Source organism: Duganella radicis (assembly GCF_009720825.1).
GTDB classification, from domain to species: Bacteria; Pseudomonadota; Gammaproteobacteria; order Burkholderiales; family Burkholderiaceae_D; genus Rugamonas; species Rugamonas radicis.
Map to the genome: position 1 here is coordinate 1 of NZ_WNKY01000037.1, position 57,671 is coordinate 57,671.

The 57,671-nt window shown below is 62.9% G+C and carries 34 protein-coding genes (1 of these 34 running past the window's edge); 25 read left to right on the forward strand and 9 right to left on the reverse strand.

What is annotated here, in order from left to right; all coding sequences use genetic code 11:
• The 6 genes from GM676_RS23780 to GM676_RS23805 all read left to right on the forward strand — a co-directional run.
• Positions 1 to 795: polysaccharide deacetylase family protein (locus tag GM676_RS23780; protein WP_371866353.1), on the forward strand; the 795-nt coding region annotated here is incomplete at its 5' end.
• Positions 792 to 1,772, forward strand: coding sequence for a sterol desaturase family protein (locus GM676_RS23785; protein ID WP_155466606.1), 981 nt, complete (start codon positions 792 to 794; stop codon positions 1,770 to 1,772). The genes GM676_RS23780 and GM676_RS23785, both read left to right, overlap by 4 nt.
• Positions 1,772 to 2,584 (forward strand): EI24 domain-containing protein, encoded by an 813-nt coding sequence (locus GM676_RS23790; RefSeq protein WP_155466607.1) that lies wholly within the window; start codon positions 1,772 to 1,774, stop codon positions 2,582 to 2,584. The genes GM676_RS23785 and GM676_RS23790 overlap by 1 nt, the downstream gene beginning before the upstream one ends.
• Before the next feature lie 2 nt (positions 2,585 to 2,586).
• Positions 2,587 to 3,372: a competence/damage-inducible protein A gene (locus GM676_RS23795; RefSeq protein ID WP_155466608.1), complete on the forward strand. Its 786-nt coding sequence runs from the start codon at positions 2,587 to 2,589 to the stop codon at positions 3,370 to 3,372.
• A gap of 354 nt (positions 3,373 to 3,726) precedes the next feature.
• Positions 3,727 to 6,858 (forward strand): transglycosylase domain-containing protein, encoded by a 3,132-nt coding sequence (locus GM676_RS23800; RefSeq protein WP_155466641.1) that lies wholly within the window; start codon positions 3,727 to 3,729, stop codon positions 6,856 to 6,858.
• Between the two features lie 52 nt (positions 6,859 to 6,910).
• Positions 6,911 to 8,275: a TAXI family TRAP transporter solute-binding subunit gene (locus tag GM676_RS23805; RefSeq protein WP_155466609.1), complete on the forward strand. Its 1,365-nt coding sequence runs from the start codon at positions 6,911 to 6,913 to the stop codon at positions 8,273 to 8,275.
• Between the two features lie 7 nt (positions 8,276 to 8,282).
• On the opposite strand, the gene GM676_RS23810 is transcribed toward GM676_RS23805, so the two are convergent.
• A complete protein-coding gene (locus GM676_RS23810; protein ID WP_155466610.1) occupies positions 8,283 to 8,741 on the reverse strand; it encodes a rhodanese-like domain-containing protein in 459 nt (152 codons plus the stop codon).
• Between the two features lie 237 nt (positions 8,742 to 8,978).
• Between GM676_RS23810 and glnA the strand changes: the two genes are divergently transcribed.
• The 5 genes from glnA to corA all read left to right on the forward strand — a co-directional run bounded on the left by glnA (position 8,979) and on the right by corA (position 14,683).
• Positions 8,979 to 10,394, forward strand: coding sequence for a type I glutamate--ammonia ligase (gene glnA / locus GM676_RS23815; protein ID WP_155466611.1), 1,416 nt, complete (start codon positions 8,979 to 8,981; stop codon positions 10,392 to 10,394).
• A gap of 109 nt (positions 10,395 to 10,503) precedes the next feature.
• A complete protein-coding gene (locus GM676_RS23820; RefSeq protein WP_155466612.1) occupies positions 10,504 to 10,998 on the forward strand; it encodes a DUF4124 domain-containing protein in 495 nt (164 codons plus the stop codon).
• Complete coding sequence (gene glnL / locus GM676_RS23825) at positions 10,995 to 12,107, forward strand: nitrogen regulation protein NR(II) (protein WP_155466613.1); 1,113 nt, start codon at positions 10,995 to 10,997, stop codon at positions 12,105 to 12,107. The genes GM676_RS23820 and glnL overlap by 4 nt, the downstream gene beginning before the upstream one ends.
• Positions 12,108 to 12,122: 15 nt before the next feature.
• The gene (gene ntrC, locus GM676_RS23830; protein WP_155466614.1) at positions 12,123 to 13,640 is read left to right on the forward strand and encodes a nitrogen regulation protein NR(I); all 1,518 of its coding nucleotides are present in this window, start codon (positions 12,123 to 12,125) and stop codon (positions 13,638 to 13,640) included.
• 74 nt (positions 13,641 to 13,714) lie between these two features.
• Positions 13,715 to 14,683, forward strand: coding sequence for a magnesium/cobalt transporter CorA (gene corA, locus GM676_RS23835; RefSeq protein ID WP_155466615.1), 969 nt, complete (start codon positions 13,715 to 13,717; stop codon positions 14,681 to 14,683).
• Positions 14,684 to 14,730: 47 nt separating this feature from the next.
• On the opposite strand, the gene GM676_RS23840 is transcribed toward corA, so the two are convergent.
• Positions 14,731 to 17,409 carry a TonB-dependent receptor gene (locus GM676_RS23840; protein WP_155466616.1) on the reverse strand — a complete coding sequence of 893 codons (2,679 nt, stop codon included), beginning with the start codon at positions 17,407 to 17,409 and terminating at the stop codon, positions 14,731 to 14,733.
• Between the two features lie 317 nt (positions 17,410 to 17,726).
• On the opposite strand from GM676_RS23840, the gene GM676_RS23845 reads away from it, so the two are divergent.
• Positions 17,727 to 19,091, forward strand: coding sequence for a sensor histidine kinase (locus GM676_RS23845; protein WP_155466617.1), 1,365 nt, complete (start codon positions 17,727 to 17,729; stop codon positions 19,089 to 19,091).
• Positions 19,092 to 19,172: 81 nt separating this feature from the next.
• On the opposite strand, the gene GM676_RS23850 is transcribed toward GM676_RS23845, so the two are convergent.
• Positions 19,173 to 20,810 carry an NAD(P)/FAD-dependent oxidoreductase gene (locus GM676_RS23850; protein WP_155466618.1) on the reverse strand — a complete coding sequence of 546 codons (1,638 nt, stop codon included), beginning with the start codon at positions 20,808 to 20,810 and terminating at the stop codon, positions 19,173 to 19,175.
• Between the two features lie 867 nt (positions 20,811 to 21,677).
• Between GM676_RS23850 and GM676_RS23855 the strand changes: the two genes are divergently transcribed.
• A complete protein-coding gene (locus GM676_RS23855; protein WP_170304352.1) occupies positions 21,678 to 24,605 on the forward strand; it encodes a TonB-dependent receptor domain-containing protein in 2,928 nt (975 codons plus the stop codon).
• A gap of 89 nt (positions 24,606 to 24,694) precedes the next feature.
• Here GM676_RS23855 and GM676_RS23860 read toward each other — a convergent pair whose 3' ends face one another.
• Positions 24,695 to 25,420 carry a 16S rRNA (uracil(1498)-N(3))-methyltransferase gene (locus GM676_RS23860; RefSeq protein WP_155466620.1) on the reverse strand — a complete coding sequence of 242 codons (726 nt, stop codon included), beginning with the start codon at positions 25,418 to 25,420 and terminating at the stop codon, positions 24,695 to 24,697.
• A gap of 121 nt (positions 25,421 to 25,541) precedes the next feature.
• Here GM676_RS23860 and tkt point away from each other — a divergent pair, with 121 nt between their 5' ends.
• From tkt to GM676_RS23875, 3 genes are all read left to right on the forward strand, one after another.
• Positions 25,542 to 27,536, forward strand: coding sequence for a transketolase (gene tkt / locus GM676_RS23865; RefSeq protein ID WP_155466621.1), 1,995 nt, complete (start codon positions 25,542 to 25,544; stop codon positions 27,534 to 27,536).
• 48 nt (positions 27,537 to 27,584) lie between these two features.
• Entirely contained in the window at positions 27,585 to 28,595 is a 1,011-nt protein-coding gene (gene gap, locus GM676_RS23870; RefSeq protein WP_155466622.1) for a type I glyceraldehyde-3-phosphate dehydrogenase, read from the forward strand.
• 114 nt (positions 28,596 to 28,709) lie between these two features.
• Positions 28,710 to 28,913 carry a type II toxin-antitoxin system VapB family antitoxin gene (locus GM676_RS23875; RefSeq protein WP_155466623.1) on the forward strand — a complete coding sequence of 68 codons (204 nt, stop codon included), beginning with the start codon at positions 28,710 to 28,712 and terminating at the stop codon, positions 28,911 to 28,913.
• 306 nt (positions 28,914 to 29,219) lie between these two features.
• Here the strand turns inward: GM676_RS23875 and GM676_RS23880 are convergent, their stop codons facing one another.
• The 3 genes from GM676_RS23880 to glnE form a co-directional block, all read right to left on the reverse strand.
• Entirely contained in the window at positions 29,220 to 32,156 is a 2,937-nt protein-coding gene (locus GM676_RS23880; RefSeq protein WP_155466624.1) for a TonB-dependent receptor domain-containing protein, read from the reverse strand.
• A gap of 522 nt (positions 32,157 to 32,678) precedes the next feature.
• Entirely contained in the window at positions 32,679 to 33,140 is a 462-nt protein-coding gene (locus GM676_RS23885; protein ID WP_155466625.1) for a cache domain-containing protein, read from the reverse strand.
• A 65-nt stretch (positions 33,141 to 33,205) separates the two neighbouring features.
• Entirely contained in the window at positions 33,206 to 35,941 is a 2,736-nt protein-coding gene (gene glnE / locus GM676_RS23890) for a bifunctional [glutamate--ammonia ligase]-adenylyl-L-tyrosine phosphorylase/[glutamate--ammonia-ligase] adenylyltransferase (protein WP_155466626.1), read from the reverse strand.
• Between the two features lie 78 nt (positions 35,942 to 36,019).
• On the opposite strand from glnE, the gene GM676_RS23895 reads away from it, so the two are divergent.
• The 3 genes from GM676_RS23895 to tldD are packed head-to-tail and all read left to right on the forward strand — an operon-like array spanning position 36,020 to position 42,495.
• On the forward strand, positions 36,020 to 40,195 hold the full coding sequence (locus GM676_RS23895) for a YhdP family protein (RefSeq protein WP_155466627.1): 4,176 nt from the start codon (positions 36,020 to 36,022) through the stop codon (positions 40,193 to 40,195).
• Positions 40,192 to 40,992, forward strand: a complete 801-nt coding sequence (locus GM676_RS23900) for a carbon-nitrogen hydrolase family protein (protein ID WP_155466628.1) — start codon at positions 40,192 to 40,194, stop codon at positions 40,990 to 40,992. Before GM676_RS23895 ends, GM676_RS23900 begins: the two co-directional genes overlap by 4 nt.
• 42 nt (positions 40,993 to 41,034) lie before the next feature.
• Positions 41,035 to 42,495, forward strand: a complete 1,461-nt coding sequence (tldD, locus tag GM676_RS23905) for a metalloprotease TldD (protein WP_155466629.1) — start codon at positions 41,035 to 41,037, stop codon at positions 42,493 to 42,495.
• Positions 42,496 to 42,530: 35 nt separating this feature from the next.
• Here the strand turns inward: tldD and GM676_RS23910 are convergent, their stop codons facing one another.
• On the reverse strand, positions 42,531 to 45,170 hold the full coding sequence (locus tag GM676_RS23910) for a TonB-dependent receptor (protein ID WP_155466630.1): 2,640 nt from the start codon (positions 45,168 to 45,170) through the stop codon (positions 42,531 to 42,533).
• Between the two features lie 489 nt (positions 45,171 to 45,659).
• On the opposite strand from GM676_RS23910, the gene aroG reads away from it, so the two are divergent.
• On the forward strand, positions 45,660 to 46,739 hold the full coding sequence (aroG, locus tag GM676_RS23915) for a 3-deoxy-7-phosphoheptulonate synthase AroG (RefSeq protein WP_155466631.1): 1,080 nt from the start codon (positions 45,660 to 45,662) through the stop codon (positions 46,737 to 46,739).
• A 259-nt stretch (positions 46,740 to 46,998) separates the two neighbouring features.
• Positions 46,999 to 49,902: a TonB-dependent receptor domain-containing protein gene (locus GM676_RS23920; RefSeq protein WP_155466632.1), complete on the forward strand. Its 2,904-nt coding sequence runs from the start codon at positions 46,999 to 47,001 to the stop codon at positions 49,900 to 49,902.
• Between the two features lie 127 nt (positions 49,903 to 50,029).
• Here the strand turns inward: GM676_RS23920 and GM676_RS23925 are convergent, their stop codons facing one another.
• Positions 50,030 to 52,870, reverse strand: a complete 2,841-nt coding sequence (locus GM676_RS23925; protein WP_155466633.1) for a TonB-dependent receptor domain-containing protein — start codon at positions 52,868 to 52,870, stop codon at positions 50,030 to 50,032.
• 599 nt (positions 52,871 to 53,469) lie between these two features.
• On the opposite strand from GM676_RS23925, the gene GM676_RS23930 reads away from it, so the two are divergent.
• The 4 genes in view from GM676_RS23930 to GM676_RS23945 are tightly spaced (at most 25 nt apart) and all read left to right on the forward strand, a layout consistent with a single transcriptional unit that may run on beyond the window.
• Positions 53,470 to 54,390, forward strand: coding sequence for an ABC transporter permease (locus GM676_RS23930; RefSeq protein WP_155466634.1), 921 nt, complete (start codon positions 53,470 to 53,472; stop codon positions 54,388 to 54,390).
• Complete coding sequence (locus GM676_RS23935) at positions 54,387 to 55,394, forward strand: ABC transporter permease (protein ID WP_155466635.1); 1,008 nt, start codon at positions 54,387 to 54,389, stop codon at positions 55,392 to 55,394. The genes GM676_RS23930 and GM676_RS23935 overlap by 4 nt, the downstream gene beginning before the upstream one ends.
• Complete coding sequence (locus tag GM676_RS23940; protein WP_155466636.1) at positions 55,391 to 56,962, forward strand: ABC transporter ATP-binding protein; 1,572 nt, start codon at positions 55,391 to 55,393, stop codon at positions 56,960 to 56,962. Before GM676_RS23935 ends, GM676_RS23940 begins: the two co-directional genes overlap by 4 nt.
• 25 nt (positions 56,963 to 56,987) lie before the next feature.
• On the forward strand, positions 56,988 to 57,671 hold the 5' portion of the coding sequence (locus tag GM676_RS23945; RefSeq protein WP_155466637.1) for a VTT domain-containing protein. 273 nt of this gene lie beyond the right edge of the window; only the first 684 of its 957 coding nucleotides appear in the window; its start codon is at positions 56,988 to 56,990; its stop codon lies off the right edge, out of view.

A 57,671-nucleotide genomic window follows, 5' to 3' on the forward strand; every position in this document is an offset into this window, starting at 1 on the left:
GCCGAAGCGCGCGCGGCCGGCATGGCCGCCGCGGTGGGCGCTCGTCCCGCCTCCGCCAGTGTGAGCGCGGCGAGCGCCCCGGCCTCCGCCGCGCCGGCCTTCTGCAAAGGCACCATCTACCTGACCTTCGACACCGGCAGCCAGTCGCAAGCCGAGCTGATCGCCGATACGCTGAAGCGCCACAAGATCAAGGCCACCTTCTTCCTGGCCAACGAGAAAACCGTGCGCGGCGACTATTCGCTCGATCCCTCCTGGTCGGCCTACTGGAAGGCGCGCGTGGCGGAAGGCCACGCCATCGGCTCGCACACCTTCGACCACGTGGTCTACGCCAAGGACGGCGCCAACGGCAAGATCGTGGTCAAGCCCGGCTTCGGCGACAGCGCCGGCAAGCCCATCAGCCTGAGCTCCGCACAATACTGCGAACAAATCCAGCGCGTCGACCAGCGCTTTGTCGAACTGACCGGCAAGCACCTCGATCCGATCTGGCGCGCGCCGGCCGGCCGCACCTCGCCGCGCCTGCTGGAGATGGGCAAGGCCTGCGGCTATGCGCACGCCGGCTGGTCGCCGGCCGGCTTCTCCGGCGACGAGCTGTCCAGCAGCGCCTATCCCAACGAGGTGCTGCTGAAAAAACTGCTGCGCGACCTGCGCGGCGGCGACATCGTGCTGATTCACATGGGCATCTGGTCGCGCCAAGACGCCTGGGCGCCGGCCAACCTCGAACCGCTGATCAGCGGGCTGGAACAAAAAGACATGTGCTTCGCCACCCTGCGCGAGCATCCGGACTATAAAAAATGATAGACACCTTCTCTGACTGGCTGGGCCTGGCCCAGGGCTGGTTGTTTGAAACCGTGGTGCAGCCGTTGGTGTTTCAGCTCGGCTTTGGCGAGTTTGTCGAAGACGCCTTCGAAGGCACCGAGTGGCTGCTGATCGGCGTGCTGGAGCTGGCGCTGCTGTTCCTGGTGCTGCGTCCGCTGGAATCCATGCTACCGGCGCAAAAGATCACCGACCCGCGCGCCCGCTGGAACGACTTCCTGTACACCGTGCTGCACCGCGTGGGCATCTTCCCGGTGCTGATCTTCTTCACCCTCGATCCGCTGCTGGACAGCGTGGCGGCAGCGCTGCGCTTCGATGGCTTCCATCCGTTCAACCTGGAAGCGCTGTGGCCAGGCATCAGCCCGCTGGCGGCGTTCTTCGTGTACTTCGTGGTGCTGGATTTCTTCGATTACTGGTATCACCGCGGCTCGCACAAATTCAACTGGTGGTGGGCGCTGCACGGCCTGCACCACAGCCAGCAAAACATGAACCTGTGGAGCGACAATCGCAACCACCTGCTGGACGACCTGCTGCGCGACATCTACATGGGCGTGATCGCGCTCGGCATCGGCGTCGAGCCGGCGCAGTACGTGCTGCTGGTGTCGGTGTCGCGCATCCTGCAAAGCCTGCAACACGCGAACGTGCGTGTCCATTTCGGCTGGCTGGGCGAGCGCCTGCTGGTGTCGCCGCGCTATCACCGCATGCACCATGCCATCGGCGCCGGCCATGAAAACGCCGACGGCAAGCCAGGCGGCTGCAATTTCGCCGTGCTGCTGCCGGTGTGGGACATCCTGTTCCGCACCGCGAACTTCACGCCGGCATTCGCCGCCACCGGCATCCGCGACCAGCTGCCGGGCCCGGACGGCACGCCGGGCCGCGAATACGGACGCGGCTTCTGGGCGCAACAATGGCTGGGTCTGAAACGCATGGTGGAATACGCACGCAAGGAGGTGGTCTGATGGTTGGTGTTCTGCGCGCGTGGAGCCGCGCTTTCCTGTCGCAATGGCACGGCAAGATGCTGTTGATGAGCATCGCGCCCTTCCTGCTGGCGCTGGGCGTGTGGGCGGCGCTGCTATATTTCTACCTGCAACCGCTGGTCGACCAGCTGCACGCGCTGTTCACCGAATATAACCTGTTCCCAACCAGCACCAGCTGGCTGCGCAGCGTCGGCCTGGGCACGCTGACGGCGGTGGTGGCGCCGCTGATCGCCATGCTGGGCCTGCTGCCGCTGATGATACTGACCGCGCTGATCTTCATCGGCGTGGTGGCGATGCCGGTGATCGGCCGCCACGTCGGCCTGCGCCATTATCCGCAACTGGAGCAGCGCAAGGGCGGCTCCATCCTGGGCAGCGTCGGCGTGGCGCTGGGCGGCATGGCGGTCTTCATGGGCCTGTGGATTCTGACGCTGCCGCTGTACCTGTTCCCGCCGCTGGCGGTGGCGGTGCAGGCGCTGTTGTGGGGCTGGCTGACCACCCGCGTGATGGTGTACGACACGCTGGCCGACTACGCCAGCGCCGAGGAGCGCCGCCAGATCCTGCGCCAGCACCGCTGGCCGCTGCTGATCATCGGCGTGATCTCGGGCGCCGCCGGCGCGCTGCCGGGCGCCATCTGGCTGGGCGGGGTGATGGCGGTGGTGCTGTTCCCCTTGCTGGCGGCGGCCTCGATCTGGCTGTACGTGCTGGTATTTATCTTCACCGGCCTGTGGTTCGCGTACTATTGCATGGATGCGCTGGCGCAGTTGCGCGCGCAAGAAGTCATTTCCAAGGAGTAGACATGGCAATCGGACTCATCATTATTGGCGACGAAATCCTGTCCGGCCGGCGCGTCGACCAGCACTTCCCCAAGGTGGTGCAGATGCTGGCGGCGCGCGGCCTGCAACTGACCTGGGCCGAGATTTTGCCCGACGATCCGCAGCGCATCACCGCCACCCTCAGACGCACCTTTGCCAGCGACGACATCGTGTTCTGCTGCGGCGGCATCGGCGCCACGCCGGACGACCACACGCGCCAGGCCGCCGCCGACGCGCTGGGCAAGCCACTGGTGCTGCACCAGCAGGGCAAGCGCAACATCCAGCAGCGCATCCTGCAAATGGCGCAGGAAGCGGGGCAGACCGCCGACCTGAATTCGGCCGAGAACCTGCACCGCCTGAAGATGGCCGAATTCGCCGAAGGCGCGGCCCTGATTCCCAACCCGTACAACAACATCGCCGGCTTCGCCCTGCACAGGCATTACTTCGTGCCGGGCTTCCCGGTGATGGCGTGGCCGATGCTGGAATGGGTGCTGGACCACCACTACGCCGACCTGTTCAACCGCGAGCCGCGCATGGAGCAATCGGTGCTGGTGTACGAGGCGGCCGAATCGGCGCTGACGCCGCTGATGGTGGCGATCGAACAGCAGTACCCGCGCGTGAAGGTGTTCAGCCTGCCGAGCGTGGGCGACGCGCAAACGCGCCGTCATATCGAGCTGGGCGTGAAGGGCGAACCGGTGCAAACGGCCGCCGCTTTCACCCAATTGTGCGACGAGCTGCGCAAGCTCAATGTAGAGTTCAGCAACATTTAGTGCGCGCTGTTATCAACAGGGTTCAACGGCGTTCCACCATACGGTAGAACGCCGTTGTTTTTTTGCGAAAAACAAACGGCGCTTTCAATTTATTGTGCGTCTGCCCCGGTCAGCAGCGCTGTGATGTGGTGCAATGGAAGCTAGCAAGTGTAGCTAGTAAGTTCTACTGAAACATCGACCGGTCTGAATCATATGTTAAGCAATCGTCGTTTCCGCCGGCCCCGTCTGGTTGTGCGTGCAGTGCGCAAATTGCGTGCAGGCGCGGCAGCATTTGGTTATCGCCGCAAGCGTCACCTGCGCGTGGTGCCGTCTCCCACCCCCGAACAAACCGAAGCCCATCTGGCGCAGGCGCAAATGGACCCGCCGCTGCCGCCGGAAGATGGCGGCACGCCGCGCAAGAGCAAGCGCTCGCGCAATGCCTTGCTGCTGGTGTTATTGATCGGCGTGTCGTTTGCCGTGTACTGGGGCTATCGCGAATCGCTGACCTCGTCCATGCAGGCCAAGCTGTTCAGCGACCTGGCCAGCAAGATGAGCTACAAGGTGGAGAAGGGACCGAGCAAATCGATCCGCTTCCCGCACGACAGCCCGTACGATGAACGGCTGGGCTACGCCGGCCTGCCGGATTACCTGAGCAAGCTCAGCGCGCGTGACTATCAGGTGGCGGCGCAGGCGCGCATCTCGCCCAAGATGGCCGAGCTGGCCGACATGGGCGTGTTTGCCACCTACCGCGAAAAGACCAAGACCGGCCTGACGATTGTCGATTGCCGCGCGCAGGAATTGTTTGCCGCCAGCTATCCGGAACGCATCTACAATCAATTCGACCAGGCGCCGCCAGTGCTGGTGAGCAGCCTGCTGTTCATCGAGAACCGCGAGCTGCTGGACAACACCTATCCGAAGCGCAATCCGGCGGTGGAGTGGGACCGCCTCGGCAAGGCGGTGCTGGAGAAGACCGCCAGCGCCGTGGCCGGCGGCCATCGCGCGGCCGGCGGCAGCACGCTGGCCACGCAGATTGAGAAATACCGCCACTCGCCGGAAGGCCGCACCAGCTCCATGAAGGACAAGTTGCAGCAGATGGTGTCGGCCAGCCTGCGCTCCTATCAGGACGGCGAGGACACCACCAAGGCGCGCCGCCGCATCGTGCTGGAATACCTGAACACGGTGCCGCTGTCGGCCAAGCCCGGCTATGGCGAAGTGAACGGCATCGGCGACGGCATGTGGGTGTGGTATGGCCGCAAGTTCGACGACGTCAACACGCGCCTGAACGGCAAGCTCGATCATCCCGACGCCGAGACCGCGCTGATCTTCAAGGAGGCGCTGAGCCTGATGATCGCGCAGCGCCGCCCCAGCTACTATCTGGGCGACGGCGCGGCCGACCTGGAAGTGCTGGCCAACAGCCACCTGCGCATCCTGGCCAACGACGGCGCCATCACGCCGGCGCTGCGCGACGTGGCCTTGCAGCAGAAGCTGCATCCGGCCACCGGCAATGGCTTGCAGTCGGCGCCGCCGCAAACCTTCGTCAGCCGCAAGGCCTCGAACGCGATCCGCAACCACCTGGCCAATCTGCTGGGCGACAACCGCATGTACAACCTGGACCGTCTCGACCTGAGCGTGGTCAGCACGCTGGACGCGCAGGCGCAGACCGCCGTCACGCAAGTGCTGCGCGACTTGCGCGATCCGGAGAAGGCCAAGGCCGCCGGCCTGACCGGCAAGGGCATGCTGGGCAACGGCGATCCGGCCAATGTGGTGTACAGCTTCACCTTGCTGGAGAAGGGCGAGCAGAACAACCTGCTGCGCCTGCAAACCGATAACTTCGACCAGCCGCTGGACATCAACGAGGGCGCCAAGCTGGACCTCGGCTCGACCGCCAAGCTGCGCACGCTGATCACCTATCTGGACATCATGGACCAGCTGCACAAGAAGTACGGCGGCATGGACGCGGCCGCGCTGAATCAGGTCAAGGTCGATCCGCAGGACAAGCTGTCGCAATGGGCGATCGAGTACTTCAAGGCGCTGCCGCCCGATCCGGAGAAGCGCGGCTTGACGGCCATGCTGAACGCGGCCATGGAGCGCAAGTATTCCGGCAATCCGGGCGAGGGCTTCTTCACCGGCGGCGGCCTGCACCACTTCGGCAACTTCTCCAAGGAAGACAACTTCAAGATCCTGACCGTGACCGAGGCGCTGCGCCATTCGACCAACCTGGTGTTCGTGCGCCTGATGCGCGACGTCGCCAAGTACTACATGTTCTCGGTGCCGGGCTCGTCGGCCTCGCTGCTGTCGGACGCGGACGATCCGCGCCGCGCCGGCTACCTGGCGCGCTTCGCCGACAAGGAAGGCAAGGAGTTCCTGGCGCGCTTCTACGCCAAGTACAAGGGCAAGCCGAAGGAGGATTACGACAAGATCCTGCTGGCGAATATCCGCGGCACGCCGGTGCGGCTGGCGGTGATCCACCGCACCGTGTATCCGCTGGCGACGCAGGAGCAGTTCGCCGCCTTCCTGAAGGACAACCTGCCGTCGCAGAACGAGGTGCCGGACGAGCGCGTGGCCAAGCTGTACGAGCAGTATGCGATCGACAAATGGTCGCTGGCCGATCGCGGCTACCTGGCCAGCGTGCACCCGCTGGAGCTGTGGATGGCGGCCTACCTGCGCCTGCATCCGGGGGCGACGCTGTCGGAGCTGACGGCGGCCAGCGAGAAGGAACGGCAGGAAGTGTATCAGTGGCTGTTCAAGACCCACCGCAAGCACGCGCAGGACAAGCGCATCGCCGGCCTGCTGGAGATGGAAGGCTTCATGGAAATCCACAAACAGTGGAAGAAGATGGGCTATCCGTTCGACTCGCTGGTGCCGTCCTACGCCACCACGCTGGGCGCTTCGGCCGACCGGCCGGCCGCGCTGGCGGAGATGATGGGGATTATCGTCAACGGCGGCGTGCGCAAGAGTTCGCAGCGCGTGAGCTCGCTGCACTTCGCCAAGGGCACGCCGTATGAAACGCTGGTGACCAAGGCGCCGCCCACCACCAACGAGCAGGTGCTGTCGCCGGAGGTGGCGCGGGTGGTGGCGGACGCCATCCGTGGCGTGGTGTCGGACGGCACGGCCAAGCGCGTCAAGTCGGCCTTCGTGTCGGCCGATGGTTCGATCATTCCGGTGGGCGGCAAGACCGGCACCGGCGACCAGCGCTTCGATGTGTACGCGGCCGGCGGGCGCCTGATCGAGTCGCGCTATGTGAACCGCTCGGCGACCTTTGTGTTCAATATCGGCGAGCGCTTCTTCGGTTCGATGACGGCCTATGTGCATGGGCCGGAATCGAAGAACTACGATTTCACCAGCGCGCTGCCGGTGCAACTGCTGGTGGTGCTGGCGCCGAGCCTGATGCCGCTGATCGAGCCGAACGCGCCGCCGAAGGCCGGACCGCCGCCGGCGGTGGTGGTGCGCACCGGTGGCGTGGCGCCGGAGGCGGCCAAGCCGGCGTTGCAGGCTTGCGGAGGCTGACGGCAGGGGACGTGTGGTAATGTATCAGCCCATGAAACCTCTGCGCCACCACATGTCCAAGATAATCAAGTTCACGCAATTCTCGATTCGTGACCTGATCGTTGCTTCCGCTCCCACCGTGCTGGCGATTGTCGGCGTCTGCCTGCTGGCCTACTGGCTGGTGGACCCGGCGCCGCCGCGCACGGTGCGGCTCGGTACCGGCCAGGAAAATTCCGCCTACGAAGACTTCGGCAAGAAATACGCGGCCGCGCTGGCCAGGCACGGCGTCAAGGTGACGCTGGTGCCCTCGGCCGGCTCCAGCGAAAACCTGCGCAACCTGAAGGAAGGCAAGGTCGATATCGCCTTCGTGCAAAGCGGCTCCACCAACGAGGAGGCGGCCGAGCGCGAAGGCCTGTCCTCGCTGGGCAGCCTGTTCGTCGAGCCGCTCTGGCTGTTCCTGCGCGAGGAAAAGGGCAAGCCGCCGATCACGCAATTAACCCAGTTGCGCGGCAAGAAGATCAACTACGGTCCCAAAGGCGCCGGCTCGCCGCGCCTGTTCCGCCAGATCCTCGAACTGAATGGCGTCGAGAAGGGCGAGGTGGAGCGCTTTTCGCTGGCGAATACGCCGGCCACGGTGGAACTGCTGGAAGGCCGCATCGACGGGCTGGTGTTCACCTCGGCGCCGGAAGCGCCGCTGATCCAGATGCTGTTGCAGACGCCGGGCATCAGGCTGTTCGACTTCAATCAGGCCGAAGCCTATTCGCGCAAGCTGCCGTTCCTGACCCACGTGGTGCTGCCGCAGGGGATCGTCGATCTCGGCCGCAATCTGCCGGCCGAGGACTACAACCTGATCGCGCCGACCGCCACGCTGGTGGCGCGCGAGGATTTGCACTCGGCGCTGGTGGATCTGTTCGTGCAGGCGGCGGCCGGCATCCATGGCGGCGCCGGCTGGTTCCAGCAGCAGGGGCAGTTCCCGTCGGCCAAGTACAGCGAGATTCCGGTTGACCCGGAAGCGGCCAAGTTTTACAAGAGCGGCCCGCCATTCCTGCAACGCTACATGACCTTCTGGCTGGCCAACTTCTTCGACCGCATGTGGGTGCTGGTGGTGGCGCTGGGCGCGCTGATCCTGCCGCTGTCGAAGGTGATTCCGCCGCTGTACGTGTGGCGCATCCGCTCGCGCGTGTACCGCTGGTATGGCCAGTTGCGGGCGGTGGAGCAGAAGGTGGAGGAGGCGCCGGAAGCGACGCGCATGCAGGTGTATGAGGAACAGCTCCAGCGCCTCAACGAGATCGAGGAGCTGGTCAACCAGGTATCGATCCCGCTGTCGTTCGCGGATGGCTTGTATGGCCTGCGCAGCCACATCCAGTTCGTGCGCAAGCGCATCCAGTTCCTGATGGGCGAGGCCACGCCCGCCGCATTGGATAGCGTGCCGGTCTGACCCCGGCTTAAGCGCCGATCCAGGGCAGGCCGGCGTGGCACCAGCCGTTGATGTGCTTGCGGTGGCCGTGCTCGTCCTTGTCGCCCTCGAAGCCTTCCAGGATGTCGTAGCAGTGCTGGTAGCCGTGTTCGCTGGCCAGGGTGGCCGCACCACGCGAGCGCACGCCGGAGCGGCACAGGAACAAAATCACCTGGTCCTTGCGCGCCACCGAGTTCAGTTGCTCGATAAATGCGTGATTGGCCACGCCGCCCGGATAGATGTTCCACTGCACCGCACTATGTTGGGCCTCCGGTATCGCCACCCGGCCCACCCAGTCGCGCTCGGCATTGGTGCGCACGTCCACCAGTTTGACCGCGTTTTCCAGGCTCAGCAGCTCGTACGCCTCGGCCGGCGTCACCGCGCCCTGATACGCCCAATCCTTGCTGCGGCTGCGGGCCAGGGCCAGAATCTCATCTATTTTGCTCATAAGGTGTTCCAGGAATAAGTTTGAGTTTATTATATGGCGTCCGCGCGAGTACGCTACGCCGATGCACCAAAACCATGCGCTTTTCAGAAAAAATCCTAAAATGCACTCACAAGGTGCAAAATGCAGGAAACGCACCAAATAAGTGCGCGATTGTTCTGTAGTAATGCGTTTCAGGCTGGCACGGATACTGCTTATCATGGCATCACGAGTTCCACATATTCCCTTTAGGAGATACGCATGGCAATTACGGCCGTAGAAGTTTTGAAAATGGTCCAGGAAAACGAAGTCAAATTCGTTGATTTCCGTTTCGCTGACACCCGTGGCAAAGAACAGCACGTGACCGTGCCTGTGTCGGCCTTCGACATCGACAAGTTCGAATCGGGTCACGCATTCGACGGTTCCTCGATCGCCGGCTGGAAAGGTATTGAAGCTTCGGACATGATCCTGCTGCCGGACCCAAACACCGCGCGCATCGATCCGTTCATGGAAGAGACCACCCTGTTCATGCAGTGCGACGTGATCGAGCCTGCTGACGGCAAAGGCTACGACCGCGACCCACGCTCCATCGCCAAGCGCGCTGAAGCCTACCTGAAATCGTCGGGCATCGGCGACACCGCCTACTTTGGCCCGGAACCAGAATTCTTCATCTTCGACAGCGTGCGCTGGAAGATCGACATGTCCGGCTGCTTCGTGAAAGTGGACTCGGACGAAGCATCGTGGTCGACCGACAAGGAAATCGAAGGCGGCAACAGCGGCCACCGTCCAACCGTGAAGGGCGGCTACTTCCCAGTGCCTCCGGTGGACAGCTTCCAGGACATGCGTTCGGAAATGTGCCTGATCCTGGAATCGCTGGGCATCCCGGTTGAAGTGCACCACCACGAAGTGGCGGGCGCCGGCCAGAACGAAATCGGCACCAAGTTCTCGACCCTGGTTGAGCGCGCCGACTGGACCCAGAACCTGAAATACGTGGTGTGGAACGTGGCCCACAGCTACGGCAAAACCGCCACCTTCATGCCGAAGCCTATCGTTGGCGACAACGGTTCGGGCATGCACGTGCACCAGTCGATCTGGAAAGACGGCGTCAACCTGTTCGCAGGCGACGGCTATGCCGGCCTGTCGGAAACCGCGCTGTACTACATCGGCGGTGTGATCAAGCACGCCAAGGCGCTGAACGCGATCACCAACCCGGGCACCAACTCGTACAAGCGTCTGGTGCCAGGCTTCGAGGCACCGGTGAAACTGGCTTACTCGGCGAAAAACCGTTCGGCCTCGATCCGTATTCCACACGTGGCCAATCCAAAAGGCCGCCGTATCGAAACCCGCTTCCCGGACCCGCTGGCCAACGTCTACCTGTGCTTCGCCGCACTGCTGATGGCTGGTCTGGACGGTATCCAGAACAAGATCCACCCGGGCGAAGCAGCGTCGAAAGACCTGTACCACCTGCCGCCGGAAGAAGATGCACTGATCCCGACCGTGTGCGCCTCGCTGGAAGAAGCGCTGGACAACCTGAACAAAGACCGCGAGTTCCTGACCCGTGGCGGCGTGTTCACCGATTCGATGATCGATGCCTACATCGAACTGAAGATGCAAGACGTACAACGTATGCGCATGACCACTCACCCTGCTGAGTTCGACATGTACTACTCGCTGTAATCACCGCTTGGTGAGGTAGCAAAGAACGCGGGGCAGGCCATGCTTTCCCCGCGTTTTTTATTGGATGTTGTATATTCGGGATGGAAGCTTTCCACCCACGGATTTACGAATGAGAACCAGTTTGAAATTGAGCGTGTTGCTGGCGCTGGGCGCCTGCGGCGCGGCGCACGGCCAGATTTACAAGTGCCAGCCGCCCGGCGGCAGCGTGGAGTTCACCGACATCAACCGTGGCAGCTATTGCAAGCTGATGGACCTGCCCGGCATGACGGTGCCGGCGCCGCCGCGTCGTGCCGGTCCGGCGCCATCGCCGCGCAACGCGCAGCCGGCCCCGGTGGCCACGCCCGGCGCCTTTCCGCGCGTCGACAGCGCCGAGCAGCGCGCGCGCGACGCCGACCGCCGCGGCATTCTTGAAGACGAACTGAAAAACGAAACGCAAAAGCTGGCCGAGTTGCGCCGCGAGTTCAACAACGGCGAGCCGGAACGGCGCGGCGATGAACGCAATTACGCCAAATACCAGGAACGGGTGGCCGCCATGCGCGACAGCATCAGCCGCTCGGAAAAGAATGTCGATGCCTTGAAACGTGAGATCGCGAATATCCGATGAGCCTAGTCAGTCATATCGCCGCCCGCGCGGCCGCCGCCATCCACCGCCCGCCGGCACTGGCCGGGCTGGAGTTGCTGGCCTCGGCCGTGGTGCTGCTGGATGGCGAGGGCCATATCGCCTACGCCAACGCCGCCGCCGAGAATCTGCTGGAGAGCTCGCTCAAGGCGCTGTCGCGCCAGACGCTGAGCGCGCAATTCCTCAATCCCGACGAGCTGGACAACATCTGCGCGCAGGCGCGCGAACACAAGTTTTCCGACCTGCGCCAGGACCTGACGCTGGAGCGCGCCGGCCGCGATCCGCTGCATGTGCACAGCATGGTCTCGGCGGTGGAGGAGCCGCAGGGCGGGGTGCTGATCGAGCTGCGCGAAAACCAGCAGCACCTCAAGCTCGATCGCGAGGAGCGCATCCTCGACCAGAGCCAGGTCAACAAGGAACTGATCCGCAACCTGGCGCACGAAATCAAGAACCCGCTGGGCGGCATCCGCGGCGCGGCGCAGTTGCTGGAGATGGAGCTGCCGGCGCTGCACGCGGTGCAGTTGCGCGAGTACACGCAGGTCATCATCAAGGAAGCGGACCGCCTGCAAACGCTGGTGGACCGCCTGCTGGCGCCGCACCGCCGGCCGCACATCGTCGGCGACGTCAACATCCACGAAGTGCTGGAGCGCGTGCGCAGCCTGATGCTGGCCGAGTTCCCGTCCGGCCTGACCATCCTGCGCGACTACGACGCCTCCATCCCCGAGTTCCGCGGCGATAAGGAGCAGCTGATCCAGACCGTGCTGAACATCGCGCACAACGCCGCGCAAGCGCTGTCGGCGCAGATCGACGCGGGCGATGCACAAATTATTTTCAAGACGCGGGTAGCGCGTCAGGTCACCCTGGCCAAGGTCCGCTACGGGCTGGCATTAGACTTGCATATCATTGACAATGGACCGGGTATCGCACCGCAGATCCGCGACCGCATCTTCTACCCGCTGGTGTCCGGCAGGGAGGGGGGCAGTGGCCTGGGATTAACCCTGGCACAGACCTTCGTGCAGCAGCACATGGGCGTGATCGAGTGCGAGAGCCGGCCTGGATTTACGGATTTCCGTATCCTGTTGCCGTTGCCATAGGAATGCACATAAACAATGAAGCCAATCTGGATAGTAGACGACGACGAATCGATCCGCTGGGTACTGGAAAAAGCATTGGCCAGGGAAAACCTGGCGACCAAAAGTTTTGCCAACGCGCGCGACGCCATCGCCGCGCTGGAGTACGAGACGCCGCAGGTGCTGGTGTCCGACATCCGCATGCCGGGCGATTCCGGCCTCGACCTGCTGCAACTGGTGAAGTCGCGCTTCCCCGGCCTGCCGGTCATCATCATCACCGCCTTCTCCGACCTGGATTCCGCCGTGGCGGCCTTCCAGGGCGGCGCCTTTGAATACCTGGCCAAGCCCTTCGATATCGACAAGGCCGTCGAGCTGATCCGGCGCGCGCTCGATGAGAGCCTGCGCGAGACCAGCGTGGAATCGGGCCCGGCCGAAACGCCGGAAATCCTCGGCCAGGCGCCGGCCATGCAGGAGGTGTTCCGCGCCATCGGCCGCCTGTCGCAATCGAATGTGACGGTATTGATCACCGGTGAATCGGGCTCGGGCAAGGAGCTGGTGGCGCGCGCGCTGCACAAGCACTCGCCGCGCGCGGCGCAGCCCTTCATCGCCTTGAACACGGCGGCGATTCCGAAGGACTTGCTGGAATCGGAACTGTTCGGCCACGAGCGCGGCGCCTTCACCGGCGCGCAAACCACGCGCCGGGGCCGCTTCGAGCAGGCCGAGGGCGGCACGCTGTTCCTCGACGAGATCGGCGACATGCCGTTTGATTTGCAGACGCGCTTGCTGCGCGTGCTGTCGGACGGCCACTTCTACCGCGTCGGTGGCCATCAGCCTTTGAAGGCCAATGTGCGCGTGATTACCGCCACGCACCAAAATCTGGAGCAGCGCGTGCGCGACGGTCTGTTCCGCGAGGATTTGTTCCACCGTTTGAACGTGATACGCCTGCGTCTGCCCAGTTTGAGGGAGCGGCGCGAGGATATCCCTATTTTGGTGCGCCACTTCCTGGTGCAAAGTGCGAAACAGCTGGGCGTGGAAGCCAAGCGCATGAGCGACGCCGCGTTGCAATTCCTGTGCGGCCTGGAGTTGCCGGGCAATGTGCGCCAGCTGGAAAACCTGTGCAACTGGATCACCGTGATGGCGCCGGGCCAGACGGTGGAGATCAAGGACTTGCCGCTGGAGCTGTCGCAGGAGCAGGGCAGCGGCGCCGCCGGCGGCACGGTCGCGGCGGCCGCGCCGGCGCCGGCCGAGAGCTACAGCGCGCAACAGCATCACGGCACCGTCACCTCGGTGGCGACGCTGGAGTCTGGCGTGAACGGCGCCGGCGGACCGGATGCCTGGCTGGCCTTGCTGGAAACCCAGGCCGCCAGCATGCTCAGCGGCGGTCAGCAGGAAGTGATGGCGGTGCTGGGCCGGCAGTTTGAATCGGCCCTGATCCGCACCGCGCTCAAGCACACGCATGGCCGCAAGAACGATGCGGCGGTGCGGCTTGGCATCGGCCGCAACACCATCACCCGCAAGATCGCCGAACTGGGCATCGACGGCGCCAAGGACGACTAGTTCCGGCTCTGGCGCCGGGTTGAGGTAAGCTCTTGGCTGACGAAGCCAGGAGCTTTTTTTTTTATGGAAACCGTATGCTGATTAATTGCGTGGCCTACCAGGATGGTAAAAAACTGGCCGACATTCCGGTCGAAGACATCAGCGAGTATGTCGAAAAGCCGGAGACGTTTGTATGGGTGGCGCTGCGCGACGCCCAGCCCGAGGAACTGGCCGAGATGCAGGAGGAATTCGGCCTGCACGAACTGGCGGTGGAGGACGCCAGCCGCGGCCATCAGCGTCCCAAGATCGAGGAGTATGGCGACTCGCTGTTCGTGGTGGTGAAGACCATCGAATGCCGTGGCGGCGAGGTGGCGGTGGGCGAGGTCGATATGTTCGTCGGCCAGAATTATGTGCTGTCGTCGCGCCATGGCGACAACCAGCAGGGCTTCCTCGGCGTGCGCGCGCGCGCCGAGAAGGAGCCGCACATGCTGCGCCTGGGCCCGGCCTTCGTGCTGTATGCGCTGATGGATGCGGTGGTGGACCGCTACTTCCCGGTGCTGGACATGCTGGAAACCGAGCTGGAAAAAATCGAGGAGCTGATCTTCACCCAGGGCCAGCAGCGCGACAACATCCAGCGCCTGTACGAGTTGAAGGGCAAGGTGACGGTGGTGCGCCACGTGGTGGCGCCGCTGATGGAGGCCGTCGGGCGCCTGCATGGCGGCCGCGTGCCGTCGATGTGCCAGGATACGCAGGAATACTTCCGTGACGTGCACGACCACCTGCACCGCATCAGCGCCTCGCTGGATGGCATCCGCGACACCATCGCGACCGCGATTCAGGTCAACCTGTCGATGGTGGCGATTGAAGAGAGCGAGGTGAATAAACGGCTGGCGGCGTGGGCGGCGATCTTCGCGATCGTGACCGCGTTTGCCGGGCTGTGGGGCATGAACTTCAAATACATGCCGGAGCTGGACTGGAAGTTCGGTTATCCGATGGCGATCGCCATCATGGTGGGGGTGTGCCTTTACCTGCACCGGCGCTTCAAGAAAGCCGGCTGGCTATAGGCGAAAAAAATCCCGGCCGGAGCCGGGATTCTCATTTCAACTTCCGATCAGAAGTTGTAGGTGCCACGCACGTACAGGGTACGGCCGACCGGGTCGGTGTAGCGTGGATCGTAGCCAGCCTGGAAGTTACCGGTCTGGTACGACAGTGGCGGCTTGCGGTCGAACAGGTTACGCACGCCGGCGGTCAGGGTCAGGCCTTCCGCCGCTTTCCACGAACCGTAGCCATCCCAGGTGGTGTACGAAGGCACGGTGTTGGTTGGTTCCTGGTCGATGTAGCCCGACTTGTAGTGCGCCACCAGACCGGCGCCGACTTTGCCCTGGGTCCAGTTCACGTTCAGGGTGTTCTGCCAGCGGAAGATCGGACCGTCGCCCGAGTACACGCCGACCTTCTGGTGCATCACGTCGCCGGCGAAGTTCTGGTACTCGTACTTGTGCACCCAGGTGCCGCTGTAGTTGAAGGTGAACGCGCCGTAGTCCTTGGTGCGCAGCTTGTAGGCCGCCGACAGGTCGACACCGTTGGTGTTGACGTCGCCCAGATTCTCGGTACGCAGGTCGATGTAGCCGCAGGTGATCGGGTTAGGGCACTGCGAACCGTCGATCGCCAGGTCACCCGAGGCGTTGCGGTGGTAGTTCGCAGCGAAGGTCACCGGATCGGCCAGCACGTCGTAGTCTTGCAGGCTGCCGATCTGCTGCGTCAGGCGGATCGACCAGTAGTCGGCGCTCAGCGACAGGTTGTTGATCGGTTCCCACATCACGCCCACGGTGCCGTTCTTCGAACGCTCAGGCGCCAGCTTGGCGTTACCGCCGTTCAGCACCTGGAACTGCTGCGAGCAGTTGGCCGAGGCCGACTTGCCCGGCGCCGGCGTGCCGCCCGGGCAGTTGATCGGGTCGTCCAGGGTGTTGGCCGAGTTGGTGTACGAGTTGGCCGAGTGCAGCTCGTACAGCGACGGCGCGCGGAAGCCCTTCGAGTACGAACCGCGGAACAGCAGGTCTTTCACCGGACGGAAGGTGAAGGCGAACTTCGGATTGGTGGTGTGGCCGAAGTCGCTGTACTTGTCGTAGCGGAAGGCGGCGGTGATGTCCAGGTTCTTCAGCACCGGCACGTTCAGCTCCGAGTAGAAGGCCGACACGTTGCGGCTGCCTTCCTGCAGCAGGCCAGGATCGATACCGGTCGAGGCCACCACTTTCTGGGCGAACTCGGCGTTGGCGGCGTCGTGGAATTCCTGGTGCTCGTACTGCGCGCCCACGGCCAGCGCGGCCTGGTGGCCGGTGTTCAGCCAGTCGCCCACTTCGCGGCTCAGTTTCAGGTCGGCGGCCTTGTTGGTGCCTTTCGAGTTACGCTCGTTGCCGCTCAGCGCGGCGCTGTTCAGCAGCGCGGTGCCGGCGGCGCTCTGGTCGCCGAACACATTGATCACGCCTTCCAGCACGCCTTTGCTGATGATGTTGCCATCGCTGTAGCCGTACAGGTTCTGGGTGATCTTGTTTTCGTTGTACGACACGGCGGTCTCGTAGTCCCAGCCGGCCAGCACGCCCTTCAGCGACACCACGGCGCGCTGCTGCTTGTTGATGTTCTCGTCGGCACGGGCGCCGTTCGGCATGTCGCGCCAGCGCGCGGTCACGAAGCCAGGCTGCACGCCCGGGGTGATCGAACCGGCCAGGTCCATGTAGGTTGGGTTCAGACCGGCGGCGGTCGGGAAGTACGGGTTAGGCGTGCCGTCCGGGCGCAGGCGGTTGATGTACAGGCCGCCGTATGGCACCGGCGCCACCTGGGTTTCCACCTTGCTCTCGGTCGACAGCAATTCGATGCCCAGTTCGTGGTTTTCATTGATCTTGAAGGTACCCTTGACCAGGCCGGTGGTGCGTTCGCTCTTCGGCACGTAATCCACGAAGGACGAGGTGGTCATCTGGCACAGGCCGTTCTTGCCCTTGACCAGGAACACGCCCTTGGTGCAGTCCGGGCCGGCCGGGTTGCCCGACAGGTCGCCCTGGGCCCAGTTGGCCGGGTAGGTCGAGGACGACAGGCCGCCGGCGTAGCGGGTGTTGTAGTCGCGCTGGGTGCCGCCCACGCGGCCTTGTTCCTGGTGGTCCACCATCGCGAAGATGTTGAAGCCGTTCTTTTCCAGGTCGCCCCAGCCGTAGCCGGCGTTGATGTTGCTGGCCGCGCCGCCTTCTTTTTCCGGGCTGTCGGCGCCGATGGTGACGGTGCCGCCCTGGAAGTCTTTCTTGGTGATGAAGTTGATCACGCCGCCGACCGCGTCGGAACCGTACAGCGAGGAAGCGCCGTCACGCAGCACTTCCACGCGCTCCAGCGCGGCGAATGGAATCATGTTCAGGTCGGGGGCCGAGCTGTCGATGGCGTTGTTGGCCAGGCGGCGGCCGTTCAGCAGCACCAGGGTCTTGTTCTGGCCGATGCCGCGCAGGTCGGCGAAGGAGGCGCCGCCGGTGCCGGAACCCACGGCCTGGCTGGTGCCCTGCTGCGATTGCGACACGCTCAGGCTGGCCATCACTTGCTCGATGGTGGTGATGCCTTCCTTCTTCAGGTCTTCCACCTTCACCACGGTGACCGGCACGGCGGTTTCAGCGTCGATGCGCTTGATTGCCGAACCGGTAATTTCAACGCGCTGGATAGGCGCGTCCTGGGAGAATGCCGGTTGTGCCAGCATCAGTGCGGCGCTGCCCGCGAACATCATGCGCAGCGAACGCGACAAAACTGTTTCCATCATCATTGATCAACTCCTTGGGGGTGTTTCTTGCTACTTTTTTATCAGAACTTACACTATGAATAATCTATAAGTGAAATTATTCAGGGCAGAGTCATCAGACCACCTCGGGCCGCGCACGGTCAATTCTCGGTCTGTAACAACATTGAAATAAACAACACTTCCTGCGGTTTTTGCTGAAAATTACGGTTTTTTTACACAAAAATACAAAGTTTTCGACTGTTTATGGCTAAACCGTGCTAGTTCTTGCGTAAATATTCAACCATGTTTACGCTGAAAAATAACGATACAATGGACGGGAATTAGCGAGCTGGAGCCAGTCTATGAGCGAGGAGAAGCAGGCGGTACCGCTGTTCGATGCGGCCGATGGGCGGACGCTGGCCGAGGCCGCGCTGCGCTCGATCACGGCCTCGACCTCGCGCGCCCGCGGCGAGGATTTCCTGCGCATCCTGGTGCGCGACCTGGCCCACGCGCTGGACGTCACCTACGTGATCGCCGGCCGCGTCATCACCATGGCCGACGGCGACGAGGGCATCCGCACGCTGGCGGTCTGGGCCGGCAAGGATTACCTGCCCAACATGGAATACAGCCTGCGCCACACACCGTGCCAGGACGTGACCGACCAGTGCATGTGCTTCCACGCCAGCGGCATCCAGGCCGACTATCCGCAGGACACGCTGCTGGTCGAGATGCGGGCCGAAAGCTACATCGGCATGCCGATGATCGATACCGAAGGGCGCACGCTGGGCATCCTGTCCGCCATCGACACCAGGCCGATCTCCGAAGACAAGCGCCTGCTGGCGCTGTCGCTGCTGTCGATGTTTGCCGCGCGCGGCGCCGCCGAGTTGCAGCACCAGGAGCGCGAGCAGCAGCTGGAAGCCAAGGTGCAGCGCCGCACCGAAGCCTTGCTGGCGGCGCAGGCCACGCTGGTGGAGCAGGAAAAAATGGTGGCGCTGGGCGCGCTGGTGGCGGGCGTGGCGCACGAGGTCAACACGCCGATCGGCGTGGCGGTGACGGCCGCCTCCACCATGGCCAGCTATGCCGACGATTTGCTCAAGTGCGTCAGTGGCGAGCGGGTCAGCCGCTCCGAGCTGCAAGCCATGGCGCAGCGCCTGCGCGAAGGGGCGCAGCTGATCGAGCGCAACCTGGCGCGCGCGGCCGACCTGATCGGCAACTTCAAGCAGCTGGCGGTGGACCAGGGCAGCGAGCATGTGTCGGACGTCGTCCTGCGCGAGCATGCGCTGGGGGTGGTGACGGCGCACGGACCCGAGCTGCGCAAGGTCGGCCTCACCGTCGAGGTCGACATCGCGCCCGACCTGCGCACCTGGCTGGACGCCGGACGCTGGTCGCAGGTGCTGTCCAACCTGCTGATGAACGCGGCCAAGCATGGCTATCCCAACGGCGGTCCGGGCCGCATCACGCTGGCGGCGCGCATGGTGCTGGACGGCGGAGCGTACTGGTTGCAGGTGGAGTTTGCCGACGATGGGGTCGGCCTGACGGCGGAAGCGCGCGAGCGCGTGTTTGAACCCTTCTTCACCACCAAGCGCGGGCAGGGCGGCTCGGGGCTGGGCATGCACATCGTCTACACCATCGTGCACCAGATGGGCGGGCAGGTGGCGGTGGCCAGCGCGCCGGGCACCGGCTGCCGCATCAAGCTGCGGCTGCCGGTGCGGGATGGTAAAACTTGACCCAATTCGGGGTCAGTTCTTGCAATCGCACACGGGCTCATGCATGAATGCAAGAACTGACCCCAGGTTTTAGCCGGGGAGTTAGCGTTGTGCGGCGGCGATCGACAGCGCCACCGCTTCCGCCACCTTGATGCCGTCCACGCCGGCCGACAGGATGCCGCCGGCATAACCGGCGCCTTCGCCGGCCGGGAACAGGCCCTTGGTATTCAGGCTTTGCAGCGTGTCGTCGCGGCGCTTGATGCGGATCGGCGACGAGGTGCGCGTTTCCAGTCCGGTCAGCACGGCGTCATGCTTGAAGTAGCCCTTGATCTGCTTGTCGAAGGCCGGGAACGCCTCGCGCAGCGCGGTCACGGCAAACTCCGGCAGGATCTGCGCCAGGTCGGTCAGGGTGATGCCCGGCTTGTACGACGGCACCACCGCGCCAAACTCGGTCGAGGCCTTGCCGGCCACGAAGTCGCCCATCAGCTGGCCCGGCGCGTTGTAAGTGCCGCCGCCCAGCTTGAAGGCTTTCTCTTCGAGATCGCGCTGGAAGGCGACGCCGGCCAGCGGGTGGCCCGGGTAATCGACTTCCGGCGAAATGCTGACCACGATGGCGCTGTTGGCGTTGCGCTCGTTGCGCGAGTACTGGCTCATGCCGTTGGTGACCACGCGGCCCGGCTCGGACGCCGCCGCCACCACCGTGCCGCCCGGGCACATGCAGAAGCTGTACACGGCGCGGCCGTTGGAGGCATGGTGCACCAGCTTGTAGTCGGCCGCGCCCAGGATCGGATGGCCGGCGTTGGGGCCGAAGCGGCAGGCGTCGATCAGCGATTGCGGATGCTCGACGCGGAAGCCGATCGAGAACGGCTTGGCCTCGATGTAGACGCCGCGCTGGTACAACATGTCAAAGGTGTCGCGCGCGCTGTGGCCGATGGCCAGGATCACATGGTTGGTGACGATTTTTTCGCCGCTCTCCAGCGTGAGGCCGCGCACCTGGCGGCCTGCGCCGGTCTCCTCGATATCGATGTCGGTGACCTTGCTCTCGAAGCGGTATTCGCCGCCCAGCGCCTCGATGGTTTCGCGCATCGACTCCACCATCTTCACCAGGCGGAAAGTGCCGATGTGCGGCTTGCTGACGTAGATGATTTCCTCCGGCGCGCCGGCCTTGACGAACTCGGTCAGCACCTTGCGGCCGTAGTGCTTCGGGTCCTTGATCTGGCTGTACAGTTTGCCGTCCGAGAAGGTGCCGGCGCCACCCTCGCCGAACTGCACGTTCGACTCCGGGTTGAGCTTGCGCTGGCGCCAGAAGCCGAAGGTGTCGACCGTGCGCTCGCGCACGATCTTGCCGCGCTCGACGATGATGGGGCGCAGGCCCATCTGCGCCAGGATCAGCGCCGCCAGCAGGCCGCAGGGGCCGATGCCGATCACCACCGGACGCTGGAAGTCCGGATGGGCGGCCAGTTGCCGGCCGTCGGCCACGAATTGGTAGGCGGTGTCCGGCGACGGCATGATGTGCACGTCATGGTGGTGGCGTTGCAGGACGGCGGCCTGGTTTTTCAATTCGACATCGATGGAATAAATCAGGACGATGGCGGATTTTTTGCGCGCGTCGTAGCTGCGCTTGTAGATGGTAAAGCCGAGCAGTTCGTCGGCCTGGATGCCCAGGCGCGCGATGATGGCCGCAGGCAGTTGGTCTTCCGTGTGGTCCAGCGGAAGCTTGAGTTCGTTCAATCTCAACATGGTGGATTTCCAGCAGGTGGCAGGGCTCCGTAGCTAGCGGAGAGCGATGCGGCAGGCAGCCGCAGCCGCTATTTTACCTCTGGAGCAAGGCATCAGTCTAACCTCCCCGCATTAATATGCCGCAGGTATTAACTCCGGCCGCCGGCGGATTAATTCATATTTAAATGACCGGTAAATGAAAATATAAAAAAATTTATAAAATGAAAACCGCATAACGATATGCGCCAGACCATTCATCGATGCACTAAAACTGTGCGTTGTAAGAAAACAACATTGATGCAAAATAGCAATTTTTATCGCCGAGCGATTTTCAAGGGCGGTAAGCGCGGCAACTATGCTTTTGTGCACACAATGACACACTTGCAATGCTGCGTCGCACAAATATTGCGCTTCAGTCAATTTCGCCAAGGCAAGGTGAATCCACGAATTTATGGTTTTTGACGATATTTAATTCGATTTAATCTGTTTTTACACAAATAAAAGCATTGTTACAACTTGAATTGATCGATAGGTAATGAAAATTGTCGCTATGCAGCAAAAGTCCGTTGCGTAAACTCCTTGCATTGTTTCCCCAGTTGATTTTCGTTGTTTTAATGAAACATCGGGCTTGTGCGGTTGACAGTTTCGGCAAGCCAATGGTTTCATGCAGTGCGCCTGCAAATCACGATTTTGCCAGGTGTTAATAAGCGAGATTCAGCACCCTGATATTCCCAGAGGCCATCGCGGCCTCAAGGCTAAATATCATTCACAGGTTAAAAGAATCCTACAGGCTGGCCATTCAATATGCCGGGGTTTTTAAATAAAACCCCGCATCGTTTTTGGTTAGGTTTCTCCTCATCAAGGGAGTTCAATAATGGGAGTTTTACAATGATTCAAGAGAAGATGATGTCGCGTACCTTGCGCACCGTGTTCGCCAGCTCGATGCTGGTCGGCATGACCGCAATGATGCACAACGCCATTGCACAGGAAGCCGCACCGCAAAAAATCGAATCGGTGCAAGTGACCGGTACCCGCATTACCACCCCAGGCACGACCTCGACCAGCCCGATTTCGTCGGTGACTGCCGAGGAAATCAAATCGTCCCAGCCTGTAGCGGTTGAAGAATTCTTCAAGGGCCTGCCAGCAGCCGTGCCGGCAATCGGCCCAGGCACCAACAACGGTTCCGGCGGCGGCGCCACCATCGACCTGCGTGGTCTTGGCCCGAACCGTACCCTGGTGATGATCAACGGCCGCCGCCTGGTACCGTTCAACCTGAACGGCACCGTCGACACCAACTCGATTCCTATCGCCCTGCTGAGTCGCGTGGACCTGCTGACCGGCGGCGCGTCGGTAGCCTACGGCGCCGACGCCGTGGCCGGCGTGGTCAACTTCAACCTGAAGAAAAACTTCACCGGTATCGACGTCACCACCTCCTACGGCGGCACCAGCGAATACCATGACGGCAAGCGCAAGCGCACCGACCTGACCATGGGCGCCAACCTCGATGACGGCCGCGGCAACGTGGTGCTGAGCATCGGCAAAACCACCTCGGACCCGGTGACCCAGGGCGCGCGTCCTTACGGCGTGACCAGCCTGAGCTCGGTGACCGGCAAGCCTACCGGCTCCAACACCACCATTCCTTCCGGCTTCGCGATCAGCAAAGGCGCCGGCGGTACCGACACCCTGGCGGGCAACTGGCAGATCGATCCAGCCAGCGGCAAGCTGGTCAGCCCACTGGTGCAATACAACACCAATCCGCTGAACTACTACGCAACCGGTCTGGACCGTACGCAAGCGACCTCGCTGGCGCACTACAAGATCAACGACCACGCCGACGTCTATGCCGAGGTGTTCTACACCACCAGCAAAGTGAGCTCGACCCTGGCGGAATCGGGCACCTTCGGCAACGTCTTCAACGTGCCTATCGGTAACCCATTCATTCCAGCCGCGGCCCGCCAGCAGATTTGCGAACGCCGCGGCATTTCGGCGGCCAACTGCGTGGTCGGCAACACCACCATGGTGCCGATGACGGTCAACCGCCGCTTCGTCGAGCTGGGCCCGCGTTTCAACAACTTCGACAACAAGACCCTGCAATACAACCTGGGCGTCAAGGGCGACCTGGCCTGGGACTGGACCTATGATGCGTCGTGGAGCCGCGGCACCGCCGACCAGATCCAGACCCGTCTGAACTGGGGCTCGCTGTCGAAAGTGCAGCAAGCGTTGAACGCGGTCAGCACCACCGCCTGCGTCAACACCGCCAACAACTGCGTGCCGCTGAACGTGTTCGGCGCCGCCGGCAGCATCACCCCGGCCCAGCTGGCCTTCGTGAACTCCAGCGCGATCCTGTTGCAAAACGTGCAGCAAGACGTCGCCTCGCTGAACCTGTCGGGCGACTTCGGCAGCAAGTTTGTCAGCCCATGGGCTGGCCAGCCAATCACCATGGCAGTCAGCGCCGAACAGCGCAAGACCACCGCCGGCACGCAATCGGACGCCGCATCGCAGATCCAGAGTGAAGTGCTGGGTACCGGCGCGCCGACGCCGGACCGCGTTGGCTCCTTCACGCTGAAAGAGTACGCGGCTGAGGCGCAAATCCCGCTGATCAAGGACAAGCCATTCATCCGCGCCCTGAACGGCGAAGTCGGCTACCGCGACACCTCGTTCGAAACCGCTGGCGCCAAGCAAAGCTACAGCAGCTGGAAAATCGGCGGCGACTGGGAGCCGGTGCGCTCGCTGCGTTTCCGTGCCAACATCCAGAAGGCGACCCGCGCGCCGAACGTGAACGAACTGTTCCAACCGCTGACCACCGGCCTGTCCAACGTGGCGGAAGATCCTTGCCAACTGGCGAAGATCAACGCGGCTGACGCCAACAAGGCCGGCACCCTGTCGAACCTGTGCCGTCTGACCGGCGTTCCTGCCAGCGAAATCGGTTCCGTGCCATTGCCATCGTCGGGCCAGATCAACAACCTGACCGGCGGCAATCCTAAGCTGGGCCCTGAGGAAGCGAAAACCAAGACCATCGGTTTCGTGTGGGAGCCTCTGCCTAAGCTGGCGATCTCGCTTGACTACTACCAGATCAAGATCGACAAAGCGGTGTCGAGCCTGAGCACCACCGACATCCTGCAAGGTTGCTACGATCCTAAGTTCAACCCATCGTTCGCCTTCAACGATGCGTGCGCGGCGATTGGCCGTAACCCGGCGAACGGTACCTTCAACGGTGCGGATTCGAAGGGTGTGTTCACTCCGCTGTCGAACTCGGGCTACCAGGAAACCAGCGGTATCGACCTGAACGTGAACTACCGCTTGCAGGCCAAGCAGCTGAACCTCGATCCGAAGTTCGGTTACTTCGACCTGACCTTCGCGCTGAACCAGGTGCAAAAGTTTGACTTCAAAGGTACGCCAACTTCGGCTACCCGCGATTGCATCGGCTACTACTCGGTTGCTTGCGCCAGCATCAGCAATTCGACCGCTCCGGTGTACAAGCGCAAGTTCAACCAGCGCACCACCTGGAACGTTGGCGATTTCGCGGTGGGCTACAACTGGCGTTACGTCAGCGCGGTGGATGTAGAGCCGGGCTCGGGCACCTACCTGCCACAGTACTCGCACATCAAGGCGTACAACTACCTGGACCTGTCGGGCGTGTGGAACTACAACAAGAACCTGCGTCTGAACGTCAGCATCAACAACGCGGCCAACAAGAAGCCGCCTATCGTCGGTGCTAACGTGTCGACCACGTCCATGGACAGTGGTAACACCTTCCCGAACGCGTACGACGCACTGGGTCGTTACGTCACCTTCGGTGCCAGCCTGAAGTTCTAAGCTTCAGAGTTGCAAAAAATCCCATCAGCCTGAGCGCGCTCAAGATCGCGCTCAGTGCGGATGGGATTTTTTTTTGACTGCTGTTTATATTAGAGGCCACCCCAAGCCGCACTTAATATGGACACCGCCGCCAGCGCGGCGGTCTCGGTGCGCAGGATGCGCGGGCCCATGGCCAGGGGCAGGGCGCCGTGGCGCAGGGCCAGTTCCTCCTCTTGTTCGCTCAGGCCGCCCTCCGGCCCCACCACCAGCGTCACCGCCTGCGGCGGATGGTGGCGCGCCCAGTCGGCCAGCGACTGTTCCGCGCGCGGGGTCAGGATGATGCGGCGGTGCAGGTCCTGCTGGGTGATCCAGTGCTTGTAGTCCTGCGGCGGCGCCAGCTGGGCCAGACGGTTGCGCCCGCTCTGCTCGGAGGCCGAGACAATGATGCCGTGCCAGTGCTCCAGCTTTTTGCCGGCCCGCTCGGCCGACAGCTTGACCACGCAGCGCTGCGCCGCCAGCGGCTGGAAGCCCGACACGCCCAGTTCGATGGCCTTTTCGATAATCCAATCCATCTTGGTGCCTTCGGGCAGGGCTTGCGCCAGGGTCACGGCAAACGGCAGCTCGACCTCGCGCGGCGTGTGCGCCTTGACCTCGGCGCTGGCGCTGCGGCGACCGATCTCGCTCAGGCTGGCGGTATATTCGCCGCCCTCGCCATTGAACAAGGTGATCAGCCCGCCCGGCGCCAGGCGCAGCACCTGGATATGGTGGGCGACCGCTTCCGGCAGGGTGACATGGGCGCCGATGGCCAGCGGCTGGGGGCAAAAGAAGCGGGGCATAACGTGGTATCCGGATAAGTAGAGCTGCAATTTTAAATGGTGGATGTCATCGTCTGGTAAAATAATGGGCTCTGCAAGCACCGCCCTTGCGCCCAGTTTCCATACTTCCGTGATATCGACGATGACTTCTACGCTCCCAACCACCCAAATGGCTAACGCGATCCGCGCGCTGGCAATGGACGCCGTCCAGAAGGCCAACTCCGGCCACCCAGGCATGCCGATGGGCATGGCCGAAATCGCTGTTGCGCTGTGGTCCGGCCATTACCGCCACAACCCGGCCAACCCGCAGTGGGTGAACCGCGACCGCTTCCTGCTGTCCAACGGCCACGGCTCGATGCTGCACTACGCGCTGCTGCACCTGGCCGGCTACGCCGTGAGCATGGATGACATCAAGGCCTTCCGCCAGATGCACTCGAAGACCCCGGGCCACCCGGAAGTCGGCTACACCCCGGGCGTGGAAACCACCACCGGCCCGCTGGGCCAGGGGATCGCCAACGCGGTCGGCATGGCGCTGGCCGAGTGGCTGCTGGCGGCTGAATTCAACAAGCCGGGCCTGGACGTGGTCGACCACTACACCTACGCCTTCGTCGGCGACGGCTGCCTGATGGAAGGCATCTCGCACGAAGCCTGCGCGCTGGCCGGCACCCTGGGCCTGAAGAAACTGATCGCCCTGTACGACGACAATGGCATCTCGATCGACGGCAAGGTCGAAGGCTGGTTCACCGACGACACCCCGGCCCGCTTCGAAGCCTACGGCTGGAACGTGATCCGCGCCGTGGACGGCCACGACGTGGCCGCCGTCGCGGCCGCCATCGCCGCCGCCAAGCAGGCCGGCAAGCCGACCCTGATCTGCTGCAAGACCGTCATCGGCAAGGGCTCGCCCAACCTGCAAGGCGGCGACAAGGTGCACGGCGCCGCGCTGGGCGAGAAGGAAGTCGCCGCCGTGCGCGAGTACATCGGCTGGACCTCGGCCCCGTTTGAAATCCCGGCCGACGTGTACACCGCCTGGGACGCCAAGGCCGCCGGCGCCAAACAGGAAGCCGAGTGGACCGCCAAGTTCGCCGAATACAGCGCCAAGTTCCCGGCCGAAGCCGCTGAACTGAGCCGCCGCATGGCGGGCGAGCTGCCGGGCAACTTCGAAGCGGCGCTGGCCGCCGGCATCGCCTCGACCGTCGAGAAGAAAGAAAACATCGCCACCCGCAAGGCCAGCCAGAACGCCATCCAGGCGCTGGCGCCGGTGCTGCCGGAATTCCTGGGCGGCTCGGCCGACCTGACCGGCTCCAACCTGACCAACTGGAAGGAAGTCACCCCGGTGCGTTCCGGCCAGCCAGGCAACCACATCAACTACGGCGTGCGCGAGTTCGGCATGTCGGCCATCATGAACGGCGTCGCCCTGCACGGCGGCTACATCCCGTTCGGCGCCACCTTCCTGACCTTCGCCGACTACAGCCGCAACGCGCTGCGCATGGCCGCGCTGATGAAGCAGCGTTCGATCTTCGTGTTCACTCACGACTCGATCGGCCTGGGCGAGGACGGCCCGACCCACCAGTCGGTGGAACACGTGTCGTCGCTGCGCCTGATCCCCAACCTGGACAACTGGCGTCCATGCGACACCACCGAATCGATGGTGGCGTGGGGCGAGGCGGTCAAGCGCAAGAATGGCCCGTCGACCCTGATCTTCTCGCGCCAGAACCTGCCGTACCAGGAGCGCAGCGCGGCGCAGATCGCCGATATCCAGCGCGGCGGTTACGTGCTGAAGGAGGCGGCCGACGCCAAAGTGACCCTGATCGCCACCGGTTCGGAAATCGAACTGGCGCAGGCCGCCGCTGTGGCGCTGGCGGGCGAGGGCATCGTGGCGCGCGTGGTGTCGATGCCATCGACCGATGTATTTGACCGTCAGGACGCCGCTTACAAGGCCAGCGTGCTGACCAAAGGCGTGCCACGTGTGGCAATCGAAGCCGGCGTCACCGATTTCTGGTACAAATACGTCGGTCTGGAAGGCGCTGTTGTCGGCATCGATACCTTCGGTGAGTCGGCTCCGGCAGGCGTGCTGTTCAAGCACTTCGGCTTCACGGTGGAAAACGTGGTGGCGAAAGTCAAAGCTGTCATTGCTTAATCTATAATTGCTTATTGCGGTACTAATATTTCTAATCAGGAGCAAAGTATGACGATCAAAGTTGCAATCAATGGCTATGGCCGTATCGGCCGTAATGTGCTGCGCGCTTTCTACGAAGGCGGCAAGAAACAAGACATCCAGATCGTGGCGATTAACGACCTGGGCGACGCCAAGGCCAACGCTCACCTGACCCGCTACGACACCGCCCACGGCAAGTTCCCTGGCACCGTGACCGTGGACGGCGACAACATGATCGTGAACGGCGATGTGATCCGCGTGTTCGCACAGCGCAATCCGGCTGAAATCCCATGGGGCGACCTGGGCGTGGACGTGGTGCTGGAGTGCACCGGCTTCTTCACCACCAAGGAAAAAGCCTCGGCCCACCTGAAGGGCGGCGCCAAGAAGGTGATCATCTCGGCGCCGGGCGGCAAGGACGTGGACGCCACCATCGTGTACGGCGTCAACCAGCACGTGCTGAAAGCCACCGACACCGTGATCTCGAACGCATCGTGCACCACCAACTGCCTGGCCCCGCTGGTCAAGCCGCTGAACGACGCCATCGGCGTGGAAACCGGCCTGATGACCACCGTGCATGCCTACACCAACGACCAGGTGCTGTCGGACGTGATGCACGAAGACCTGCGCCGCGCCCGTTCGGCCACCATGAGCATGATCCCGACCAAGACCGGCGCCGCCGCCGCGGTGGGCCTGGTGCTGCCTGAGCTGAATGGCAAGCTGGACGGTTTCGCGATCCGCGTGCCGACCATCAACGTGTCGCTGGTCGACCTGTCGTTCATCGCCAAGCGCGACACCACCGTGGACGAAGTCAACGCCCTGATGAAGGCCGCCGCCGAAGGCGCGCTGAAGGAAGTGCTGACCTACCAGACCGAACCGCTGGTGTCGGTGGACTTCAACCACAACCCGGCCTCGTCGAACTTCGACTCGACCCTGACCAAAGTGTCGGGCCGCCTGGTGAAAGTGTCGTCGTGGTACGACAACGAGTGGGGCTTCTCGAACCGCATGCTGGACACCACCGTGGCGCTGATGAACGCCAAGTAATCCTCGGCGTCTGCAAAACAACCCTCCCGGCGCAAGCCGCGGAGGGTTTTTTTACGCTTGCGGAGATGCTGAATTCGGCGCAATATCGCATCAATATTGATGTTGGAGGCTAGGATGCGCACCACCGTAACGATTGATGATAAGTTGTATCAGAAGGCACTTGAGGTAGCGGACCCTTCGATGGACAAGGCGGACTTGTTTCGCGAGGCTGTCAAGACCTTCGTCCGAGTACGCGCCGCCCAGCGTCTCGCGGCGCTCGGCGGCTCGGCATCCAACATGGCGGACATCCCGCGTGACAGGACTGCGGCGGCACGGTGAAACACGGCGTCCTGGTGGATACATCCGTTTGGGTGGAGCACTTTCGCCATCGCAATCCGACGTTGGAGCGGCTCCTGCATCAGGATGCTGTGCTTACTCATCTGATGATTATCGGCGAGATCGCCTGCGGCACACCTCCAGCCCCGAGGGCGCAGACCTTGGGGGATTTGGGCATGGATCGGCGGCTTGCGGATCTGGCCGAAAGATTTGGCGTGACGCATCGCGCGCCGCCATGAAAAAAGCCCGCCGGGCGTGAACCCGGCGGGCTTCGGGCAACCGCCCCGGAGGGCAGCTGGCCGACTTGGATTACAGCGACACGCGCAGGCCCAGGTAGTAGCGGCGGCCGATCGGATCGTAAGCCGATGCGTCGGTCTCGGTACCGGTGGTGTTGCCTGGCAGGCCGGTCACGACTGGCGGCGCTTTCTTGTCGAAGGCGTTATCCATGCCGAAGTAGAGCTGGTAGTTCTTCTTCATGTCGTAGGTCACCTGGAAGTCGGTGGTGGCGTACGAACCGATCTTCGGCGCCAGTTCCGGATTCTCGTAGGTGTTCAGGAACTGATCGTCCAGCTTGACGCGGCCGGTGTAGGTGGTCGTGGTGTTGACGCCCCAGTTGCCCCACTTGTAGGCCAGGTTCAGCACGGCCTTGTTGCGTGGCGATTCCAGTTCCCCAGCCGATTCATCCTTGTCCGCGCCCTGGGTCGGCACGTTCCACAGGGTCTTCAGGTAGGTGTAGGCGATCTTCGCGTTCAGGCGGCCAGGACCCACTTTGTCCGCCCACGAGGCGGTCAAGTCGATACCTTTGGTGCCCAGGCCACCGCTGTTTTCCTGCGAGGTGTCGCTGTACTTGATCGAGCCAGGGCTGTTCGAGCCTTCGGCCGTGGCGCGGCGGGTGATGTACTGGCAGTAGAAGGTATTGCCGCCGTAGCACTGTTGCAGCGCGAACTGGCGCGGCGTACCGACGATGGCGTCCGAGATCTTGATGTCGAAGTAGTCCGCCGTGAAGGTGAACTTGCTCAGCATCGGGATCGAGGTCGGGGTGATGACCACGCCGACGGTGGTCGAACGGCCTTTTTCCGCCTTCAGGTTCGGGTTGCCGCGGTTGTAGCCGCTGACGCCCTGTTTGTCGGCCTGGTTCAGCGTAAACACGCCGCCGTTGGCCGCGATGTTGGCGGCGACGCCCGGCGCGGCGCGGCAAGCCACGCTGACCGGATCGCTGGCGGTCGCGGTCACGCCTTCGCATGGGTCGCTGACCGATGGGAAGTCCTGGCTAGGCGCCTGGTACAGTTCGCTGATGTTAGGCGCGCGGGTCGACACGGCGCGGGTGCCGCGGAACTTGATGTCCGACACGGGTGCCCACTCCAGGCCGGCGTTCCAGCTGTTGGTGCTGCCCACGGTGGTGTAGTCGCCGTGACGGAAGGAGCCGCGGAAGTCCAGGTTTTTCGCGAAGGCCTGGTCTTTCAGCAGCGGCACGCGGGTTTCCACGAATTCTTCACGCACGATGAAGCTGCCGTAGGTTGGCGGGGTGGCGTTGCCGGCGTTCAGGCCGGCCTGGGTCAGCGGGTCCGGCACGGCGCTGGAATCTTCGCTGCGCCATTCATAGCCGGCCGCCAGGCCGATGTTGCCTGCTGGCAGGCCCCATGGCAGTTCGCCGGTGATGGTGCCGCCGGCAATCTTCTGGGTGATCGCGGTTTCCAGCGAGCCTGGCGCGGTCACGTATTTCAGCGCTTCCGGCGAGATGGTGCCGAGGCCGAACACGTTGATCGGCACGCAACCGTCGCGACGCGCCTGGGCGTCGGCGCACATCACGCCGCCACCTGGGTCAGGGTTGGGCACGCCAGCCAGCGCGCTGCGCATGTTGACGATGTTGATCTGGCCGGTGGACGCCTGCGACTCGGTGGTGCGGCCGTAGCTGACGAAGGCCTCGTAGTTCCAGTCGTTGGTGAATGGCAGGGTGCCTTTCAGGCCGGTGGCCAGGCGCAGGGTGCCACGGCTGACGCTGCTGTGACGCGGGCCGAACTCGGTCAGGCGGCGGGTGAAGCGGTAGTCTTTCAGACCGTCGCCGTCGGTGTCGGTCATGCGGTCCCACAGGTACTGCGGGATGATCGGATTGCGCACGGCCACGCCGTTGACCATGGTCTCGCCTTGCACCACGCCGGTCGGACGGAAGACGTTGGACGAGTCGAGCGCGAACGGTTCGATGTTGGTGTCCACCTTGGTCGAGGCGTAGGTGCCTTCGAAGAACGCGTTGTGGTTGTCGTTCAGCTTCAGGTTGCCATTGGTGGCGAACAAGTAGCGCTCGGTCGGCACGGCGATGGTGCGGTATTGCGAACGGTTGAAGCCGGAGGCCGGCAGGGTGGCGCTGCCGTTGGTCGACCAGCCGATCGGGTTGCCGTTCTTGTCATAGGTGTAGCTGGCGCCGCCAGTGCCGTAGAAGAAGCGGCCTTGCGGCGCGAAGCTGGAGTAGTACGGCGAAATGGTCTTGAAGATGTCGCGCACGTCGCCGGTCACCGCTTCGGCCAGCGAGTACTGGTCGATGTTGGCGCCCAGGCCCGGACGGTCTTTCGACATCACGGCGCCCTGTTTCGAATAGCCGAAGTGACCCATGATGTTGCTGGCGCCGTCGGCCGAGGTGGTGCCGAAGGTGATTGCCAGTTTTTTCTTGAAGTCGTCGCTCTTGTCGCTCTTGCCGGTCGAGGCATCGACGGTCACGCCTTCAAAGTTTTTCTTCAGGATGATGTTGACCACACCGGCCACGGCGTCCGAACCGTAGGTTGCCGAAGCGCCACCGGTCAGCAGCTCGACGCGCTCGATGAAGTCGGTCGGGATGGTGTTCAGGTCGACCGCGGTGTCGCCCGGCACGCCGGACACGAAGCGGCGGCCATTGACCAGCACCAGGGTGCGCGAGTCGCCCAGGTTACGCAGGTTGACGGTCGACACGCCGCCGCCCGAGGTCAGGAAGTTCGAGTTGGTACGGCTCAGCGATGGCGTACCGAGGGTCGGGTTCTTCTGCAACAGGTCTTGCAGGTTGACTGCGCCCGAGGCGGCGATGTCGGCCGAGGTCAGGATTTGCAGCGGGGTTGGCGATTCGGCGCTCGGCGAGAGCAGGCGCGAACCGGTAATTTGAACTTTCTGCACCGCATCTGCCGGCGCGGCGTCTTGTGCGAATGCTACCTGGGCGCTCATCGCCATGCCGGCTACGCAGATCATGCGCACGGAACGGGATAAAACTGTTTCCTTCATCATTGCGGAACTCCTTAGGGTGTATTTAAACATCTCTACGTTTATTTTTTGTTAAATTTCTTGGTTTAACTGACCAACTTTAACGACTTCGTAGTCATCTTGTAAACGTAAAAGGGCGTAAAAAATCCAACATTCGCAAAAAAGCAACAGGGCCACAAGTGTAACGAAATGTGTCTGATGATGATGGGAAATAAAACCAGTTTCATACTCGTACTTAAGGCAGAGCACGACATTGAATATATAAAATGCGGGGACGATTTTATTTAATTCGGATTAATTATTATTACTGATGCGAACGGTATGGTCCGGTATTTAATCGGGTACCGTCGCCGGGATGTGCGTACGCGTATTACGTAGTGGTATTTCGTGGAAAATATCGGAGATAAGCGCTGCAAAAGCAGGTTTAATGCTAATTTTTAGCGGGTATGTGCCAATAATTGGCATATTTTGGCCATGCTTGCACCGGCTTGGTGAGGCTTGCTGGCGAGGGGGAGAAGCCTGGTCCGGGCGGACCAGGCAGAGGAGTTACTTGTAAATACCCGAGCCGATCAGGAAATCGTCGACGCGCTCGACATAACCGGACTTGGATTCAACCGCCTTGGTGACCGGATTCGGCCATTTAAAATCGACCCAGCCGCTGCCCTTGGTTTTGGCAATATCGACCATTTCCTTAATCAGCAATTTACCTTCATTATCTTTTAAATTCAGCAAAGGTTTGCCGACCATTTTAGGATTATTACCGTGCGCCAAAGCCACGCCATTCAGGTCATATACATAAACATACAAATCGCGGTCATGGAAGGCGGTGTTGGCGGGATCGGCGATGGCGGCAAAGGTCTTCTCCTTGCCGGCCGACTTGACCATCGCCACGGCGCGCTTGACCATCGCCACCGCTTCGTCCGCCGTACCCTTGTCCGCCGCCAGAACCGCGCCCGGGCTTGCCAGCATGCCCAGGCACAGGAGGGCGGCGCCGAATAGTGCTTTCATTTCGATCTCCTTGTGTTGTTAAACTGACTTCGGGAGTATTGCACCTTTTTACAGCGACAACGTTGTTATGTGGCAACATTGTCGCCAAAGATGGCCTGCCACAGCGTGGTGACATTGGCCGCATGCGGGCCCACCAGCGCCGGGTCGATGCGCGCCAGGTCCTGGCCCTGCAGGCGCAACTGGTGTTGCAGCTTGCGGTACTTGCGGTAGGCGTCGGCCGCGCTGGCGGCCAGGCCGGCATCGACCAGGCCCAGTTCGCCGCACAGCTTGAGCAGGGCGATATTGCCGGAATTCGCCGTCAACTGAGGATAGGCCGCGGCGTGCTGGAGAACCAGGAATTGCACGATAAACTCGATGTCGATCATGCCGCCCGGGTCCTGCTTCAGGTCGAACAGGGCGCTGGTGTTGGCCTTGGCGTCCACCATGCGCTTGCGCATGGCGATCACTTCCTGTTTGAGCGGGCCGTCGGCCGGGCGCTCCTTGCGCAGCACGGCTTCGCGGATTTGCTCGAAGCGCTGGCCGATGGCGCTGTCGCCGGCGCAGTAGCGGGCGCGGGTCAGGGCCTGGTGTTCCCACACCCAGGCCGAGTTGCTCTGGTATTTCTCGAACGAGCCGACGCTGGACACCAGCATGCCGCTGGCGCCGTCCGGGCGCAGCGCGGTGTCGATGTCGAACAGGATGCCGGCCGAGGTGTGCGAGGTCATCCAGGTGATGAAGCGCTGCGCCAGCTTGGCGTACTGGGCCGGCGCCTCCTGGTCGGCATCGTCGTACAGGAAGATCACGTCGAGGTCGGACACGTAGCCCAGCTCCTTGCCGCCCAGCTTGCCGTAGGCGATCACCGTGAACAGCGGCACCTCGCGGTGGCGCGTGGCCACCGTCTGCCACACCGCCTTGATGGTGGCGGCGACAATGGTGTCGGCCAGCGCCGACAGGTGGTCGGCCAGCTTTTCCACCGTCAGGTCGCCGGCCAGGTCCTGCGCCAGCAGGTGGAACAGCTGGGCGTGGTGGATTTCGCGCAGGATGTCCATCTGGCGCTCGGTGTCGCCGGGGCAGGCGGCCAGCTGCCTGTCGATGTCGGCGGCCAGCGCCACCGGGTCGAACACGGCGTTGCGCACGCGGTCGTCCAGCAGTTCGTCCAGCAGGATGGGGTGCTGGCTGAGGAACAGGGCGGCCCAGCCGCTGGCGTGCACCATGCGGATCACGCGCGCCAGCGTATGCGGGTATTCGGTCAGCAAGGACAGATAGGCCGAGCGGCGCGCGATGGCTTCCAAAAAATCCAGCAGCCGGCCCAGTGTGGCCAGCTGGTTGCCGCCGCTCGATTCGGCGGCCGCCTGCACGATCAGCGGCAGCGCGGTGTTGATCAGGCCTTGCAGGCGGTTGCGGCTGGCCTCGGGCAGCGATTGCAGGCGCGGCGCCTGCCAGGTGGCGATCAGGCGCTTGGTGGCGCCTTCCGGATCGTCGAAGCCGAGCGCGGTGAAGCGCGCCACCATGGCTTCGCGGTTGTCGGGATCGGCGCATTCATTGCTCGATTGCAGCTCGATATCGTTTTCACTGCTTTCGGTCTTGTCCGAGAACATTTCGTCAAACTGCCCGGCCACGAACTGGCGGTGGGCGTCCAGCTGGGCCAGCAGGGTGGCCACGTCCGGCAGGCCCATCATCTCGGCCACGGTCTGGCGGTCGGCGTCATTGGCCGGCAGGGTGTGGGTCTGGGCATCGTCCAGGTATTGCAGACGGTGCTCAAGGTTGCGCAGGAAGGTGTAGGAAGCCAGCAGTTGATAGACGATGGCGTGGCTTAACAGCCCTTTCTCGGCGATGATGCGCAGCGTGGTGCGGGTCGAGCGGTCGCGCAGGGCGGCGTCGCGGCCGCCGCGGATCAGCTGGAACACTTGCGCCAGGAACTCGATTTCGCGGATGCCGCCGCGCCCCAGCTTGACGTTGTTGCTGCGGTCCGGGTGCAGCCGCTCCTGGCGGTTCACCTCGGCGCGGATTTGCGCATGCATATTGCGGATGGCGTCAATCACGCCAAAGTCCAGGTAGCGCCGGAAGCAGAACGGCCGGACAATGCCATCCAGCGCGGCGATATCCTCGGCGCGCCCGGTGACAGCGCGCGCCTTTACCCAGGCGTAGCGCTCCCACTCGCGGCCCTGCACGATCAGGTAGTTCTCCACCATGCCCATGCTGGCCGCCAGCGGGCCGGAATTGCCGTTCGGGCGCAAGGCCATGTCGACCCGGAAGGTATAGCCATCCTCGGTGATCTCGGACAGCGCCGCGATCAGTTTCTTGCCGAGGCGGACGAAGAATTCATGGTTGGACAGGCTGCGCTGGCCAGAGCCAGGCTCGGCCACCGTGTCGCCATCCTCGGGATAGACGAAAATCAGGTCGATATCGGATGACACGTTGAGTTCGCCGCCGCCTTGCTTGCCCATGGCCAGCACCATCATTTCCTGCGGCGCGCCGGAATCGCGACCGATCGGCTGGCCGTGCGCGGCCACCATCTCTGCGTGCAGTTCGGCCATATGTTTCTGAATGGCAAAATCGGCGAAGCGGGTCATGGTTTCCACCACTTCGGCCAGATTGGCCTGGCCTTCCAGGTCGCGGCGGATCAGGGTGCAGACCAGCAGATTGCGTAGGCGGCGCATGGCGCGCACCAGTGGCAGGCCGCCTTCTGCTTCTTTGTGTAAATATTCTTCCAGATTGATCTGGGCAAGCGATAATTGCGCCAGATCATCGATCTTGGCCTTGCGGTCGGGGGCTGCGGCCAGCCAACGCTGGTAGAAACGTGAGACGGACGGTGAACTCATAGAGTGATAAGGTAAAATTGCTCCGGAAACCGAGTTTAGCTATTTATTTGATGCATGGCCTGATTTATTAGCGTATTAATGCAAAAACCAGAGGAGGAGACCGTGACAGGCGAAGGCCCATTGGCCGCGCGCTGGCATCGGCTTCGTGCCGCCTACCGGATCTGCAACCTGGCCACCCACCACGTGCTGGGCTTCACCCTGAAGCTGGCGCTGCTGCTGTATTTTGCCTTCACCGTCCTGTTCCTGGCGCTGCGCTACGCGGTGTTGCCGAACATCGACCACTACAAGGGCGACATCGAGCGCCTGGCCACCAATGCGGTCGGCAACCGCGTCACCATTTCCCGCGTATACGCCTCGTGGAACGGCTTCCGTCCCAACCTGTTCCTGGGCGACGTGGTGCTGCACGACCAGCAGGGCCGTCCCGCGCTGAGCTTGCCGAGCGTGTCGGCCACGCTGTCGTGGTGGACCGTGGTGACCGCCAAGCTGCGCTTCCACGTGCTGGAGCTGAACCGTCCCGAACTGGAAGTCCTGCGCGAGGCCGACGGCCGCCTGGTCGTGGCCGGCATCTACATCGATCCAAACAAGCCCAGCGATGGCACCGGCCTGGACTGGCTGCTGACCCAGCGCGACATCGTCATCCGTGAAGGCCGCCTGCAATGGACCGACCGTCAGCGCGCCGCGCCGCCGCTGGCGCTGGACAATGTGACGGTGGTGCTGCGCAACCAGTGGCTGCACCATCAGTTCGCGGTGCGCGCCACGCCGTCGGCCGCGCTGGCCGCGCCGCTGGACTTGCGCGCCGACTTCACCCATCCGGCGTTTGGCGCCCGCATTTCCAACGTCTCGATGTGGAAGGGCGAGATCTATGCCGACATCCGCGACACCGATCTGCTGGCATGGAAGGCGTGGGTCGACTATCCGTTCGAACTGAGCAGCGGCAGCGGCTCGCTGCGCGCCTGGGTGGGCGTGGACCAGTCGCGCCTGACCGGCTTCACCGCCGACGTCGGCTTCGCCAACCTCACCGCCGTGCTGGGCAAGGAATTGCCGCTGCTGGACTTGCAGCAGATGAGCGGCCGCATCGCCATGCGCGAAGAGATCCGCCCGCCATTGGCGCGCAAGGGCGCGAAGACGCCGGGCTTCGGCGCGCTGGGTCACAGCGTCGCGTTGCAGAACCTGACCCTGACCACGCGCGACGGCCTGGTGATGGCGCCCACCTCGCTGTCGGAAACGTATGTGGCGGCGGCCGGCGCCAGGCCGGAGAAGGTCGAGCTGCGCGCCCGCCAGCTGGACCTGCAAACCCTGGCCGGCCTGGCCGAACGCCTGCCGCTGAGCGAGCACCAGCACAAGATGCTGGCGGGCTTCGCGCCGCGCGGCCTGCTGCAAAACTTCTCGGCCGAATGGCAGGGCGCCTTCCCGGCCTTGCAGACTTACCGCATCAAGGGCGACCTGCTGGGGCTGGGCCTCAAGCCGCAGCCGCCGCGCATGGCGCAGCCGAAGATGGGCAAGACGCCGGCGATCGCCGGCCTGCCGGCCATTCCCGGTTTCGACAACTTGAGCGGCTCGATCGACGCCACCGAAAAGGGCGGCAGCTTCAACCTCAATTCGCAGCAGCTGGTGTTGCAGATGCCGGATTATTTCGCCGAAGCGTCGATGCCCTTCGACCACCTCAACCTGAAAGCGCGCTGGTCGTTTGAGGCCGACAACCAGCTGCTGTTCCAGATCGACAGCATGGACTTCGAGCAGGAGGGCATGCGCGGCACGCTGCAAGGCACGCACACCATGCCGCTGGCCGGCAAAGGGCCGGGCAAGGCCGACCTGAGCGGCACCCTGACCGGCTTCCAGCTCAACCGCATCGGCCGCTACCTGCCGATGCAGACGCCGCACGATTTGCACAACTGGCTGACCGGCGCGCTGGAAGGCGGCGTGGCCAGCGACGTCAGCATCCGCCTGCGCGGCGACCTGGCGCATTTCCCCTTCCATGGCGAGGACAAGGCGAAAGGCGAATTCCGCGTGGCCGGCAAGCTCGCCGAGGGCAAGCTCAACTACGAACCCGGCCACTATCTGCATGACGGCAAGGAGCTGGGCAAGGATGGCAAGCCGCTGCCGCTGTGGCCGCAAGCCGAGCACATCAAGGGCAGCTTCGTGTTCGAGCGCGCGCGCATGGAAATCCATGGCGACACCGCCACCACCGGCGGCGTCGCGCTCAGCAATGTGAAGGCGGTGATTCCGGACCTGATGCTCCACGACGCCATGCTGGAAATCGACGGCAGCGCGGCCGGGGCCATGCAGGAATTCCTCAAGTACGTGGCCAGCAGCCCGGTGCTGGAGTGGATCTCGCACTTCACCGATGAAACGCAGGCCACCGGCAATGCCAGGCTGGGCCTGAGCCTGCGCATCCCGCTGGCGCACGCCATCGACACCAAGGTCAACGGCACGCTGCAATTGCAGAACAACGATATCGTGCTGATGAACGATTTGCCGGTGGTGCAATCCTCGCAGGGCAAGATCGAATTCAACGAGCAGGGCGTCAACCTCAATCAGCTGTCCGGCAACTTCCTCGGCGGTCCGGTGTCGATCACCGGCGGCAGCCAGAAGGACCATGCCATCGTCGTCCGGCTGGGCGGGCTGCTGACCGTCGACGGCTTCCGTCAGGCTTACCCGATGCCGGCCATGCAGCGCCTGGCCGATCATTTCAGCGGCGCCACCCGCTACGCCGGCACCGTGACCGTGCGCGACCACCAGGTGGTGGTGGCGGTCGATTCCAGCCTGACCGGCCTCGGCCTCGATCTGCCGGCGCCGGTGAAGAAGGGCGCGACCGATGCCATGCCGCTGCGCTTCGTGCTGACCAGCGGCCTGACGGCCGATGCCGGCGGCCTGCTGCACGACGATATGCGCATCACGCTGGGCGGCAATATCGCCGCGCGCTACCAGCGCCAGAAGGCCAGCAAGCAGCACTGGAAGCTGGTGCGCGGCGGCATCGGCGTCAACGCGCCGGCGCCGGAACCGGACAGCGGCCTGGCCTTCAACCTCAGCCTGCACCAGCTCAACGTCGACAACTGGCTGGACTTTGGCGACGCCGTCGCCGGCAAGGGCGAGACCGGCGCGGCCTCGTCCGCCGACGCGGCCGACGTCACCCAGTACGTGCTGCCCGATGCCATCGCCGCCCGCACCAGCGAGCTGGTGATCGGCGGCCGCAAGCTGGAAAACGTGGTGGTTGGCGTCACCCACCAGAAGTCGACCTGGCAGGCCAACATCGATTCGGCCCAGGCCAACGGCTACCTGACCTGGGCCGAGCCCTCCACCGGCGCCGGCCTCGGCAAGGTGACGGCGCGCCTGTCGACGCTGGTGATTCCCGAATCGGCCTCGGGCGAAGTGCAGGAACTGCTGGACGGCAAGAGCGCGGCCGCCACCATTCCGGCGCTGGACGTGGTGGTCGAGCGCTTCGAACTGTTCAACAAGCCGCTGGGCCAGCTGGAGCTGCAAGCCAACAATGTGCAGCTGCCGGGCGCGCGCGAGTGGCGCGTCAACAAGCTGGCGCTGGTCAACGCCGACGGCGCGCTGGCCGGCACCGGCAAGTGGGTCAGCAAGGAGGGCGTGCACAACACCACGCTCGATTTCAACCTCGACATTGCCGACGCCGGCAAGCTGCTGGACCGCTTCGGCTTTGCCGACACCCTCAAGGGCGGCAAGGGTACGCTCAAGGGCAATATCGCGTGGAAGGGCGTGCCGTATTCGCTGGACCTGCCGAGCCTGTCCGGCCAGATCGGCATGAATGTGGAGAAGGGCCAGTTCCTCAAGCAGGACCCGGGCGCGGCCAAGCTGCTGGGCGTGCTCAGCCTGCAAGCCCTGCCGCGCCTGCTCAAGCTGGACTTCCACGACGTGTTCTCGGAAGGCCTGGCGTTTGACGGCATCACCGCCAACGCCAATATCAACCACGGCATCGCCAAGACCGACAACTTGAAAATGCACGGCGTGGCCGCCACTGTGTTGATGGACGGCAGCGCCGACATCGCCAACGAAACCGCCAACCTGCATGTGGTGGTGATTCCGGAGGTCAACCTGGGCACGGCGCCGCTGGTGTATGCATTGGCCGTCAATCCGGTGATCGGTTTGGGCAGTTTTCTGGCGCAATTGTTCCTGAGCGCACCGGTGATGAAAGCCTTGACCTATCATATGCAGGTGGCCGGCCCGTGGAAAGCACCGGTGGTCACCAAGCTGGACGCTACCAAACTGGAACCCGCAAAAGGATCGCCATGAATCATACCGTTGCCGCCGTACAAATGATTTCCTCGCCCTCGGTGGACGAGAACATCGCCACCGCGCGCCGTCTCGTCACCCAGGCCGCCGGGGAGGGCGCCCAACTGGTGCTGCTGCCGGAGTACTGGGCCATCATGGGCCTGAACGACAGCGACAAGGTGAAGGTGGCCGAGCCGCTCGGCAGCGGGCCGATCCAGGACTTCATGTCCGGGCTGGCGCGCGAGCTGGGCATCTGGCTGATCGGCGGCACCTTGCCGCTGGCGTCCGACGATGCCGGGAAAGTCATCAACACCACACTGGTGTACAACCTGCGGGGCGAGCACGTGGGCCGCTACGACAAGATTCACCTGTTCGGCTTCACCAAGGGCACGGAGTCGTACAACGAATCGAAGACCATCGTGCCGGGCAAGCATGTGGGCGCGTTCGAGGCGCCGTTCGGCGAGGTCGGCATGTCGGTGTGCTACGACCTGCGCTTCCCGGAACTGTTCCGCGCGCTGGGACCGGTGTCGCTGATCGTGGTGCCGGCCGCCTTCACCTACACCACCGGCATGGCGCACTGGGAAATCTTGCTGCGCGCGCGCGCCATCGAGAACCAGTGCTATGTGCTGGCGGCGGCGCAGGGCGGCACCCATCCGAACGGCCGCCGCACCTGGGGCCACAGCATGCTGATCGACCCTTGGGGCACGGTCAAATCGGTGTTGGCCGAAGGCGAGGGCGTGGTGGCCGGCGAGATCGACCTCGGCTACATGCAAGGCGTGCGCGACAGCCTGCCGGCGCTGAAACACCGGACCATGTGATATCCACTACAATGCCGGTAACACCTAACAGAAAGCATCACCATGAAGCCATTTGAACCTAACCTGTCCACCCTGGCCGTAGCGCGCGATATCCTGCTGACGCCGTTCGGGCTGGACGAAGGCAAGCTGCTCAAGACCTTGGGCGCCATGTTCACCCATAAAGTCGACTACGCCGACTTGTATTTCCAGTTCACCAAGAACGAGGGCTGGAGCCTGGAAGAGGGCATCGTCAAGACCGGCAGTTTCTCGATCGACCAGGGTGTGGGCGTGCGCGCCGTGTCCGGCGACAAGACGGCGTTTTCGTATTCGGATGAAATCTCCGAAACGGCGCTGCTGGACGCCGCGGCCGCCACCCGCACCATCGCCCGCGCCGGCGCCGGCAAGGTGAAAGTGGCCGGCGCCATGAATCACATCGGCGGCCGTTCGCTGTACTTGCCGCACGATCCGCTGGTGTCGCTGGATGCGACCGCCAAGGTCAAGCTGCTGGAGCGTATCGAGAAAATGGCGCGCGCCAAGGACCTGCGGGTGGTGCAAGTGATGGCCAGCCTTGCCGGCGAGTACGACGTGGTGCTGGTGGTGCGCAGCGATGGCGTGCTGGCGGCCGATATCCGTCCGCTGGTGCGTGTGTCGCTCACCGTGATCGTGGAACAGAATGGCCGCCGTGAAGTCGGCTCGTCGGGCGGCGGCGGCCGTTACGACTATGGTTATTTCAGCGATGCGCTGCTGGATCAGTATGCGACCGATGCCGTGAATTCGGCGGTGGTGAATCTGGATGCGCGTCCGGCGCCGGCCGGTCCGATGACTGTGGTGCTGGGCCCTGGCTGGCCGGGCATCCTGCTGCACGAAGCGATTGGCCACGGCCTTGAGGGCGACTTCAACCGCAAGGGTTCCTCGACCTTCTCGGGCCGCATCGGCGAGCGCGTGGCGGCCAAGGGCGTCACCGTGGTCGATGACGGCACGCTGGCGGACCGTCGCGGTTCGTTGAATATCGACGATGAAGGCAATCCGACCCAGTGCACCACGCTGATCGAGGACGGCATCCTGAAGGGCTATATCCAGGACACCATGAACGCGCGTCTGATGAAGATGCCGGTGACCGGCAACGCCCGCCGCGAATCGTTCGCGCACCTGCCGATGCCGCGCATGACCAACACTTATATGCTGGGCGGCGACAAGGACCCGGGCGAGATTCTGGCGTCGGTGAAGAACGGCTTGTACGCGGTGAATTTCGGCGGCGGCCAGGTGGACATCACCAACGGCAAGTTCGTGTTCTCGGCCAGCGAGGCGTACATGATCGAGAATGGCAAGATCACCTATCCGGTGAAGGGCGCGACCCTGATCGGCAATGGTCCGGAAGTGCTGAACCGCGTATCGATGATCGGCAACGACATGAAGCTCGATCCGGGCGTGGGCGTGTGCGGCAAGGAAGGCCAGAGCGTGCCGGTGGGCGTGGGCCAGCCGACACTGCGTATCGACGGCGTGACCGTCGGCGGTACCGCCTGAGATGACCAGCCCGGCATATAGCCGGGCTTTTTACTTTAGAACTTGTAGGTCGCTTTCACGTAGAAGGTACGGCCCAGCGGATCGGTGTAGCGTGGATCGTAACCGCTCTGGAAGGTCGTGCCCTGGTTGGTGTACGGCGGCGCGCTGTCGAACAGGTTCTTGATACCCACCGTCAGGTCGGTGTGCTTGAAGCCGCCGTAGCTGCCCGACAGCGAATATGTCGAGTACGCCCGCACATGGTGGTAGTACTTCGCCGCCACATCGTTCTCATCCTCATACCCGCTCAGGTACTTGTTGGCGAACGCCGCGCTCCACACGCCTTTTTTCCAGTTGATGGTGGCGTTGTGCTTCCAGCGGAACACCGGCGCATTGTCGCCATACACGCCGACGTTCTCCACAAACTCGCCGCCGGTCTCGTTCTGGTACTTGTAGCTGTGCACCCACGTTCCATCGAACTGGAAGGTGAAGTCGCCGGCAGCCGAACGCGGCAGCTTCCAGCGCAGGCTGGCGTCGATGCCCGAGGTCTTCACTTCGCCCAGATTGTCCAGCACCGCGTTCACGTATTGCAGCGTCTTGCCATCGGCCGAGTACACGAAGTAGCTCTTGTACTTCTCGTAGTTGTCGAAGATGGTCGACTCCGCCACCGTGCCGATCGAATCGCGGATCTTGATGTTGAAGTAGTCCAGCGACACGCTCACCGCACTGGTCGGCTCGAACACCGCGCCCAGCGCGAAGGTCTTGGATTTCTCCGGCTTCAGATTGGCGTTGCCGCCGCTGCGGATGGTTTGCTGCTGGTTGCAGGCCACGTTCGGATTGGCGCCGGCCGCCGCCACGCCGCCCGGGCACAGCACCGGATCGTCATAGGCGTTGCTGGTGAAGGTGGAGGTGGCCGGGCCGTGCAGGTCGTACAGCGTCGGCGCGCGGAAGCCGGTGTTGTACGAGGTGCGGAACATCAGCTGCTTGCTGGCTTCCCAGCGTAGGCCGAGCTTGGGATTGAAGCTGCCGCCGACGTCGTTGTAGTGGTCGTAGCGGGCGGCGGCCGACAGTTCCACCGTCTTCGCCAGCGGCACGCTCAGCTCGGAGTACAGCGCCGAGATGTTGCGCTGGCCGGCCTGGTCCTGGGCGTCGGCGTAGCCGGAGCTCGACGCCTGCGAGGCGAGGGCGGTGTTGACATCGTAGGTGGCCTTGTCATGGCGGAATTCGGTGCCCACCGCGAAGCCGACGTCGCCCACCGGCAACTGAACAATTTCGCGGCTGACCTTGGCGTCCACGCCGATGCTGGTCATCCTGGCCGACAGGTATTCGCCGCGCAGCTGGGCGGCGTCGAGGTAGGCCTGGCCATCGGCCGATTGCTCGCCGAACGGATTCAGCACGCCGCTCAGCACGCCGGCCTTGATCAGCGAGTCGTTGGTATAGCCGCCGACGAAGGCGCTGGCCGCCTTGCTGACGCCATAGGTCAGGCCGACGTTGTAGTCCCAGCCGCCGATCAGGCCTTCCGAGGCCAGCACCAGGCGGTCGGAGATCGAGGTGTCATAACCCTCGCGCTTGCCGGCCGCGACGGTGCGCCAGTTGATGGTCAGGTTCTCGCCGGTCAGGCCGGCCACCGCCGGCACGCCGGCGCTGCCACCCGGGTAGTACGGGCTGGCCGAGGTCATGGTGATGCCGGTCAGCGGCGACGGTGCGATCGCGCTCTGATTGGTCGAGCGGCTGTGCAGGTATTCGATGGTAGCAACCTTGTCTTCGCTCAGCTTGAAGGTCGCCTTGCCGAGGAAGGATTCCTGTTGCGTCTTCGGAATGTCCTGGATGTAGGCCACGGTGTTGGTGCGGCAGGTGCCGTTGGCGGCGTTGGCGATCAGGCCTTTGCCGACGCAGCCGCTGGCGTAGTACGGGTTGCCGGTGATGCCGTTGGCCGAGTAGAAGTTGCCCGGCTGCGAGGTGCCGCTGCTGTTGTTCACGCCCTTGTCGGGACGCACGCTGGTGCTGGAGAAGTCGCGCTCGGCCGCGTCCAGCGCGGTCTGCTTGTGCAGGTCGATCACGCCGAACACATTCCAGCCATCCTTGTCCAGGTCGCCGTAGCCGCCCGACAGGTTGAGGCGCGACTCGCCGCCGGCGCCGCTCGCCTGCGGCTGGTAGCGTTCGACGCTGACCGCGCCACCCTGTACCGAACGCTTGGTGATGAAGTTGATCACGCCGCCGATGGCGTCGGTGCCGTAGATGGCGGAGGCGCCGTCGCGCAGCACTTCCACCCGGTCCAGCGCCGACACCGGAATGATGTTCAGGTCGACCGAGGAACCGTTGAAGGGATGGCTGGCCAGGCGGCGGCCGTTCAGCAGGACCAGTGTCTTGTTGCTGCCCAGGCCGCGCAGGTCGGCGGTGGCGATGCCGCCGGTGCCGGAGCCGACCGATTGCGTGCTGCCGGTCGAGCTCTGGTTCATCGACAGGGTGTTCATCACCTCGGCGGCGGTGGTCAGGCCTTGTTTTTCGAAGTCGGATGCCTTGATGCTGGTGATCGGCAGCGCGGTTTCGGTGGCCAGGCGCTTGATGCTGGAACCGGTCACTTCAACGCGCTGGATCGTGCCGTCGTCGGTTTGCGCAACGGCGGTGTGCATGCCGACAACAAGTCCGCCGGCAAACATCACGCGCAGAGATCGGGTAAGAGCTCTTTCTATCATCATGGGTTTGTCACTCCTGATTTTGTTTTGGGGTTGTGGAGGCCCATCAAAACATTCAGTAGCGAGTCCAACAATGATCGAAAGATAATTATGCGAATATCCAACAGTGGCAAACAAACACACATGTAAAGGCGGATTTTTGCATTGACCGCCAGTCACCGTGCCAGCCCGCATTTTGCCTGTGAGCAGGCATTACATCTGGTCACAATAGATAAGATGTAAAGACGACTTTGAAGATGTAAAGTTTTGTTGGGAGGCTTTCTCGCCGAAAAAAAATCGCTTGCCAAGCCAAGAACTCTGGCGTTATAGTCAACCCATGACCAAATTCTTCTTTACCGGCTGGTTTTACTTTAGCTATCCAACCCAAGGCGGTGGAGTTAGCGGCCGGTGCACGTAGAAGCAAGACGAGTCCCAGCAGAATCCCAAAAAACCGCCTCCCACCGAGGCGGTTTTTTTTTATCCCTACTTTTTTAGATCACTTGGAGAACAGCAATGCCCCGTACCGATGATTTGCGCATCCGCGAGATGAAGGAACTGACGCCACCGTCCCACTTGATCCGCGAGTTTGCGTGCACGGAAGCGGCGGAGCAGACGGCCGCCAACGCGCGCAACGCGCTGCACCGCATCCTGCACGGCCAGGACGACCGCCTGATGGTGGTGATCGGCCCGTGCTCCATCCACGACCCGAAAGCGGCCATGGAATATGCGCGTCGCCTGGTGCAGCTGCGCAAGGAACTGGCGGGCGACCTGGAAATCGTGATGCGCGTGTACTTCGAAAAACCGCGCACCACGGTGGGCTGGAAGGGGCTGATCAACGATCCGTACATGGACAACAGCTTCCGCATCAACGACGGCCTGCGCATGGCGCGCGAGCTGCTGCGCGACATCAACGAGCTGGGCCTGCCGGCCGGCACCGAGTTCCTCGACGTGATCTCGCCGCAGTACATCGCCGACCTGATCTCGTGGGGCGCGATCGGCGCCCGCACCACCGAGTCGCAGGTGCACCGCGAACTGGCGTCCGGCCTGTCGTGCCCGGTCGGCTTCAAGAACGGCACCGACGGCAATGTGCGCATCGCCGTCGATGCGATCAAGGCCGCCTCGCAGCCGCACCATTTCCTGTCGGTGACCAAGGGCGGCCACTCGGCCATCGTCTCGACCAACGGCAATGAGGACTGCCACATCATCCTGCGCGGCGGCAAAACGCCAAATTACGATGCGGCCAGTGTGGAGGAAGCCTGCAAGGCCATCTCGGCCCAAGGCCTGGCGCCGCGCCTGATGATCGACGCCTCGCACGCCAACAGTTCCAAGAAACCGGAGAACCAGGTGCCGGTGTGCGCCGACATCGCCGGCCAGGTGGCGGGCGGCGAGCAGCGCATCGTCGGCGTGATGGTGGAATCGCACCTGGTGGCCGGCCGCCAGGACTTGGTTCCAGGCAAGGAACTGACCTACGGCCAGTCGGTCACAGACGGCTGCATCGACTGGGACAGCAGCGTGCAAGTGTTGCAAGGCCTGGCCGCTGCGGTGCGCCAGCGCCGCCTGGCGACGCTGGCCGCAGAAAACGCGGCAAAATAAGCATTTCAGGCCCCAATGGAGTGTTGGGGCCTGCCTTTTTTGCGTCAGACTATCAAGTCTGTTGTAAGAACGCCAAACTTTCCTTTGGTTCGGTTGACACTTAATCTAGTGGCATGCTCTGATAGAAGGCATGGCCGGTGTCGTTGAACACCTTCCTAAAGTAATTCCCCAAAAGTGAAGAGTTTCCCGCTGTCCCAAAGCTTATCCGGCTAAGGGCGTTGGATTGTTGTATCCCCAAAAAAAAAACCGGAGGTTAGTCATGATTCAAGAAAGAGTGCTGTCCCGTTCGTTGCGCCTGATGTTCTCGGGCAGTGTAGTCGCCAGCATGGGCTTGCTGGCACTGCCCGCCATTGCGCAGGAGGTGGCAGACAATCAACCCATGCAACGGGTTGAAATTACGGGTTCGTCGATTAAACGCATTCAAAAGGAAGGTTCGCTGCCAGTGCAAGTGCTGACTGCGGCTGAAATCAAGCAGACGGGCGCTACCTCCGCGACCGATCTGATCCAGATGTTGCCGTCGATGCAGGGCTTTGTGCCTTCGTCGAGTTCGGTCAACGGCGGCGGCGCCGGCGTTACCACCGCATCGCTGCACTCGCTGCCCTCGAAATACACGCTGGTGCTGCTGGACGGCCAGCGCGTGGCGCCGAGCGCCATCGGCTCGGGCCAGGGCGGTGGCTACGCGGTCAACCTGTCCAGCATTCCGCTGGAAGCCGTGGAGCGCGTTGAGATTCTGACCGACGGCGCGTCGGCCCTGTACGGTTCCGACGCGATCGCCGGTGTGGTCAACTTTATCCTGAAGAAAAACATGACCAAGGGCGAGGCGTACGCCACCTACGGCCAGCCGAAGAAAAACGGCGGCTCGTGGAGCAGCGCCGGCATCACCAAGGGCTGGGGCGACCTCGACAGCGACGGCTGGAACGTGCTGGCATCGTACAGCCATGAAGAGCAGGAACGCATTACCGCCTTGCAGCGCGACTTCTCGGCCAAGGGCGCCTTCTTCAAATTTAACAGTGGCGGCAAGCAGTATTACTTCGACCAGCGTACCGGTAACACCGAGCCTGCCAATATTACCTTCAACGCCCGTCCGAAAGGCTCGACCGCCGATCCGGTCGGCTATGCGATCAATCCTTACCTGGCCACCAACGGCAACTGCGGCAGCGCGTTGGCGGGGCCGCTGGGCACGCAGTGCCGCTTCAACTATGCGGCCACGGTGGAAGACGTGCCGGGCAGCCGCCGCGATAGCGGTTTGCTGAAGGCAAGCTTCAAGATCAACGAGAACACCTCGGCGTGGGCCGAGCTGGTGTTGTCGCAATATGCGATGACCGCGCAGTACGCGCCGTCGGCGCAACCGATGGGCGTCAACGCCACCACCCGCTTCCCTGCGCTGTATGCGAAATACGTGCAGGCCTACCTCGACAAGAACGGCCTGGAGAATCCGACCGGCAACGCCACGCTGGGCTATCGCTCGGTGCTGATCGGCGGCCGTGCCGATGAATACCAGACCACCGCGAGCCACTTCGCCACCGGTATCGATGGCTCGGCTTTCGGCTGGACTTACAATGCCGCGCTGATCCTGTCGCAGACCAAGCTGAAGGACACCGCGGCAGGCGGCTACTCGGACTTCAGCATGCTGGACGGCCTGGTCGCCGCAGGCAAGTACGATCCAGTGACCGGCCAGGGCGCCGACCAGCTCAAAGGTGCGCTGCTGAACGGCACCGTGTTCTCGCGCACCAAGTCGACGCTGAATACCCTGCACGCAGGCGCGCAGCACGATCTGTTTACGCTGCCCGGCGGCACCTCCATCATCTCGCTGGGCGGTGATTACTCGAAGACCAAGTACACCGTCGATTACAGCTCGCTGATCCTGTCGAACTCGGGTTTCTCGACCCAGCCGGTATCGTCGAACTATCCAGTCGGCGGTAACTATGGCCAAGTGCCGTTCGGTGCCAACCGCGATAACTGGGGTGTGTTCACCGAGGTGTTGCTGCCTTTGCATAAAACCCTGGAAGCGACGGTGTCCGGCCGTTACGACAGTTACGACAAAGTGCACAGCGATTACATCTTCGCTTCCGTGCCCGACGCCAGCGGCCTGATCCCACGTCTGGCTGGCGGCGACATCGGCAACACCTCCAGCGCCGGCACCTACAAGCTGAGCCTGAAGTGGACGCCAACCGACAGCATGCTGCTGCGCGCCGCCTACGGCACCGGCTTCAAAGCGCCCAACCTGAGCGATATCGCCGGCGCCAATACCTTCAACGGCAGCACCGCTGGTAGCTACGCTTGCCCATTCCCTGGTTCGCCAGGTTGCCAAGTGGGTCTGGCACAGTATGACCTGCTGACCGGTCCTAACGGCCAAAGCGGCGCGGCAGGTCTGCAACCAGAGAAATCGAAGCAGTGGACCTTGGGCGGCCGTATTGAACCGCTGCGCGGGCTGTCGCTGGGCTTGGACCTGTGGAACGTCCAGATCCGCAACCAGGTGCTGTCGGCCGGCGTGCCGGAGCAGGTTGGCTTCGCCAATCCGCAACAGTACAAAAACCTGTTCGTGAATCCGTATCCAGATCCAGCCGGCTATACCACGATTGCTTACCTGCTGGCGCCGATCAACGGCGGGGTGGCGAATTACCGCGGTATCGACTGGGACTTCAGCTACCGCAACAAGACCGCCATCGGCGATCTGCGCGCGGCATGGAACGGCACTTACATGCTCAAGCAAAACTACACCACCACCGCTGGCGGCGAGGTGCAGTCGGATCTGGGCCGCTTTGGTCCTGACAACGGTGTCGTGTTCCGCGTGCAGTCCAACGTCAGCCTGAGCTTGACCAACGGCAAGCTGACCAACACACTCACCGCGCACTACAAGTCGGGCTACCACGACCAGGCTTATCCAGCGGACACCGCCGTGTTTGCAGTGAATCCGGACGGCAGTGTGGGCGATTCGGTGGCCTTCCCAGGTTTGTGGACGCCTTCGTACACCACCTTCGACTGGCAAGGCAAGTATGACTTCGGTAAGTTTGCGCTGACCGCTGGCATCAAGAACCTGTTCGACCGCAACCCTCCGTTCACCCTGCAGAATGCGGGCGGCGGTAATCAGATCGGCTACGATGGCCGTTACACCGATCCGGCCGGCCGTTCGTTCTACATCACCGGCAACTACAAGTTCTAAGAACTTGTGGCGGCAAAAAAATCCCGGCAAATGCCGGGATTTTTTTTGCCTTGGCTCAGAAGTTGGATATGCAAAAAAAGGGCTCCCGAAGGAGCCCTTGAAAGTTTCCGCTTTGATTGCTAACTGATCAGAACTTGTAGGAACCGGTCAGGTAGAAGGTACGGCCCAGTGGGTCGGTGTAACGGCCATCGTAGCCCGACTGGTTGCCGCCGCCCGCGTTGCGGATGGTGAATGGCGGCGCGATGTCGGCCAGGTTCTTGATGCCGGCGGTCAGGGTGAACTGCTTGCCCAGTTGCGCCTTGGTCTGCCAGTCGAAGGTGGTGTACGACGACACCTTGCGCTGGAATGGCACGTAGTCGCCCAGCGTGCCGTCCGCCAGCACTTCACGCACCACCGAATCATCCTCGTTGTACACCTGGTCGATGTAGCCCGAGTGGTAGTTGGCGGTCAGCGCATGGGTGAAGCGGCCGGTGTTCAGGGTCGCGGTCAGCTTCGAAATCCAGCGGAAGGTGACGTCCGAGTAGGAGTTGAAGCGGCCGATATTTTTCTCCAGACCGGTGCCCGGCGTGGTTTGCTCGGCCTTGCTCATGAAGGTACCGGTCCACTGCAACGAAGCTTTGCCCAGCGCGGTGTTGGTCTTGAAGGTGTGATCCCAGTCGATACCCTGGTAATGCGAGCTGGCCAGGTTGAACGGGGTCAGCGCCGCCACCAGCACGTTCTGCTTCTGGATCGGGTCGAAGTAGGTGCGCAGCAGGCTGTCGTACACGGCCGGATTGTTGAACACCAGGTCTTCCGACAGGGTCTGGATCTGGTTGGTCAGCTTGACGTCCCAGAAGTCGAAGCCGATCGACAGGCTGCTGGTCGGTTCAACCCGGATGCCCAGGGTGGCCTGTTTCGATTCCTCAGGCTTCAGGGCGCCCGCGCCGGTGGCGGCGTTGCCGCCGCTCAGCAGGCCGTATTCCGACGAACCAGGGTTGCACAGCTTGAAGCGCGGGTCGCTGGCGTTGGTGATCGGGCAGGCGTGGAACGCCGACGAGCCGCCGTTCACCAGCGGCTTGACGATGTTGGTCATGGTCGGGGCTTTGAAGCCGGTGCCGTAGGAGCCGCGGATCAGGACCGATTCCACCGGATTCCAGCGCAGCGCCAGCTTGTAGGTGGCCTTGCTGGCCGACTCGCCTTGCTTGCCCGGGGCAATCAGGTTGCCGTCCGTATCGAAGTTCTTGTCGTTGGTTACGGCGCTGAAATCGTCGTAACGGCCGGACACGGTCAGGTCCATGTTCTTCAGCACAGGCAGCAGCAGCTCACCGTAAGCACCCCAGTTCTTGCGGGAAGCGTCGATCGGCAGGGCGCCGGCGCCGCCGCCGACAATCGCGTCGGTGAAGTTGGGCTGCTGTTTGTTCTGGCCTTGCGAGAAGGCGTCCGGCTCTTCCGAGTAAGCCTGGCGGGTGAAGTCGGCGCCGAGCGCCAGCTGGGCTGGACCTGCTGGCAGGGTGAAGACTTCGGCGGAACCGCTGGCTTGCACCATGTCGATCTTCGACTTGGTGACGCTGAACACGTTGTGCAGTACGGCTGGCGCCAGCGCTTCTTTCGAGGTGCCCGGTGGCGCGAACGGATCGAACTTGCCGGCCGCGACCAGGGCGTCAAAGGCGTTCAGACTCATGTAGCCGCCGGCGGCGGTGTCGGTCTGCTTGTTTTCCGAGTGGGTGTAGGCGGCGCGCCAGTCGATGTTGCGCCAGACGCCGTCGAAGCCGAAGGCGGCGTGCTTGGCGATGGTTTTGTATTCGTCGGCGCGGCCGCCGGCGTCGACCAGACGCAGGTTCATGGTCACGGTGTTGACGGTGGCGTCGGCCGGCACGCCCAGGCGGGTCAGGTAAGGGGTGATGTACTTGCTGTACAGCGGGCTGCTCAGCGGCAGGCCCAGCGGCTGTGCCGGCGCCGCGTATTGCGCGGTGTTGGAGAACGACGAGATCAGGCCTTCGGCGAAGAAGTTGAGGCTCTCGTTGATCTTGACGTTCAGGGAGCCGAAGCCGCTGTCGCGTTTCAGGCCCGGGGTGTTTTGCACGGTGGCCGCATAGTCGTACAGGCAGCGGTTGCCGACCCTGAACAGGTTGGCGCCGTTGCAAGTGCCGGTGGCGAACAGGTTGGGGCTGAAGGCCGCGCTGCTGACCGAGCCGTCTTTCTTGGTGTACTTGACGGTGGCCGTGCCCGGGATGGAGTTCGAGCTCAGCTGGTACAGGCTGTAGGCCTTGCCGTTGTCATAGAACGGGATCACGCCGGACTTCGAGAATTCGCTGTCACGCGCCCACGAGGCCTTGGTCTCGTCGTGCGCCACCGACAGCAGCAGGTTGTAGCCGTCCTTGTCGAGGTCGCCCCAGCCCTTGGAAATCGAGGCGGTCGAGGTGGTGCCGCCGCTGCTGCGCGGCTGGCTGTAGGACGCCTCGATGATGGCGTCCTGCTGGTTTTTCTTCAGGATGAAGTTGACCACGCCGGCGATGGCGTCGGAGCCGTACAGGGTGTTGGCGCCGTCGGTCAGGATTTCGACGCGCTCAACGGCGGCCAGCGGGATGCTGGCCAGGTTGACGGTGGAGCCGGAGGTCGAAGGCGCCAGGCGGCGGCCGTTCAGCAGCACCAGGGTGTAACCTTCGCCAATCGAGTGGATCGAGGCGGTTTGCAGACCGCCGCCGCCGCCGTTGACCGACATCGACGAAGTGGTGAAACCTTGCATCGATGGCAGGGTGGCGATCAGGTCGGCCACATTGGTGGCGCCGGACTGCTCGATTTGCAGCTTGGACAGGGTTTGCACAGGCAGCGCGCCTTCAGCGGTAATACGCTTAATGCTCGAACCGGTAATTTCCACGCGCTGGATAGGCGCGTCCGCAGTTTGTGCCACGGCGGCATGCATGCCCAGCGCCAGGCCACTGGCGCAGATCAGGCGTACTGATCGCGACAATACGGTTTCAACCATCATTATTTAGCTCCCAAATTAAAACGATGAACAACGGGTGTGTTGGTATGTATATTTTTAGTGGGCAATTTTTTTACCCTTGAGAAAAAAACATGTACGTTCTTTTCGCCTCTCATCAAATCATTTAGGCTAAATTTCTGTCAATGTGGAAACCCTTATATAGATGGTGAAACTTCATCGTTTCCCAGAAGTCAATAACGCTCTAAAACCAGTTAAAAAAACGCTCTAATTTGGTGCACGTAGGTGTGAAAACGATAGAAAAATTGATTTGCTATCAAAATAAAAGCAAAAGTACGGCGACGCTCTATTGCGTCGCACTAATTTGATGCATATTAATTTTTGTTAATCTGTGTTCATGGCGTAACAGAGTGTTACATTTATGCCACAGATAAAAAGCTTGAGTTTGCCGCGTGGCAAATTTTGATCGATTTATGCCTAAGTCCTTATTTAATAAGCATTAAAGCTTATGCGCACAGCTTCTATGGGGAATATGGCCGAGGGCCTTGGAGCAGGCCGAGGGCGCCAATCTGCGGTATCGTGAGGGCCACTTTTGCGGCGCGTCGTGGTCATGGCGCCCGAGCCGATGGATTTGAGGATGGGGAATGCTGGCCTACATTGTTCGCCGTCTGTGGCAGATGCTGCCGACCTTGCTGGGGGCGGTGCTGCTGGTGTTCATGCTGTTTAACTGGGTGGGCGGCGATCCGGCCTACCTGCTGGCCGGCAAGATGGCCGATGCCGCGAGTATCGCCAAAATTCGCCGCCAATTGGGCGTGGATGAACCTTTTTACGTGCAGTTGTGGATTTTTATCCGGCAGATCGCGACCTTTGATTTTGGCCTGAGCTGGGCGACCGGCGAACCGGTCTCCCACATCATTGCCACGCGGCTGGGACCGTCCCTGACGGTGCTGCTGCCGCTGACCGTGCTGGAAACGGCCCTCGGCGTTGCCCTGGCCTTGATGATTGCCTTTGTGCGCGGCTCGCTGACCGACCGTGTGGTGATGATGGCCTGTACGGCGGGAATGTCAGTCAGCATCCTGGTGTACATCATGGTGTTCCAGTATGGCCTGGCCTACAAGCTGGGCCTGTTTCCGGTGCAGGGCTGGGAGGGGCCGCGTTACGCGGTGTTGCCGATCCTGATCGGGCTGGCGGTGTCGCTGGCGCCGACCTTGCGCCTGTTCCGCAGCTTCGTGCTGGATGAGGTGGGGCAGGATTATGTGCGCACGGCGCGCGCCAAGGGCTTGAGCGAGCGGCGCGTGATGTGGGTGCACGTGCTGCGCAATGCGGCGATTCCGATCCTGACCTACGTAATGTCCAACCTGCCGGCGCTGCTGATCGGCGCGTTTTTGCTGGAACGCTTTTTCGGCATCCCCGGCATCGGCCGCGAGGTGATCCTGGCGGTGGAGCGCAGCGATTTCCCGGTGATTAAAGCGATTACGGTGTACGTGGTCATCGCCACCATGGTGTTCAATCTGCTGACGGATCTGCTGTACCAGGCGGTGGATCCACGGGTCCGGCTGTCATGAGGGCGCAGGGCTTGTGGACTCTGGCCTGGCTGCGCTTGCGGGCCGACCGGCTGGCGATGGCGTCGCTGGCGGTGGTGCTGGTGTTTTTGCTGATGGCGATGTTGTCGGCCAGTGGCCTGATCGTGGCGGATTGGGCGAATGAAGTCGGCGTGAATTACGCGCCGCCCGGCTTTGTCGGCGCCAGCGCGGCGACGGTGGCGCCGGCCGCGCCGCCGCAGGCTTTATCCGACAATCCCTTCGATCCGCTGGCCGACGATGTTCGCGCATTGCGCGCGCAACTGGCCGCTGGCGAAGGCGGTCGGGCGGCCGGCGCCGGCAGGCTGGCGACCCTGCCGTTTGGCGCAGACAAGTGGGGGCACGACATTCTCAAGAAAACCATCAAGGGCGGCGAGACTTCCATCGTGGTCGGCCTGGTGGCGGCCTTGCTGGCGGTTGGCATCGGCACCTTGTTTGGCGCGCTGTCCGGCTATTGCGGCGGCGTGGTGGATGATTTCTTCAATTGGTTCTACAGCGTTTTCACCGCCATTCCCTCTGTGCTGATGATACTGGCGGTGGCCGCCGTGTTGCAGCAGAAAGGCGTGCCGACCATCGTGCTGATCCTCGGCCTGACCGGCTGGACCGGGCCGTACCGCCTGATGCGCGCCGAGTACCTCAAGCACAAGGCGCGCGAATACGTGCTGGCCGCCGACGCCATCGGCGCCTCGCACTGGCGCCGAATGTTCGTCCATATCTTCCCCAACGCCAGCCATGTGGCGCTGGTGCAGCTGTCGATCCTGGTGGTGGGTTTCATCAAGGCCGAGGTCATCCTGAGTTTCCTGGGCTTTGGCGTACCGGCCGGCGTGGTTTCCTGGGGCAGCATGTTGAATGAGGCGCAGGGCGAACTGCTGCTCGGCCGCTGGTGGCAGCTGACTGCCGCCGCCGTCGCCATGGCCTTGCTGGTGACGGCGTTCTCGCTGTTCACCGACGCCTTGCGCGACGCCCTCGATCCCAAGGTGAAGACATGAGCCTGCTCGACATTGGCGATCTGCGCGTCGCTTTCCGCGGCGTTGAAGCGGTGAGGGGCGTGTCGCTCAGCGTGCCGCGCAACGCCACAGTGGCGCTGGTGGGCGAGTCGGGCAGCGGCAAGTCGGTCAGCGCGCTGGCGGTGATGGGCTTGCTGGATGCGGCGGCCCGCGTGGCCGGCAGCATCGTGTTCGATGGGCGCGAGCTGCTGGCGCTGGGCGGCGGGCAACGCCGCGCGCTGTGCGGTAAAGAGATCGCCATGATTTTCCAGGAGCCGATGTCGTCGCTGAATCCGGTCTTCACGGTCGGCGCGCAGATCGGCGAGGTGCTGCGCTTGCATATGAAGATGAGCAGGGCGCAGGCGCGCCGCCGCACGCTGGAGTTGCTGGAGGAAGTCGGCATTCCGCAGGACCGGATCGATGCCTATCCCGGCCAGCTGTCCGGCGGCCAGCAGCAGCGCGTGATGATCGCCATGGCGATCGCCTGCGAGCCGAAGCTGCTGATCGCCGATGAGCCGACCACGGCGCTCGATGTCACGATTCAACAGCAAATCCTGGCACTGATCGGGCGCCTGCAACAGCGGCATGCGATGTCGGTGCTGTTCATTACGCATGATCTGGGGCTGGTGGCGGAGATTGCGGATCAGGTGGTGGTCATGCGCCACGGCGAAGTGAGGGAGGCGGGGCCGGCGCAGCAGGTGCTGAGCGCGCCGCAGGACGCCTACACCCGCATGCTGCTCGATTGCCGGCCGCGGCTGGAGGCGCCGCCACGCCCGCGCCGCGAAGGTGCGCCGTTGCTGGAGGTGCGCAATCTGAGCAAGCACTTCACCCAGCGCGAGGGCTGGTTCGGCAAGCGCCAGTTCCACGCCGTGAAAGACGTCTCCTTCACCCTGGCGCGCGGCCAGACCCTGGGTGTGGTGGGCGAATCCGGCTCCGGCAAAACCACCGTCGGCCTGACCCTGCTGCGCCTGCACCAGGCCAGCGGCGGCAGCGTGTTGTTTGGCGGCCGCGACCTGCTCAGCATGTCCGCGCGCGAATTCCAGGCCTACAAGCGCCGCATTCAGATCATCTTCCAGAACCCCTACGCCTCGCTGAATCCGCGCTTCACCGTGGGCGAGATTCTGCTGGAACCGATGCGCATTCACCGCATCGGCGCCAACGACAGCGAGCGTCAGGCGGCGGCGTTGGCCCTGCTTGGCAAAGTCGGCCTGCCGGCCGACGCCTTCCACCGCTACCCGCATCAGTTCTCGGGCGGCCAGCGGCAGCGCATCGCCATTGCGCGTTGCCTGACCATGCAGCCGGAGATCCTGGTGTGCGACGAATCGGTATCGGCGCTGGACGTGTCGGTACAGGCGCAGGTGCTCAAACTTTTGCAGGATTTACAGGACGAGCTGGGCCTGTCATACATCTTCATCTCGCACGACCTGGCGGTGGTGAGGGCGATGGCGGACCAGGTGATGGTGATGCGGCACGGCGCCGTGGTCGAACTGGCCGACGCGGAGACGCTGTATCGCCATCCGCGGCAAGCCTACACCAAGGCCTTGCTGGCTGCGATCCCCGGCAACGGTTAAGCGATTTTTAAGTTAAGATATCCGAATGGCGAATTTAATCCTCCTGCTGCAAGAATATGGCGTCCTGATCGTGTTCGGCATTGTGCTGGTCGAGCAGATCGGCTTGCCTATTCCTGCCTTCCCGATTTTGATCGTGGCCGGCGCCATGTCGGTCGACGGCGATACGCACTGGCCGGCCGTGTTGGGCGTGGCCATGGTCGCCTGCCTGATCAGCGATTATTTCTGGTTCCGCGCCGGCCGCTACTACGGCAAGCGCATCCTCAAGCTGCTGTGCAAGATTTCCCTGTCGCCCGATTACTGCGTGAGCCAGACCGAGGACAATTTCAACCGCTGGGGCCCGAAAGCGCTGATCGTCGCCAAGTTCATCCCCGGTTTCAACACCATCGCCCCGCCGCTGGCCGGCGCCATGGGCACGCGCACCGGCGTGTTTGTCGGTTTCAGCGTGCTGGGCGGGCTGGTCTGGAGCGGCGCCGGCATCGCCATCGGCGCCTTCTTCCACACCAGCGTCGATCAGGTGCTGGATATTCTGAGCACCATGGGCACCACCGCGCTGATCGTGCTGGGCGTGCTGCTGGCGCTGTTCGTGGCGTTCAAGTATGTCGAGCGCAAGCGTTTCCGCCAGTCGGTGGAGGTGGAGCGTATCACCATCGAGGACTTCAAGAAGCTGCTGGAGCAGGGCAAGCAGCCGGTGTTGATCGACGCCCGCAGC

Excerpts from the sequence above, each read along its gene's own strand:
- GM676_RS23785 (WP_155466606.1), top strand. The coding sequence starts at position 792 with ATGATAGACACCTTCTCTGACTGGCTGGGCCTGGCCCAGGGCTGGTTG.
- GM676_RS23790 (WP_155466607.1), top strand. The coding sequence starts at position 1,772 with ATGGTTGGTGTTCTGCGCGCGTGGAGCCGCGCTTTCCTGTCGCAATGG.
- GM676_RS23795 (WP_155466608.1), top strand. The coding sequence starts at position 2,587 with ATGGCAATCGGACTCATCATTATTGGCGACGAAATCCTGTCCGGCCGG.
- GM676_RS23800 (WP_155466641.1), top strand. The coding sequence starts at position 3,727 with ATGGACCCGCCGCTGCCGCCGGAAGATGGCGGCACGCCGCGCAAGAGC.
- GM676_RS23805 (WP_155466609.1), top strand. The coding sequence starts at position 6,911 with ATGTCCAAGATAATCAAGTTCACGCAATTCTCGATTCGTGACCTGATC.
- GM676_RS23810 (WP_155466610.1), bottom strand. The coding sequence starts at position 8,741 with ATGAGCAAAATAGATGAGATTCTGGCCCTGGCCCGCAGCCGCAGCAAG.
- glnA (WP_155466611.1), top strand. The coding sequence starts at position 8,979 with ATGGCAATTACGGCCGTAGAAGTTTTGAAAATGGTCCAGGAAAACGAA.
- GM676_RS23820 (WP_155466612.1), top strand. The coding sequence starts at position 10,504 with ATGAGAACCAGTTTGAAATTGAGCGTGTTGCTGGCGCTGGGCGCCTGC.
- glnL (WP_155466613.1), top strand. The coding sequence starts at position 10,995 with ATGAGCCTAGTCAGTCATATCGCCGCCCGCGCGGCCGCCGCCATCCAC.
- ntrC (WP_155466614.1), top strand. The coding sequence starts at position 12,123 with ATGAAGCCAATCTGGATAGTAGACGACGACGAATCGATCCGCTGGGTA.
- corA (WP_155466615.1), top strand. The coding sequence starts at position 13,715 with ATGCTGATTAATTGCGTGGCCTACCAGGATGGTAAAAAACTGGCCGAC.
- GM676_RS23840 (WP_155466616.1), bottom strand. The coding sequence starts at position 17,409 with ATGATGATGGAAACAGTTTTGTCGCGTTCGCTGCGCATGATGTTCGCG.
- GM676_RS23845 (WP_155466617.1), top strand. The coding sequence starts at position 17,727 with ATGAGCGAGGAGAAGCAGGCGGTACCGCTGTTCGATGCGGCCGATGGG.
- GM676_RS23850 (WP_155466618.1), bottom strand. The coding sequence starts at position 20,810 with ATGTTGAGATTGAACGAACTCAAGCTTCCGCTGGACCACACGGAAGAC.
- GM676_RS23855 (WP_170304352.1), top strand. The coding sequence starts at position 21,678 with ATGATTCAAGAGAAGATGATGTCGCGTACCTTGCGCACCGTGTTCGCC.
- GM676_RS23860 (WP_155466620.1), bottom strand. The coding sequence starts at position 25,420 with ATGCCCCGCTTCTTTTGCCCCCAGCCGCTGGCCATCGGCGCCCATGTC.
- tkt (WP_155466621.1), top strand. The coding sequence starts at position 25,542 with ATGACTTCTACGCTCCCAACCACCCAAATGGCTAACGCGATCCGCGCG.
- gap (WP_155466622.1), top strand. The coding sequence starts at position 27,585 with ATGACGATCAAAGTTGCAATCAATGGCTATGGCCGTATCGGCCGTAAT.
- GM676_RS23875 (WP_155466623.1), top strand. The coding sequence starts at position 28,710 with ATGCGCACCACCGTAACGATTGATGATAAGTTGTATCAGAAGGCACTT.
- GM676_RS23880 (WP_155466624.1), bottom strand. The coding sequence starts at position 32,156 with ATGATGAAGGAAACAGTTTTATCCCGTTCCGTGCGCATGATCTGCGTA.
- GM676_RS23885 (WP_155466625.1), bottom strand. The coding sequence starts at position 33,140 with ATGAAAGCACTATTCGGCGCCGCCCTCCTGTGCCTGGGCATGCTGGCA.
- glnE (WP_155466626.1), bottom strand. The coding sequence starts at position 35,941 with ATGAGTTCACCGTCCGTCTCACGTTTCTACCAGCGTTGGCTGGCCGCA.
- GM676_RS23895 (WP_155466627.1), top strand. The coding sequence starts at position 36,020 with ATGCAAAAACCAGAGGAGGAGACCGTGACAGGCGAAGGCCCATTGGCC.
- GM676_RS23900 (WP_155466628.1), top strand. The coding sequence starts at position 40,192 with ATGAATCATACCGTTGCCGCCGTACAAATGATTTCCTCGCCCTCGGTG.
- tldD (WP_155466629.1), top strand. The coding sequence starts at position 41,035 with ATGAAGCCATTTGAACCTAACCTGTCCACCCTGGCCGTAGCGCGCGAT.
- GM676_RS23910 (WP_155466630.1), bottom strand. The coding sequence starts at position 45,170 with ATGATGATAGAAAGAGCTCTTACCCGATCTCTGCGCGTGATGTTTGCC.
- aroG (WP_155466631.1), top strand. The coding sequence starts at position 45,660 with ATGCCCCGTACCGATGATTTGCGCATCCGCGAGATGAAGGAACTGACG.
- GM676_RS23920 (WP_155466632.1), top strand. The coding sequence starts at position 46,999 with ATGATTCAAGAAAGAGTGCTGTCCCGTTCGTTGCGCCTGATGTTCTCG.
- GM676_RS23925 (WP_155466633.1), bottom strand. The coding sequence starts at position 52,870 with ATGATGGTTGAAACCGTATTGTCGCGATCAGTACGCCTGATCTGCGCC.
- GM676_RS23930 (WP_155466634.1), top strand. The coding sequence starts at position 53,470 with ATGCTGGCCTACATTGTTCGCCGTCTGTGGCAGATGCTGCCGACCTTG.
- GM676_RS23935 (WP_155466635.1), top strand. The coding sequence starts at position 54,387 with ATGAGGGCGCAGGGCTTGTGGACTCTGGCCTGGCTGCGCTTGCGGGCC.
- GM676_RS23940 (WP_155466636.1), top strand. The coding sequence starts at position 55,391 with ATGAGCCTGCTCGACATTGGCGATCTGCGCGTCGCTTTCCGCGGCGTT.